The sequence below is a fragment of the Bradyrhizobium sp. CB3481 genome (assembly GCF_029714305.1).
In the GTDB taxonomy this organism is placed as follows: domain Bacteria; phylum Pseudomonadota; class Alphaproteobacteria; order Rhizobiales; family Xanthobacteraceae; genus Bradyrhizobium.
In genome coordinates, this window is record NZ_CP121647.1 from 6,856,237 (window position 1) to 6,913,741 (window position 57,505).

Annotated in this window: 53 protein-coding genes (1 of these 53 cut by a window edge); 31 read left to right on the top strand and 22 right to left on the bottom strand. The window is 64.4% G+C overall.

Going from position 1 to position 57,505, the window contains the following annotated elements; translation table 11 throughout:
• Window positions 1-36: 36 nt before the first annotated feature.
• Window positions 37-861: an alpha/beta fold hydrolase gene (locus tag QA643_RS33190; protein ID WP_283029869.1), complete on the bottom strand. Its 825-nt coding sequence runs from the start codon at window positions 859-861 to the stop codon at window positions 37-39.
• A gap of 130 nt (window positions 862-991) precedes the next feature.
• Between QA643_RS33190 and QA643_RS33195 the strand changes: the two genes are divergently transcribed.
• Genes QA643_RS33195 through QA643_RS33210 form a run of 4 tightly spaced genes read left to right on the top strand, consistent with a single transcriptional unit; the run spans window position 992 to window position 5,698 of the window.
• Window positions 992-2,140, top strand: a complete 1,149-nt coding sequence (locus QA643_RS33195) for an ABC transporter substrate-binding protein (protein ID WP_283035009.1) — start codon at window positions 992-994, stop codon at window positions 2,138-2,140.
• Window positions 2,141-2,178: 38 nt separating this feature from the next.
• Window positions 2,179-3,222: a branched-chain amino acid ABC transporter permease gene (locus tag QA643_RS33200; protein WP_283029870.1), complete on the top strand. Its 1,044-nt coding sequence runs from the start codon at window positions 2,179-2,181 to the stop codon at window positions 3,220-3,222.
• On the top strand, window positions 3,219-4,988 hold the full coding sequence (locus tag QA643_RS33205; RefSeq protein ID WP_283029871.1) for a branched-chain amino acid ABC transporter ATP-binding protein/permease: 1,770 nt from the start codon (window positions 3,219-3,221) through the stop codon (window positions 4,986-4,988). The genes QA643_RS33200 and QA643_RS33205 overlap by 4 nt, the downstream gene beginning before the upstream one ends.
• Window positions 4,985-5,698, top strand: coding sequence for an ABC transporter ATP-binding protein (locus QA643_RS33210; RefSeq protein ID WP_283029872.1), 714 nt, complete (start codon window positions 4,985-4,987; stop codon window positions 5,696-5,698). Before QA643_RS33205 ends, QA643_RS33210 begins: the two co-directional genes overlap by 4 nt.
• 108 nt (window positions 5,699-5,806) lie before the next feature.
• On the opposite strand, the gene QA643_RS33215 is transcribed toward QA643_RS33210, so the two are convergent.
• The 7 genes from QA643_RS33215 to QA643_RS33245 all read right to left on the bottom strand — a co-directional run bounded on the left by QA643_RS33215 (window position 5,807) and on the right by QA643_RS33245 (window position 12,336).
• Window positions 5,807-6,748, bottom strand: a complete 942-nt coding sequence (locus QA643_RS33215; protein WP_283035010.1) for a 3-hydroxybutyryl-CoA dehydrogenase — start codon at window positions 6,746-6,748, stop codon at window positions 5,807-5,809.
• A 32-nt stretch (window positions 6,749-6,780) separates the two neighbouring features.
• Complete coding sequence (locus tag QA643_RS33220; RefSeq protein ID WP_283029873.1) at window positions 6,781-7,872, bottom strand: NAD/NADP-dependent octopine/nopaline dehydrogenase family protein; 1,092 nt, start codon at window positions 7,870-7,872, stop codon at window positions 6,781-6,783.
• A 100-nt stretch (window positions 7,873-7,972) separates the two neighbouring features.
• A complete protein-coding gene (locus tag QA643_RS33225; protein ID WP_283029874.1) occupies window positions 7,973-8,620 on the bottom strand; it encodes a flavin reductase family protein in 648 nt (215 codons plus the stop codon).
• 10 nt (window positions 8,621-8,630) lie between these two features.
• Window positions 8,631-9,542 carry a fumarylacetoacetate hydrolase family protein gene (locus tag QA643_RS33230; protein ID WP_283029875.1) on the bottom strand — a complete coding sequence of 304 codons (912 nt, stop codon included), beginning with the start codon at window positions 9,540-9,542 and terminating at the stop codon, window positions 8,631-8,633.
• A gap of 10 nt (window positions 9,543-9,552) precedes the next feature.
• Entirely contained in the window at window positions 9,553-10,680 is a 1,128-nt protein-coding gene (locus QA643_RS33235; RefSeq protein ID WP_283029876.1) for a cupin domain-containing protein, read from the bottom strand.
• A 50-nt stretch (window positions 10,681-10,730) separates the two neighbouring features.
• Entirely contained in the window at window positions 10,731-11,126 is a 396-nt protein-coding gene (locus QA643_RS33240; protein ID WP_283029877.1) for a RidA family protein, read from the bottom strand.
• Between the two features lie 37 nt (window positions 11,127-11,163).
• On the bottom strand, window positions 11,164-12,336 hold the full coding sequence (locus QA643_RS33245) for an acyl-CoA dehydrogenase family protein (RefSeq protein WP_283029878.1): 1,173 nt from the start codon (window positions 12,334-12,336) through the stop codon (window positions 11,164-11,166).
• A gap of 275 nt (window positions 12,337-12,611) precedes the next feature.
• Between QA643_RS33245 and QA643_RS33250 the strand changes: the two genes are divergently transcribed.
• Genes QA643_RS33250 through QA643_RS33280 form a run of 7 tightly spaced genes read left to right on the top strand, consistent with a single transcriptional unit; the run spans window position 12,612 to window position 20,424 of the window.
• Window positions 12,612-14,774, top strand: a complete 2,163-nt coding sequence (locus QA643_RS33250) for an indolepyruvate ferredoxin oxidoreductase subunit alpha (RefSeq protein ID WP_283029879.1) — start codon at window positions 12,612-12,614, stop codon at window positions 14,772-14,774.
• Window positions 14,771-16,315: an indolepyruvate oxidoreductase subunit beta family protein gene (locus QA643_RS33255; RefSeq protein WP_283029880.1), complete on the top strand. Its 1,545-nt coding sequence runs from the start codon at window positions 14,771-14,773 to the stop codon at window positions 16,313-16,315. Before QA643_RS33250 ends, QA643_RS33255 begins: the two co-directional genes overlap by 4 nt.
• A gap of 2 nt (window positions 16,316-16,317) precedes the next feature.
• Entirely contained in the window at window positions 16,318-17,283 is a 966-nt protein-coding gene (locus tag QA643_RS33260; protein WP_283029881.1) for a PDR/VanB family oxidoreductase, read from the top strand.
• Window positions 17,284-17,294: 11 nt separating this feature from the next.
• Window positions 17,295-18,608 (top strand): aromatic ring-hydroxylating dioxygenase subunit alpha, encoded by a 1,314-nt coding sequence (locus tag QA643_RS33265; protein WP_283029882.1) that lies wholly within the window; start codon window positions 17,295-17,297, stop codon window positions 18,606-18,608.
• 1 nt (window position 18,609) lies between these two features.
• Complete coding sequence (locus QA643_RS33270; RefSeq protein ID WP_283029883.1) at window positions 18,610-19,122, top strand: aromatic-ring-hydroxylating dioxygenase subunit beta; 513 nt, start codon at window positions 18,610-18,612, stop codon at window positions 19,120-19,122.
• Between the two features lie 12 nt (window positions 19,123-19,134).
• Window positions 19,135-19,863: an SDR family oxidoreductase gene (locus QA643_RS33275; RefSeq protein ID WP_283029884.1), complete on the top strand. Its 729-nt coding sequence runs from the start codon at window positions 19,135-19,137 to the stop codon at window positions 19,861-19,863.
• Window positions 19,864-19,896: 33 nt separating this feature from the next.
• Window positions 19,897-20,424 (top strand): MarR family transcriptional regulator, encoded by a 528-nt coding sequence (locus tag QA643_RS33280; RefSeq protein ID WP_283029885.1) that lies wholly within the window; start codon window positions 19,897-19,899, stop codon window positions 20,422-20,424.
• 24 nt (window positions 20,425-20,448) lie between these two features.
• Here the strand turns inward: QA643_RS33280 and cbbX are convergent, their stop codons facing one another.
• The 7 genes from cbbX to QA643_RS33315 form a co-directional block, all read right to left on the bottom strand.
• Window positions 20,449-21,342, bottom strand: coding sequence for a CbbX protein (gene cbbX / locus QA643_RS33285; protein WP_283029886.1), 894 nt, complete (start codon window positions 21,340-21,342; stop codon window positions 20,449-20,451).
• Window positions 21,343-21,490: 148 nt separating this feature from the next.
• Window positions 21,491-21,910: a ribulose bisphosphate carboxylase small subunit gene (locus tag QA643_RS33290; RefSeq protein WP_283029887.1), complete on the bottom strand. Its 420-nt coding sequence runs from the start codon at window positions 21,908-21,910 to the stop codon at window positions 21,491-21,493.
• Between the two features lie 13 nt (window positions 21,911-21,923).
• Window positions 21,924-23,384: a form I ribulose bisphosphate carboxylase large subunit gene (locus tag QA643_RS33295; protein WP_283035011.1), complete on the bottom strand. Its 1,461-nt coding sequence runs from the start codon at window positions 23,382-23,384 to the stop codon at window positions 21,924-21,926.
• A 55-nt stretch (window positions 23,385-23,439) separates the two neighbouring features.
• Window positions 23,440-24,525, bottom strand: a complete 1,086-nt coding sequence (fba, locus tag QA643_RS33300; protein WP_283029888.1) for a class II fructose-bisphosphate aldolase — start codon at window positions 24,523-24,525, stop codon at window positions 23,440-23,442.
• Between the two features lie 22 nt (window positions 24,526-24,547).
• Window positions 24,548-26,578: a transketolase gene (tkt, locus tag QA643_RS33305; RefSeq protein ID WP_283029889.1), complete on the bottom strand. Its 2,031-nt coding sequence runs from the start codon at window positions 26,576-26,578 to the stop codon at window positions 24,548-24,550.
• Window positions 26,575-27,450 carry a phosphoribulokinase gene (locus QA643_RS33310; RefSeq protein ID WP_283029890.1) on the bottom strand — a complete coding sequence of 292 codons (876 nt, stop codon included), beginning with the start codon at window positions 27,448-27,450 and terminating at the stop codon, window positions 26,575-26,577. Before QA643_RS33310 ends, tkt begins: the two co-directional genes overlap by 4 nt.
• Window positions 27,450-28,499: a class 1 fructose-bisphosphatase gene (locus tag QA643_RS33315; protein ID WP_283029891.1), complete on the bottom strand. Its 1,050-nt coding sequence runs from the start codon at window positions 28,497-28,499 to the stop codon at window positions 27,450-27,452. The genes QA643_RS33310 and QA643_RS33315 overlap by 1 nt, the downstream gene beginning before the upstream one ends.
• Window positions 28,500-28,645: 146 nt before the next feature.
• Here QA643_RS33315 and QA643_RS33320 point away from each other — a divergent pair, with 146 nt between their 5' ends.
• Window positions 28,646-29,617 carry a LysR family transcriptional regulator gene (locus QA643_RS33320; RefSeq protein ID WP_283029892.1) on the top strand — a complete coding sequence of 324 codons (972 nt, stop codon included), beginning with the start codon at window positions 28,646-28,648 and terminating at the stop codon, window positions 29,615-29,617.
• Between the two features lie 19 nt (window positions 29,618-29,636).
• On the opposite strand, the gene QA643_RS33325 is transcribed toward QA643_RS33320, so the two are convergent.
• The 6 genes from QA643_RS33325 to QA643_RS33350 form a co-directional block, all read right to left on the bottom strand.
• Complete coding sequence (locus QA643_RS33325) at window positions 29,637-30,401, bottom strand: SDR family oxidoreductase (RefSeq protein ID WP_283029893.1); 765 nt, start codon at window positions 30,399-30,401, stop codon at window positions 29,637-29,639.
• Window positions 30,398-31,513, bottom strand: a complete 1,116-nt coding sequence (gene ugpC, locus QA643_RS33330) for a sn-glycerol-3-phosphate ABC transporter ATP-binding protein UgpC (protein ID WP_283029894.1) — start codon at window positions 31,511-31,513, stop codon at window positions 30,398-30,400. Before ugpC ends, QA643_RS33325 begins: the two co-directional genes overlap by 4 nt.
• A gap of 10 nt (window positions 31,514-31,523) precedes the next feature.
• A complete protein-coding gene (locus tag QA643_RS33335) occupies window positions 31,524-32,381 on the bottom strand; it encodes a carbohydrate ABC transporter permease (RefSeq protein WP_283029895.1) in 858 nt (285 codons plus the stop codon).
• A complete protein-coding gene (locus tag QA643_RS33340) occupies window positions 32,374-33,297 on the bottom strand; it encodes a sugar ABC transporter permease (protein ID WP_283029896.1) in 924 nt (307 codons plus the stop codon). Before QA643_RS33340 ends, QA643_RS33335 begins: the two co-directional genes overlap by 8 nt.
• Entirely contained in the window at window positions 33,294-34,580 is a 1,287-nt protein-coding gene (locus QA643_RS33345) for an ABC transporter substrate-binding protein (protein WP_283029897.1), read from the bottom strand. Before QA643_RS33345 ends, QA643_RS33340 begins: the two co-directional genes overlap by 4 nt.
• Before the next feature lie 61 nt (window positions 34,581-34,641).
• Window positions 34,642-35,820: an ROK family transcriptional regulator gene (locus tag QA643_RS33350; RefSeq protein WP_283035012.1), complete on the bottom strand. Its 1,179-nt coding sequence runs from the start codon at window positions 35,818-35,820 to the stop codon at window positions 34,642-34,644.
• A 212-nt stretch (window positions 35,821-36,032) separates the two neighbouring features.
• Here QA643_RS33350 and QA643_RS33355 point away from each other — a divergent pair, with 212 nt between their 5' ends.
• Genes QA643_RS33355 through QA643_RS33365 form a run of 3 tightly spaced genes read left to right on the top strand, consistent with a single transcriptional unit; the run spans window position 36,033 to window position 38,867 of the window.
• A complete protein-coding gene (locus QA643_RS33355) occupies window positions 36,033-36,569 on the top strand; it encodes a TRAP transporter small permease (protein ID WP_349253304.1) in 537 nt (178 codons plus the stop codon).
• 1 nt (window position 36,570) lies between these two features.
• Window positions 36,571-37,878, top strand: a complete 1,308-nt coding sequence (locus QA643_RS33360) for a TRAP transporter large permease subunit (RefSeq protein ID WP_283029899.1) — start codon at window positions 36,571-36,573, stop codon at window positions 37,876-37,878.
• Between the two features lie 14 nt (window positions 37,879-37,892).
• Window positions 37,893-38,867, top strand: coding sequence for a TRAP transporter substrate-binding protein (locus tag QA643_RS33365; protein ID WP_283029900.1), 975 nt, complete (start codon window positions 37,893-37,895; stop codon window positions 38,865-38,867).
• A 93-nt stretch (window positions 38,868-38,960) separates the two neighbouring features.
• Here the strand turns inward: QA643_RS33365 and QA643_RS33370 are convergent, their stop codons facing one another.
• Window positions 38,961-39,662: a DUF2066 domain-containing protein gene (locus QA643_RS33370; RefSeq protein WP_283029901.1), complete on the bottom strand. Its 702-nt coding sequence runs from the start codon at window positions 39,660-39,662 to the stop codon at window positions 38,961-38,963.
• Window positions 39,663-40,157: 495 nt separating this feature from the next.
• Between QA643_RS33370 and QA643_RS33375 the strand changes: the two genes are divergently transcribed.
• From QA643_RS33375 to QA643_RS33450, 16 genes are all read left to right on the top strand, one after another.
• Window positions 40,158-41,408: an ABC transporter substrate-binding protein gene (locus QA643_RS33375; protein ID WP_283029902.1), complete on the top strand. Its 1,251-nt coding sequence runs from the start codon at window positions 40,158-40,160 to the stop codon at window positions 41,406-41,408.
• A 151-nt stretch (window positions 41,409-41,559) separates the two neighbouring features.
• Entirely contained in the window at window positions 41,560-42,387 is an 828-nt protein-coding gene (locus tag QA643_RS33380; protein ID WP_283029903.1) for an AraC family transcriptional regulator, read from the top strand.
• A gap of 144 nt (window positions 42,388-42,531) precedes the next feature.
• On the top strand, window positions 42,532-43,542 hold the full coding sequence (locus tag QA643_RS33385) for a branched-chain amino acid ABC transporter permease (RefSeq protein WP_283029904.1): 1,011 nt from the start codon (window positions 42,532-42,534) through the stop codon (window positions 43,540-43,542).
• Between the two features lies 1 nt (window position 43,543).
• The gene (locus QA643_RS33390; protein WP_283029905.1) at window positions 43,544-44,626 is read left to right on the top strand and encodes a branched-chain amino acid ABC transporter permease; all 1,083 of its coding nucleotides are present in this window, start codon (window positions 43,544-43,546) and stop codon (window positions 44,624-44,626) included.
• A 7-nt stretch (window positions 44,627-44,633) separates the two neighbouring features.
• Window positions 44,634-45,416: an ABC transporter ATP-binding protein gene (locus QA643_RS33395; protein ID WP_283035013.1), complete on the top strand. Its 783-nt coding sequence runs from the start codon at window positions 44,634-44,636 to the stop codon at window positions 45,414-45,416.
• Window positions 45,409-47,640: an ABC transporter permease gene (locus QA643_RS33400; protein WP_283029906.1), complete on the top strand. Its 2,232-nt coding sequence runs from the start codon at window positions 45,409-45,411 to the stop codon at window positions 47,638-47,640. Before QA643_RS33395 ends, QA643_RS33400 begins: the two co-directional genes overlap by 8 nt.
• Window positions 47,641-47,642: 2 nt before the next feature.
• On the top strand, window positions 47,643-48,476 hold the full coding sequence (locus QA643_RS33405) for a phosphoenolpyruvate hydrolase family protein (RefSeq protein WP_283029907.1): 834 nt from the start codon (window positions 47,643-47,645) through the stop codon (window positions 48,474-48,476).
• Window positions 48,477-48,500: 24 nt separating this feature from the next.
• The gene (locus tag QA643_RS33410; RefSeq protein WP_283029908.1) at window positions 48,501-51,389 is read left to right on the top strand and encodes a flotillin domain-containing protein; all 2,889 of its coding nucleotides are present in this window, start codon (window positions 48,501-48,503) and stop codon (window positions 51,387-51,389) included.
• A gap of 9 nt (window positions 51,390-51,398) precedes the next feature.
• Window positions 51,399-51,836, top strand: coding sequence for an SRPBCC family protein (locus QA643_RS33415; protein WP_283029909.1), 438 nt, complete (start codon window positions 51,399-51,401; stop codon window positions 51,834-51,836).
• Between the two features lies 1 nt (window position 51,837).
• Window positions 51,838-52,281 (top strand): SRPBCC family protein, encoded by a 444-nt coding sequence (locus QA643_RS33420; RefSeq protein ID WP_283029910.1) that lies wholly within the window; start codon window positions 51,838-51,840, stop codon window positions 52,279-52,281.
• 16 nt (window positions 52,282-52,297) lie between these two features.
• Window positions 52,298-53,116 carry an FAD binding domain-containing protein gene (locus tag QA643_RS33425; protein ID WP_283029911.1) on the top strand — a complete coding sequence of 273 codons (819 nt, stop codon included), beginning with the start codon at window positions 52,298-52,300 and terminating at the stop codon, window positions 53,114-53,116.
• Window positions 53,117-53,122: 6 nt separating this feature from the next.
• The gene (locus tag QA643_RS33430) at window positions 53,123-53,602 is read left to right on the top strand and encodes a (2Fe-2S)-binding protein (protein ID WP_283029912.1); all 480 of its coding nucleotides are present in this window, start codon (window positions 53,123-53,125) and stop codon (window positions 53,600-53,602) included.
• An 11-nt stretch (window positions 53,603-53,613) separates the two neighbouring features.
• Entirely contained in the window at window positions 53,614-55,197 is a 1,584-nt protein-coding gene (locus tag QA643_RS33435; RefSeq protein WP_283029913.1) for a molybdopterin cofactor-binding domain-containing protein, read from the top strand.
• Window positions 55,198-55,199: 2 nt separating this feature from the next.
• Window positions 55,200-56,222: a molybdopterin cofactor-binding domain-containing protein gene (locus QA643_RS33440; RefSeq protein ID WP_283029914.1), complete on the top strand. Its 1,023-nt coding sequence runs from the start codon at window positions 55,200-55,202 to the stop codon at window positions 56,220-56,222.
• Window positions 56,223-56,231: 9 nt separating this feature from the next.
• Window positions 56,232-57,113: a MoxR family ATPase gene (locus tag QA643_RS33445; protein ID WP_283029915.1), complete on the top strand. Its 882-nt coding sequence runs from the start codon at window positions 56,232-56,234 to the stop codon at window positions 57,111-57,113.
• Window positions 57,110-57,505, top strand: partial view of a VWA domain-containing protein gene (locus QA643_RS33450; RefSeq protein WP_283029916.1) — the start only. The gene runs 723 nt beyond the window's last position; only the first 396 of its 1,119 coding nucleotides appear in the window; the start codon lies at window positions 57,110-57,112; the stop codon falls past the right edge of the window. The genes QA643_RS33445 and QA643_RS33450 overlap by 4 nt, the downstream gene beginning before the upstream one ends.

A 57,505-nucleotide genomic window follows, 5' to 3' on the forward strand; every position in this document is an offset into this window, starting at 1 on the left:
TTCGCCGCGATCGAGCCGGGCGTTGCGTGTTCCGTTTCAATTTCCGGCTGCCTGCGCAGCGATAAAGTCGCTGATAAGGCCGGCGAAGGCCTCCGGCATCTGATCGGGAAGCGGCACCATGCCTCCTGAGAGCTCACGCAGGATGCTGCCTTCGATAGCTCCAGCCACCTTCGGAGCCACCGGATGAACGTGCGGGTCGCCCGTCGGAGCAATGACCAGCGTGGGGCACCGAATGTGCCCCAGACGGTCTTCCATCCGATAGCGATTCACCACCCGGTGGCCTTCCGCCGCCATCTCGCCGGCGCGCAGTGCGTCGATCATGAAGCGCTGCAGCAGATCGACATCGCCTTCCGGATAGAACGGCTGCCGCCGCGCCCACAGCTCGGCAAGATGAGCGCCATCGCTGCGCGCTTCCACCTCGTCGATGACGCGCATGCCCTCATGCCTGGCGCGGCGCGCCGCATCGACGAAGGGACAGGCCGAGAGCACCAGCGCACTCACTCGCGCCGGGTTAGACGCCGCCATCTCGACCGCAATCACCGCGCCGGTGTGATGACCGACGATCGCGGCGCGCGACACATCGAGCGCATCGAGCAGTGCGAACGCCCCTTGCGCCCACAATTCGATCGAGGGATCGCCGGCCGGCCGGTCGGAATCGCCAAAGCCGAGCGTATCCATGGCGATCGCACGGAAATCGCGGCCGAGCAGCGGCAGCACGTCGCGGTATTCGTCCCACGATCGCGGCGTCTGATGCAGCAGAAGAACCGGAACGCCGGTTCCCGCGGTCGCGACATGGATGCGCCCAAGAGGCGTCGTAATGAACCGGCGTTCGACGTTGGAACCGGCGCTGGCAGCGCTCATTTCATAACTCCATCCGGACGCAAGCACCCGGTCCATGTCGGCCTTCGGCGGCATCGATCGTGCTGGTCCGACCTCGATCCGTGCTGACATCTCGCTCAAGTCGCGGCTGTTTTCAACCAAGGGGAATCCAATGCGCAAGATGTTGAGTTTGACTGCACTCATCGGCGGCCTCATTGCGGCCCAGACCGCACAGGCCGACATCACGGTCGGATTCGTGACCTCACTCAGCGGGCCCGGCTCTTCGATCGGCATCCCCTATGGCCGCGGCATCCAGGCCGCCATGGAATACAAGAGCGAGGTCAACGGCGAGAAAATCCGGCTGATCCAGCTCGACGACGGCTCCGATCCTTCCGCCGCGACGCGCAACGCGCGCAAGCTGATCGAGGAAGAGAAGGTCGATGTCCTGATCGGCACCGCGACCGCGCCGTCGACCATCGCGATGATGGCGGTCGCGACCGAACTGAAGGTGCCGATGATCGCGGTCTCGCCGGTCACCGGCCAGCCGAATCCGGCGGACCAGTGGGGCATTTCTGTTCCGCAGCCCGCCTCACTGCTGGTAAAGGTCGTCGCGGACCGGATGAAGCGCGATGCGATGAAGAACATCGGCTATATCGGCTTCTCCGATGCCTGGGGCGACCTCGTCTATAACGGCGCCAAGGCGGTGGAAGCCGAGGACGGCATCAAGGTGCTGACCAACGAGCGCTACGCGCGCGTCGATACGTCGGTCACGGGCCAGATCCTGAAAGTTCTCGCGGCGCGTCCCGATGCCGTGCTGATCGGCGGATCCGGCACGCAGGGCGCATTGCCCTTGCTTGCGCTCGGCGAGCGCGGCTTCAAGGGCAAAACCTACGGCACGGTCGCGCTGGTCAATCCCGATTTCGTCCGCGTCGGCGGCAAGGCGGCGGAAGGAATTCAGGTCTCGGCCGGCCCGGTCATCGTCGCCGAGCAGCTTCCTGATGACCATTTCGCCAAGAAGCTGGCGCTGGAGTTCCGCGCCGCCTTCCAGAAGGCCAACAATCTGCCGACCACGGACGGCTTCTCGGCCTATTCCTTCGACGGTTGGCGAATCTTCACCAACGCCGCTGAGCGCGCGCTGAAGACCGCAAAGCCCGGCACCACCGAATTCCGCAAAGCGCTCCGCGACGAGATCCTCAACACCAAAGAACTCTCGGGCGTGCACGCGGTCTACAACTTCAAGCCCGGCGCCTATCACGGCGTCGATGAGCGCGCGCTGGTGATCGTCCGCCTGAACAACGGCGCCTGGACCTACCAGCCCTGAGCGAGCCTCTCGGCTAACACGGAAGGACGGCCGACGGCATGACGGCAGATATCGCAGCGATCCTTGCGATCGACGGAATAGCAACCGGGGCGGTCTACGCCCTGGTGGCGATCGGCACCGTGCTGATCTTCACGGTAACGCGGGTGATCTTCATTCCGTTCGGCGACATTGCTGCCTTCACGGCACTGACGCTGGCCGCGCTCGACGCCAGGCAGCTTCCAGGAACGGTCGGGCTGGTTGTCGTGCTGGCGTGCATGGCCTGCCTGATGGAAGTCGTCACGCTGTCGCGCGCCGGCGAATTTCGCGCGCTGCCGAAGGCCGTTCTCGGCTATCTCGTGCTGCCGCTGATCGTCGTCGGCATCGTCTGGCTGACGATGCGCTTCAATCCGCCGATGCCGGCCAGGATCGCGTTGGCGCTGCTCTTGATCATGCCGATCTCGCCGCTACTCGACCGGATCGTTTTCCGCCCAATTGCGGATGCCTCGGTTCTGCTGCTGCTGACGGTCTCGGTCGCGCTCCATTTCGCGCTGGTCGGGCTCGGCCTGTTGTTCTTCGGCCCCGAAGGCGTCCGGACCGAGCCGCTGACGTCGATGGGAATGGAAATCGCCGGCGTGCACGTGTCCGGGCAGACGATGCTGATCCTGATCGCGGCGCTGGTGTTCAGCGGTCTCCTGTTTCTCTTCTTCGACTTCACCCTGCTCGGCAAGGCGCTGCGCGCCACCGCATTCAACCGCACCGGAGCCCGCCTGATGGGGATCAGGCCCGCGCGCGCCGGCACCATTGCCTATCTCCTGGGATCGCTGATGGCAGGCGTCTCCGGCATCCTGATCGCCCCGGTCAACACGATCTTCTATGATTCCGGGTTCCTGCTCGGCCTGAAAGCCTTCGTCGGGGCCATCGTGGGCGGCATGACCAGCTATCCCGGCGCGGCGCTCGGCGCGTTCGGCGTCGGCATCCTCGAAAGCTTCGCCTCGTTCCAGAGCAGCACTTTGAAGGACGTCATCGTCTTCTCCCTGCTGATCCCCGTCCTGCTCTGGCGCTCGCTGGCCTCGCAGCATTCCGAAGAGGAAGTCGAGGAATGACGCTGCTCCAGATTCGCCTCATCGTTGCCGCGGCGATCGCCTGCCTCGTGGCGGCGCCCTTCGTGCTGAACCCGTTCAGCATCACCCTGCTGAACTATATCGGTATCTACGCGCTAGCGGCGATCGGGCTCGCGCTATTGACCGGCGTCGGCGGCATCGTGTCGTTCGGGCAGGCAGCTTTCGTCGGCGTCGCGGCCTATTCGACCGCATGGGCCACCGCCCTGAACGGCTATTCGCCCTGGCTCGGCTTGGTGCTGGCGGTCATCATGACCTGCAGCGTCGCGGCCATCCTGGGGTTCGTAACGCTCCGCCTCGGCGGTCACTTCCTGTCGCTGAGCACGGTCGCCTGGGGGCTGGCGATCGCGTTCCTGTTCGGCAACATCGATGGCCTCGGTCAGCATAACGGCATTTCGGGCATTCCGCCGATCTCGATCGGCCGGCTCGCTTTGGTCGAGAGCTGGCAGATCTATTTCCTGATCTGGGCCATCGTCGTCGCGGTTTTGTTGCTCTGCTACAACCTGCTCGATTCCCGCATCGGCCGGGCGATGCGCGCGCTCCGCGGCGGCAACACCCTGGTCGAAAGCCTCGGGATCAGCGCATTCCAGATCAAGCTGCTGACGTTCGTGATTGCCGCCTTTCTCGGCGCGCTGTCCGGATGGCTCTATGCCCATCTCGGCCGCTTCGTCAGCCCAGGCCCGTTCGAAGCCGGCATGGGCATCGAATATCTGATGATGGCGATGGTCGGCGGGGCCGGCAGCATTTTGGGCGGCGTGGTGGGTGCCGCGATAGTCACGCTCTTGAAGAATGCCGTGCAGGACTATCTGCCGCTGATCGCCAAGGGCGCCTCCGGCCAGCTCGAGATCGTCGCGTTCTCGGCGCTGTTCATCCTGTTCCTGCAGCGCGCGCGGCAGGGCATCGTCCCGTTCCTCGCGGGCTTTCTTCCCGACATCAAGCAGTCCCGTCCGCAAGTGGCCGATCCGCTGCCGCTCCGCGATCAGCCGAAACCCGGCACGCTCCTCCTGAAAGTGAACGAGGCGCAGCGGCGCTTCGGCGGCCTTGTCGCCGTCAACAATGTCAGCTTCGATGTGAAATCAGGCGAAATCCTCGGCCTGATCGGGCCGAATGGCGCCGGCAAGACCACGATGTTCAACCTGCTCACCGGCGCGCTGCGCACCAACAGCGGCGAGATCGCATTCGCGGGACGGTCGATCACCCGCGACCAGCAATTCCACATCGCCCGCGCCGGCATCTCCCGCACCTTCCAGCACGTCAAGCTGCGCCCGCGCATGACGCTGCTCGATAACGTCTTGCTTGGCACCTATTCGCGCACCAGGACCGGCCTGTTCGCCGGCGCGTTCCGTCTGAACCGGAAGGAAGAGGCCAGCGCCCGCTACGAGGCGCTGATGCAGCTCGAACGCGTCGGGCTCGGCGACAAGCCGTTCGAGCTCGCCGGCAATTTGCCGCTCGGCAATCAGCGCGTGCTCGAAATCGCCCGGGCGCTGGCCGCCGATCCGACGCTGCTCGTTCTCGATGAGCCGGCTGCCGGCCTGCGCCGGCAGGAAAAGCTCAAGCTCGCTGAACTGCTGCGCTCGCTGCGCGCCGAGCACCTGACCATCCTGCTGGTCGAGCACGACATGGAGTTCGTGATGTCGCTGGTCGACCGCATCGTCGTACTCGATTTCGGCTCAAAGCTCTGCGAAGGCGAGCCGGCGGCGATCCGCAGCGATGCCCGCGTTCAGGAAGCCTATCTTGGAGGTGTCGCGTGACGCAGATGTTCTCGATCGAGAATGTGTCGGTCGCCTACGGCAAGGTGGAGGCCGTGCGGAACGTCTCGCTGTCCGTCGAACGGGGGCAGATCGTGACCGTGATCGGCCCGAACGGCGCCGGCAAGACCACGCTGCTGATGGCCGCGATCGGGCTCTTGAAGTCCACCGGACGGATGATGTTTCAAGGCGCAGACCTGGCGCGCATCGATGTCGAGGGCCGCGTCGAGCGCGGCCTCTGTCTCGTGCCGGAAAAGCGCGAATTGTTCGCCGACATGTCGGTCGCCGACAATCTCCTGCTCGGCACCTACAGCCTGCGTGACCGCTCGACGACGCGCCATAGCCTCGACGAAGTATTCGATCGCTTCCCGCGGCTGAAGGAACGCGCCAGGCAGGCCGCCGGCACGCTGTCGGGCGGCGAACGGCAGATGCTGGCGCTCGGCCGCGCGCTGATGGCCAAACCAAAACTCCTGGTGCTGGATGAACCCAGCCTTGGGCTTGCGCCACTGATCGTCCGCGAAATCTTCCGCACCATCGCGTCGCTGCGCAGCCTCGGCGTTTCGGTCCTGCTCGTCGAGCAGAACGCCCGCGCCGCGCTGGAGACCGCCGATTACGGCTATGTGCTGGAAACCGGCGAGATCATCCAGTCCGGGCCGGCGGACACGCTGATCCACGATCCAAAGCTGATCGCAGCGTATCTCGGCGGCCACTGAAGCCCGGGCTCGTCCCGGGCATCCACGTCCTTCGCGGGTCGACCAAAGACGTGGATGGCCGGGTCAAGCCCGGCCATGACGGAGGATGTGGCTGGTATGTCCACGGCATCACACCACCGGTTCGCGCGCGAGACCCATCGCCCGCAGCGCCCTGGCAAAGGCCGCCAGCCGCTTCTCGCGATAGGCGGCCTGGTCGACGCCTTCATAGTTCATGAACCCCTGCCCGGTCTTCATGCCGATGCGCCCCTCGCGCATGTTGGTCGCAATGATGTCGGGCGCGGCGTACCTGACATCGCCGAGCGCCTCGACCAGATAGCGGCTGGCGTGGTGCAGGATATCGCCGCCGCCCCAATCGATGAACTCGAGCAGGCCGAGCACCGCAAATCGGAAGCCGAAACCGTAAATCACGGCCTTGTCGATATCCTCTGCCGAGGCGACGCCCTCCTCGACCATGCGCGCGGCCTCGTTCATCGCCAGCGACTGAATGCGCGGAACGATGAATCCCGGCCGTGCTGCGCACACGACGGGCACCTTGCCGATACCTTCGAGCAGCGCCCTCATCCGCGCGGTAATCTCCGGCGCCGTAAGCCGTCCGGGCGACAGTTCGATCAGCGGCACCAGATAGGCCGGATTGAGCCAGTGCGCATTGAGAAAACGTCCGGGATGCTCGATCGAACCTGAGAGATCGTCGACCAGTATCGTCGACGTGGTCGAGGCGATGATCGGCCCCTCGCCAGCCAGCCTTGAGGCTTCGGCGAGCGCCGCCTGCTTCAGCGCGAGAATCTCCGGCATCCCTTCGAAGATCACGTCACAGCGCGGCAGCGCTGATGCCGCTTCCTGCCGGGATACGATCGTGACCCGTTCGGCAATCGTGGTCACATGCTCCGGTGAGAGCAGGCCAATGCGGGAAAGGATCTCCAGCGTCGATCGGATCTCGGCCCGCGCCTCGGCGGCAAGTGCGTCGAAAGCCGCCGCATCGCGCTCCTTGAAGTCGACGACGATGACCTGGTGGCCGGCAAATGCGAATACGACCGCAATGCCGCGGCCCATGCGCCCGGCCCCGAGACAGCCGATAACCGGTTTCATCGAAAACCCTCGGCGAGATGATTTTGCAAGGCTGCCCGGTCGAGCCCGCCAAGGCCGAGCGACGCCAAGGTCCGTCCCTTCACCGCAAAGTCCTCGCCGGCGATGGCCGAGCCGATCGCGAGGAATGCGTTGACCAGCGGCGTTTGTATGTCCGCAAGGCCTGCGACCGAGGCGAGGAACGATAGTCCCAGACGTACATCCTCCAGCATGTAGCGGTGCTTCACGAGGATCAAGCGTTCCGACCAGTCGCCCGATTCCGTGAGTTCGTCATGGGCGTCGCGCGCATACATCCAGGGCTCGCTGTCCTTCGAATAGTGGTCGGCCAGGGGGAAATGCGGCTTTCCGTAGCCAAGCGCCTCGCGGATGGCGATGCGTTCGGCATCGAGCGCGTCCGTCACGCGGCGGATCGCCGGCTGCGTTCCTTCCTTGTGGATGTCCCACTTATCGAAATGCTCGATCGGACCGGCATTCATGGTGATCAACGGCGGATGGATGATCGGCCCGGCATTCATCAGCGCGGCCGAAAGCGCGTCGCCGCACGGCTCGATGGCGTTCGGAAAAGCGCGTTCGATCACGCCGAGCGCGTACGTTGCGAGACGCGACGGAAACACACCGGTCGGCAACCGCGCGCCCCTGCCCGAGATACGGACGGCATACGGACCCTGCTTGCGCGCCAGCCATGGCAGCGTTCCCGTCTCCGCCGTTGCGATCTCGGCGCGGTTGCCTGCGGCGCGGGCGGCATAGGCAAAGATGTAGGAGCCGAACGTGCCGGGCGGCAGGAACACGACCTGGCCGTCGCGCAAATGCGGCGCCGCCAGTTCGGCGATGGCCGGTTGCGCAAAGGCCGGTGCCGGACACAGGACAAGGTCGGCCGCCTCAATTGCCTCGGCAATGGAAGATGTGATCGCCGCAAGCCTGACCTCACGGCGGCCCAAGCGGTCGATGACCGTGATCGTGCCGCCCGCGACGCGGTGCGCCTCGACATCTGCCGGATTGCGCCGCCACAGCCGTACTTCGTGACCGGCCAATGTGAGATCGCCCGCCGCTGCGAACGAGCCGTTTCCTCCACCCAACACTGCGATCTTCAAGACTGTCCTCCGCTTTATTGCCGACCGGCTCGAATCAACCCCTCCGCGATGCACAAGCGATGCCGCGCCCAGGCGAGGATCGCTGTGCGCAACACCGTCGTTAAGCCGGTTCTGTCTTGGCGTTCTTTTCCTGCCACGCCGCCCAGCTCGGCCGATCGATCTGGAACAGGTCGCTGGAGCGCGCATACCAGCCGCTGCCGTGCATGCGGGCGATCAGGTGCAGCGCCTGCGTATCGATGTGGCAGCGCTCCTTGTCCAGGATCACGGCATCGTCGACATGGGCGCGAACGATACGACCGATCACGGCAGTCTGCCGCGGCCCTGTCACCAGCGACGTCAGCACGCGGCATTCGAACGACACCGGCGATTCCGTAATCCGCGGCGGCCGCACCGCATCCGAGGCGGCGGCCGTCAAGCCGGCGAGCGCCAGTTCGTCGATATCAGGCGGCGCATCGATGCAGGTGATGTTCATCGCCTCGGCATTGCGCTCGGCGACGAGATTCACGACGAACTCACCGGTATCGAGAATATTGGCGGCCGTGTCCTTGAAGCGGCCGGTGCCCGCCAGAAGTCCGATTGCGACGGTCGGCGGCTCATGCCCCATCACGTTGAAGAAGCTGAAAGGCGCGGCATTGATCACGCCACCGGCGGAAAGCGTGGTGACCCAGGCGATGGGGCGCGGCGTCACCGTGGCGGTGAGGATCTTATAACGGTTCTGCGCCTCCAGTGTCTCCATGTCGAAGATCATGCGAGGCCCCTCAGATCGCGACGACCGGATGGCGCAGCCGGCCGATGCCCGTCACTTCCGCTTCCACCACATCGCCCGGCCACAGCCATTCCTGCGGGGAGCGTCCGGCACCGACGCCTTCCGGTGTGCCGGTCGCGATGATGTCGCCCGGCTCCAGCGTCATCGCGGCCGAAATGTCCGCGATCAGCAGCGGCACCTTGAACAGCATATGACGCGTGTTGGAGCGCTGCTTCTCGACGCCGTTCACCGTCAGCCAGAGATCGAGCGCGTGCGGATCGGCGATTTCGTCCGCCGTGACGATGCATGGCCCGAACGGCGCATAGGTGTCCTGCCCCTTGGAGTAGATCCATTGCCCGGCGCGGCGGTTGTCGCGGGCGCTGATGTCGATCATCACGCTGTAGCCGAACACGAAGCCGAGCGCGTCGGCCTCCGACACCCGCCGCGCGGTCCGTCCCATCACAACCGCGAGCTCGACTTCCCAATCGAGCTGCTGCGTGATCTGTTTGTTGTGATGGATCGCCTCATCCGGCCCGATGACGCTGGTCGACGGCTTGGAGAAGATGATGGGCTGCTTGGGCAGGTCCTTTGCCGTGTCGAGGGCGCGCGATGACTCCGCGACATGCTCAACGTAATTGAGGCCGATGCCAAAAATGTTCTTGCGCGGGCGCGGGATCGGCGCCAGCAGCCTGACATTCGCCAGCGGCAAGGCGGCGCCGACGGGCCACTGGTCGTTGCCCTCGTCCAATATCCTTTTGAGCGCCGCCAACGCCGGCGGCCCGAGATCGATGAAATCGAGCATCGATGATGGCAAGGACACGCCAGCATTCCGGCCTGCTTTTTCGACGTCCACGACCAGATCATCGACGACAGCGCCCAGACGGGCAGCAGCTTCAACGGTGCTGCGATAGGTAACGAGACGCACTGGTTTTCTCCTAGGCTAGGAGCGGCTGCCGGCCGCCATTGTCGCCGAACGCTTCCTCACGATAGAGCCCAAGCGCCTGCATGACGGGCAGATCGTTGAATGTGAACAGGCAGGCGTCTTCGCTCGCGGACGCGTTGACATGCTCGTGCCAGGCCCAGGACGGCACGCAGAAGATGTCGCGTTCCTTCCAATCAAAACGCTTGCCGTCGATGATCGAGTGACCGCTGCCCTTGGCGACCTGATAGATGAAGCTGCCGGTGTGACGGTGCGCGCGCGTGGCCTCGCCCGGCCGCAGCATCTGCATCGATGCGCCGATCGTCTGCATCACCGGACCGCCGGTGACCGGATTGACGTAGTTCATGAGCACGCCGTCATAAAGCGAGCCGTCGGTTGCCTTGGCGTAGCGCTGCAGCGCCTCGTAAGTCGGGCCCCACTCGTATTTCAGCAGCGGCGAATAGCCCTTCGACCATTCGGTGCCGGCCGGGCGCAGACCGGGACTTCCCCAGGTATGCGTCATGTCGTCGACGGGATAGCCGACGCTCTGCTGCAGATCGGGATGAACCACGTAGAAGTTGGCCTCCAGCGTGTTGACCAGCGGGATATCGAGGCCGTCCTGCCAGATGCAGGGCGTGCCGTCACTGGAGACGCCGTGTTCGTGCCAGGTGCCGTTCGGCGTCAGCACAAAATCGTTGGCGCCGAGCGTCATCTTGTGGCCGTCGACGATGGTGTAAGCGCCCTCGCCTTCCATGATGAAGCGCAGCGCGGAGGCCGAATGGGCGTGGGCGGATGCGACCTCGCCGGGGTGCATGACCTGCAGGCCGGAATAGAGCCAGCCGACCGCGGCGGCGTGCTCGCGCCGGCCGGGATTGTTCAGATAGATGACACGGCGCCCGGCTTTTTCGGGCGATACCAGCTCAACCGAGCGCAACACATGCGCGCGAAGGTCTTCGTAGCGCCACAACACCGGAACGGAGGACGATTTCGGCTGCCAGGGCTCGATCTTGTTCGCCACCGTCCAGAGCGCGCCAGCTTCCAGTTTTTCGAGCTGGTCGTAATAGGCGAGCAGTTCCGGCGTGTCTTCGACATTGGCTCTTCCGGCCACGTCTTCCCGGTGGTTCTCACGAGCTTTCGTTGCCATGTCGCCCTCCTGTGAGTCGGCGCCGTGCCCGGCGCCATCTGTCAATTCATCTAGTCAGGGATCATCGCGATCGCCTGTATCTCGACCTTGGCGCGATCTTCGACCAGCCCCGATACCTGCAGCGCCGTCATCGCCGGAAAGTGCCGGCCCATGACGTCGCGATAGGCCACGCCGATTTCCTTCAGGCGGGCCGAGTATTCCTTGCGATCGAGCAGGAACCAGGTCATCGACACGACGTGCTCGGGCCCGGCGCCACCGGCGCGCAAGATGGCCGCGACGTTTTTCAGGGTCTGGCCGATCTGCCCCACCAGATCATCTGAGACAAACTTGCATTGTTCGTTCCAGCCGATTTGGCCGGCGACGAAGATCATCTTGCCGCGGGCAGCGACGCCGTTCGCGTAGCCGCTCGGCTTGGCCCATCCCGGCGGCTGCAAGACTTCGAACATTTTGATGCTCCCATGACAGGACGCTGCCGGACGGCGGCTAGGCTTTCAGGATATCGCGCCCGATGATGAGTTTTTGGACCTCGGTCGCGCCTTCATAGATGCGCAACGCGCGGATCTCGCGATAGAGCTGCTCGACCATCTCGCCCGAGCGCACGCCGCGGCCGCCGAACATCTGCACCGCGCGGTCGATCACCTCCTGCGCGGTTTCGGTGGCGACCATCTTCGCCATCGCCGCTTCGCGCGTGGTGGAAGCCTTCTGCACATCGCGCCGCCAAGCGGCACGGTAGGTGAGGAGCGCGCTGGCATCGACGCCGGCGGCCATGTCGCCGAGTGCCGCCTGCGTCAATTGCTGGTCGGCCAGCACGCCGCCAAACATCCGCCTGCTACGGGCATGCGCGGTCGCTTCATCCAGCGCGCGGCGGGCAAAGCCCAGCGCGGCGGCGGCGACCGAGGCGCGGAAAATATCGAGGGTGCGCATCGCGATCTTGAAGCCTTCGCCGGGCGAACCGAGCAGCCGCGCCGCCGGAATCCGGCAACCCTCGAAACGCAACGTCGCCAGCGGGTGCGGCGCCATCACGTCGATGCGATCAGCAATCGAAAAGCCGGGATCGTCCGGCAGCACCACAAAGGCCGAAATGCCCCGTGCCCCCGGCGCTTCCCCGGTTCGCGCAAACAGCGTGTAGACGTCGGCAATGCCGCCGTTCGAAATCCAGGTCTTCTCGCCGTCGAGAATATAGTGGTCGCCCTCGCGCCGGGCGCAGCAGGCCATCGCGGCGACATCGGAGCCGGCGTCCTTCTCCGACAGTGCAAATGCGGAAACCCATTCGCCACGCCGCGCCTTCGGCAGCACCAGCGCGCGCAGTTCGGGTGAGCCGGCAATTGCCACCGCGCCAGTGCCCAGTCCCTGCATCGCAAAGGCGAAATCGGCGAGCCCGCTGTGCCAGGCCAGCGTCTCGCGCGCCAGGCAGATCAGCCGGGAATCGATCACCGCATCGGGGCGATCGCCCGCGACCGACGCCTTGAGCAGTCCCGCGGCGCCGAGCCTGCGGACCAGCGACCGGCAGGTTTCGTCGACATCGCCACCATGCGTATCGCCGAGACCGGCTGCAAACGCATCGAGCGCAGCGACATATTCGCTGTGACGGGAATCGAAGAACGGCCACGCGAGATGTTCGCGCGACGGCCCGCGCAGCTGCGAAACCGGGGTCATATCAGTCTCCCGCAAAGGCCGGCTTTGCGCGCGCTACCCGAGCGCAGCGCGCACCAATAATGTTTCATGGCTAAAATATCCTGTCAAGCGAGAGACTGCCCTCCTCGGACCGGCTGCGATGCAGAAAGCCTACGAAATAGGCTGAATAACGCGCAGAATGGCGCTCGCAGTGTTTTGCAGCGCGCAGGCCGCAAGTTCGATTGACATCATTTTTGTTTGATGTCTAAAATTATATTCGGTCGTCCAGGGTTCCCCGCAAGGCCGAGGAGGCGAGCATGGCAGAACGCTCTTTCGCGCGCGAGGTGGAAGACCTGAAGCTCGGCGCCGGCGAGGAATTTCGCGGTGAAGGCATCCTCGCCATCACCAAGGCATTGCTCGAATGCGGCGTCAGCTACGTCGCCGGCTACCAGGGCGCGCCGATCTCCCATCTGATGGATGTGCTGTCGGACGCCCAGGATATTCTCTCCGATCTCGGCGTACACTTCGAATCCAGCGCGAGCGAGGCGACCGCGGCGGCGACGCTAGCCGCTTCCGTGATGTATCCGGTCCGCGGCGCCGTCACTTTCAAGGCGCCGGTCGGCATCAATGTTGCGTCCGACGCGCTGGCAAACCTCACATCGGGCGGCGTCACCGGCGGCGCGCTGATCATCATCGGCGAGGATTATGGCGAAGGCTCTTCCATCATGCAGGAGCGTTCGCATGCCTTTGCGATGAAGTCGCAGCTCTGGCTGGTCGATCCGCGACCCAATGTCGCCTCGATCGTGAATGCCGTGCGCGATTCCTTCGAGCTGTCAGAGGCCTCCAACACGCCCGTCATGCTGGAGGTGCGGATTCGCGCTTGCCATGTCCATGGCCGCTTTTCCACGCGCGACAATGTCCGCCCCACCTTTCCGCTGGCCCGCGCGCTCGAACAGCCGTCGCGCGATACCAACCGGATCGTGTTGCCGCCGGCCTCGTTCCTGCACGAGAAGGAAAAGGTCGAGCATCGGTGGCCCGCGGCGGTCGAGTTCATCCACGCCCGCGGCATGAACGAGACGTTCGACGGCGATATCGACGATATCGGTATCATCATGCAGGGCGGTATGTACAACGGCGTCATCACCGCGCTGCGCGAGGCGGGCCTTGCAGATATCTGGGGCGAGACACGGGTTCCGCTCTATGTGATGAACGTGACCTACCCGATCGTCGACCGCGAGGTGATCGACTTCTGCCGCGGCAAACAGGCCGTGCTGATGGTCGAGGAGGGACAGCCCGAATTCATCGAGCAGGCGCTGCACAAGATCCTGCGTAACGCCGACATTCCGGCCAAGCTGCACGGCAAGGATCTGTTCCCGATGGCCGGCGAATACACCGCGCAGGTCATGGGCGAAGCGATCGGTGCCTTCATCCGCCGCTGGCGTCCCGACGCGCTATCTGATTCTGCCCGCGCACCGAACATCGACCGCGTCGAGGTCGACGACAAGATCCGCGCATTGGCCGACGTGGTGCCGCCGCGGCCGCCGGGTTTCTGCACCGGCTGTCCGGAGCGGCCGATCTTTTCCGCCATGAAGCTGGTGGAGAAGGAGCTCGGCCCGCACCACATCGCCGCCGATATCGGCTGCCACTTGTTCTCGATCCTGCCGCCGTTCAATATCGGCGCGACCACGATGGGCTACGGGCTCGGTCCGGCATCGGCTTCGGCGTTCAACGTGCCTGCGGGAAAACGCCCGATCTCGATCATGGGCGACGGTGGCTTCTGGCACAACGGGTTGACCAGCGGTGTCGGCAACGCCGTATTCAATCAGCACGATGGCGTGATCGTCGTGGTCGACAATTATTATTCCGCCGCGACCGGTGGCCAGGACATCCCCTCCTCGCGCGCCGACAATCGTTCGCGCTCGACCAAGCATCCTATCGTTCAGGCCGTGAAGGGCATCGGCGCCAAATGGGTGCGTCAGATCGACCGCACCTATGACGTCACGCGCATGCGCGACACGCTGCGCGAGGCGCTGACGACCGAGGAGAAGGGCCCGAAGATCATCGTCGCCTCCTCCGAATGCATGCTGAACAAGCAGCGGCGCGTTAAGCCGCTGGTCGCAGCGGCCACCAAGCGCGGCGAGCGCATCGTGCGCGAGCGTTTTGGCGTCGATGAAGACGTCTGTTCCGGCGACCACGCCTGCATCCGCCTGTCCGGCTGCCCGTCGCTGTCGGTGAAGCCGACCAGCGATCCGCTGAAGGACAATCCGGTCGCCGCTGTCGACAACAGCTGCGTCGGCTGCGGCCATTGCGGCGAGGTCGCCGATGCCGCCGTGCTCTGCCCATCCTTCTATCGTGCCGACATCGTTTCCAATCCGACGGCGTTCGAAGCCCGGCTCGACCGCGTCTGGCGGCAGGTGATCAGCGCGCTGCAGCGCTGGCGCGCGGGCCGGCGCGTCATGTTCGAACAGGGTGCGGCATGAACGTCTCGATCGCGTCCTCCTCTGTCGGCCTCAGCCAGGCACGCCCGATCAGCATCGCGGTGCTCGCGATGGGCGGCCAGGGCGGCGGCGTGCTAGTCGACTGGATCGTGGCACTGGCCGAACAGCGCGGCTGGTTCGCACAATCCACCTCGGTCCCCGGCGTCGCCCAGCGCACCGGCGCCACGATCTATTACATCGAGATGATCGCGCCAGATGCCAGCAAGCCCGGCCGACACCCCGTGCTGTCGCTGATGCCGGCGCCGGGCAAGGTCGATATCGTGATCGGCGCCGAATTGATGGAAGCGGGCCGCGCCATCCTGCGCGGCCTGGTCTCGCCGGACCGCACGCTGCTGATCGGCTCCTCGCACCGCTCGCTGGCGGTGATCGAAAAGACTGCGCCCGGAGACGGCACGGCGGATGCGGCGCAGGTCTTCGATGCGGCGAATGTCGCCGCCAATCGTTTCATCGCCTTCGACATGGCCGAGATTGCCGATGCCACCGGCAGCGTGGTTTCGGCCGTGCTGTTCGGCGCGCTCGCAGGCTCCGGCACCCTGCCCTTCACGACCGAGGATTTTGAAACGACGATCCGGGCCGCTGGTGTCGGCGTCGACGCCAGTCTGCGTGCTTTTGCGGCCGGCCGTGAGCGGACGATCGCCGAGCTCAAGCAGGATCCCAAGATCAAGCCGACGGCGAAGCCGCCGCTCGCAAAACGTTATCCGCGCCTCGAGCCGATCGGTCATGCTGGCTATGACGCGCTGGTCGCGCGGGCGCGGCTGTTGCCGGAAGAACTGCACGGCATCATTGCCGCCGGCCTGCAGCGCGTCGTCGATTTCCAGGACGTCGCCTATGGTGGCGAATATCTCGACCGGCTGGAGACGATGCCGCGCCAGGCCACCGGCCTGCTGCAGGCCTTTGCCAAATATCTCGCGGTGGCGATGGCCTATGACGATGTGATCCGCGTGGCGGATCTCAAGACGCGCGCGGGACGGCTCGACCGGGTGCGCCGCGAGGTGCGCGCGGGCAACGGCCAGATCCTCGCGATCACGGAATTCTTCCATCCGCGGATCGAGGAAATGGCGGGGCTATTGCCGCCGTGGCTTGGCGAGAGGGTCGAGCGCAGCGCGCAGCTCGGCAAGCTCATCGATCGCGGACGGAAACTGCGCACCACCGCGCCGCCGGCATTCCTGCTGCTTTACGGCGTCGCCGGCCTACGCCGATTCCGCCGCGGCACGCTGCGGCATGCCCGTGAGATGCGTCATCTCGACGAATGGGCGCAGCGTATCAAGAAATTCGCCCTGACCGATCCTGCACTGGCGACCGCGGTGTGCGAGGCGCGCCGTCTCGTCGGCGGCTATTCCGATACGCATTCGCGCGGCGAATCGAAATTCGAAAAGGTGACGCGCGCGTCCGATCGCCTGGCCGGCCGGCCCGATGCCGCCGAATGGGTGCAGCGGCTGACCAAGGTGGCGCTGAAGGACGCCGACGGCGCCGAGCTCGACGGCGCGTTGCGCACGGTCGAGAGCCTGTTCGAGGACGCCTGAGGATGGATCAATTCGAAGTCGTGGTGTCGAAGATTAAAGCGCTGACGCCGCGCATTCGCGAATTCGTGCTGGCGCGCCCCAACGGCGCGCCGATGCCGGGCTGGGCGGCGGGCGCTCATATCGATGTCCACCTGCCCGATGTTGGCCGCCGCTCCTATTCGCTGATCGAGACGGTTTCGCCGCGCGCGGCCGCTGAGCATCCCGCCGCCTATCGCATCGCTGTGCTCCAGGAAAGCAAAAGCCAGGGCGGTTCGACCTACATGCACGGCCTCAAGGCCGCCGACCGCCTGACGATCTCGCCGCCGGCGAACAATTTTCCGCTCGGTGCCGGCAGCGGCGAAGTCGCGCTCGTCGCGGGCGGCATCGGCGTGACGCCGCTGCTGGCGATGGCCTGCGAACTGAACGCGGCGAAACGCCCGTTCTCATTCTATTACGCCGGCCGCAGCCGCGGCGAACTTGCCTTTGTCAGCGAGATCGAACGCCTGACCAACGCAAACGCAGCCATCCACGCCGACGACGAAGCCGGGCGTTTCTTCGATCTTGAAGGTCTGATGAGCCGGCTCGCGCCCGAGGTGCCGCTCTATCTCTGCGGGCCGCTGCCGATGATCGAGGCCGCCATCGCGCTGGCGAAGCAAATGAACTGGCCGCCGGGCCGGCTGCACTTTGAGATATTCACCGCGCCCGAGGAGAAGTCCGGGGACGCCGCCTTCGAGGTCGAACTCAAGAGCAATGGGCGCGTTTACGAAATCCCCGCCGGCAGGACCATTCTCGACGTGCTGATCGGAGCCGGCGAAGACCCGATGCACGACTGCAAGCGCGGCGATTGCGGCATCTGCCAGACCACGGTGGTCGAGGGCATCCCCGATCATCGCGACTACATCTTGAGCGACAGCGAGAAGGCTTCGAACAAGGTGATGCAGATCTGCATCTCGCGCGCCAAAACCAAAAGACTCGTGCTCGACCTGTGATGGAGGAACGCATGACCCGATATGCCGGCAACGCCGCGGCCATTCGCGCCCTGGTCCGCGAACAGGAGGTTCACCGCGACGTCTATGTCAGCGAGGAAGTGTTCCAGCTCGAGATGGAGCACATGTTCCCGAACAGCTGGGTCTATGTCGGCCACGACAGCCAGGTCCCCAATGCCGGCGACTATTTCGGCACCACGATCGGCACGCAGCCGGTGCTGCTCGTCCGCCACACCGACGGCATGGTGAAGGTGCTGCACAATCGCTGTCCTCACAAGGGCACCCGCATTACCTCAGAGACCTGCGGCAACACCGGAAAGTTCTTCCGCTGCCCCTACCATGCCTGGAGCTTCAAGACCGACGGCTCGCTGCTCGCGATTCCCTTGAAGAAGGGTTACGAGAACACCGGCTTCGAGCAGAGCCACGCTGCAACCGGCATGGCCCCGGTGCGCCATGTCAAAAACTATCGCGGCTTCGTGTTCGCCAAGATCAACGACAGCGGCCTCGGCTTCGAGGAATTCTTCGGCGAGAGCCTGTCGAGCTTCGACAACATGATCGACCGCTCCCCGGTCGGCCAGCTCAAGGTCGCCGGCGGCGTGCTGCGCTATATGCACAACTGCAATTGGAAGATGCTGGTCGAAAACCAGACCGACACCTGCCATCCCATGGTCGCGCACGAATCCTCGGCCGGCACCGTCATCGAGGTCTGGAAGAAGGCGCCGCCCGGCACCAAGAAGCCGATGGCAGTCGAGATCATCGCGCCCTTCATGAGCCCGTACGAGTTCTTCGAGAACATGGGCATCCGGATCTGGGACAATGGCCACGGCCACACCGGCGTGCACCACTCGATCCATTCCGACTATTCGGCAATCCCCGGCTATTTCGAGAAGATGACGGCGGCCTATGGTGAGGAGCGCGCCAAGGCGATCCTCGGCGAGAACCGGCACAATACCGTTTATTTCCCCAACATCATGATCAAGGGCCCGATCCAGCTACTCAGGCATTTCAAGCCGATCGCGGCGAACAAGACGCTGGTGGAATCCTGGACGTTCCAGCTCGTCGATGCGCCCGACATGCTGCTGGAGCGCACGCTGATGTACAACCGGCTGATCAACGCGCCGACCTCCATCGTCGGCCACGACGATCTCGAAATGTACGAACGCGCGCAGGAAGGCCTGCATTCGAACGGCAATCAATGGGTGAACCTGCAGCGTCTCTATAGCCCTGACGAAGCCGGGCAGACCAATGTGGCGGTCAACGGCACCAGCGAGTGGCCGATGCGCCATCAGTTCCGGGCATGGACCAAGTTCATGACGATGGGGATGTGACATGACCATGCTCGCCGAAGCCCCCCTCAAGAATGCTATCCCGACCGACCAGGAGTTGATCGATTTCGTCGTCCGCGAAGCACGCCTGATCGATCAGCAGCGCTTCGACGAATGGCTCGATCTCTACGCCGACGACGCCTTCTACTGGATGCCGCTGGAATGGAATCAGACCGATCCACGGCTGACCTGCTCCTTGATGTACGAGGACAAGCTCCTGCTCTCGATCCGGGTCGAGCGGCTCAAGGGCGCGCGGACTTTTAGCCAGAAGCCGAAAAGCCGCTGCCATCACGTGCTGCAGACGCCGCAGGTGGATTCGCGCGACACCGCCGCCAACCGCTACGTCACGTGGACCCCGATGCATTATGTCGAGACCCGCCTGGACGAGCAGGCGCTCTATGCGGCGTGGGCCACCCATCATCTCTGCGTCGAGGACGGCCGGCTGCGGATCAAGCTCAAGCGCGTCGACCTGATCAATTGCGATGCTGCCTTCGGCAACATCCAGCTCTTCATGTGAGGCAGGATAGCAATGGCCCATCACACGGCGATCGTGAGCGGCGGCAATACCGGCATTGGCGCTGCGATCGCGCGCAGCCTGCTCGCCGAAGGCTATGACGTGATTTCGCTGTCGCGGCGAAAGCCGGACTGGAGCCACCCAAAACTGTCCTCGCGCGAGGTCGACCTGCTCGATGCCGCCGCAACCCGCCAGGCGGCGGCTGAGATCGCGGCGAAGGTTGCAATCACCCACGTCGTTCACAATGCCGGCGCGATCAGGCCGAAGCTGTTGGAAGAGGTCGCTGACGAGGATGTCGGCGCCTTGGCGCAACTGCATTTCGGCGCCGCGATTGCGCTGGCGCAGGCGGCACTGCCGGGCATGAAACAGGCGCGCTTCGGCCGCATCGTGCTATTGTCCTCCCGCGCCGCGCTGGGAGCTGCCACCCGGACCGTCTATTCCGCCACCAAGGCCGGCATCATCGGCATGGCCCGCACCTGGGCGTTGGAGCTTGCCCCCTTTAACATCACCGTCAACGTCGTCGCGCCCGGACCGATCGGAGATACCGAGATGTTCGAGAGCGTGATGTCGCCGGAATCCGAGCGTGCGAAGGCGCTAGCGCGGTCGATCCCGCTTGGCCGGCTCGGCAAGTCCTCCGACGTGGCCCGCGCGGTCGCATTCTTCAGTTCGCCGGATGCCGACTTCATCACCGGACAGACGCTCTATGTCTGTGGCGGCGCCAGCATCGGATCAATTTCCATCTAGCCCGTTTCTTTCCAGCTATTCGAGATGCCCGCCATGGATGCCACCGTCAAACGCAAGACCAGATCCGCAAAGGGCGCGCGCGTGCAGCCGCCGCCCCCCGCCGAGCCGGCGCATGAATCCGACGGCGCGCATCTCGAACTGCGGATCTGGCTGCGGCTGCTGTCCTGCGCCACCAGAATCGAGAAGGCTCTGAACGCCCGGCTGCGCAAGGAATTCAACACCACCCTCGCCCGCTTCGACCTTCTGGCGCAGCTCGCGCGCCGGCCCGCCGGGGCGACCATGTCCGAAGTCTCCGAACTGCTGATGGTTTCGAACGGCGCCATCACCGCGCTGGTGCAGAAGCTGGAAGCCGACGGCATGATCCATCGCGAGGTCGATTCGGAGGATCGCCGCACCTTCCGCCTGCGCCTGTCGTCGGAAGGCGCCAGGGAATTCGGCCGCATGGCGCGGCGTCACGAGGAATGGGTGATTGCCTTGATCGGCGAACTGTCACCCGCCGCGCAGTCGGACCTGTTGCAGCATCTGACCCTGCTCAAGCGTCGCCTCGACAAGCACAGCTGACGCGCACGCCGATGCACAATCACTTCATGCCGGACCGGGCGGCACCTCGCCTTTCCGAAAGACCCGGCTGGCGAGCACATCCGAGGCCTCCAGCGACATGATGTCGTCGGCCATCAGAACCCGGTCGAGATCGGCGACCAGGCGATTGGCCTGTCGCAGCCGCATGCGGTCGAGCGCGTTCCGGATCGAGCGGGCGTTGGAGAACAGCGGCTGGGTCCTGCGCAGCGCAATGTAACGGATGAAGGCCGCGCGCGCGTCCGCGGTGAATTTGTAGTTCATCTCGCGCAGCATCAATTCGGCGATGGCAAGCAATTCGGGTTCGGAATAATCAGGAAAATCGATGTGATGGGCGATCCGGGAGCGGAAGCCGGGGTTGCTGGCAAAGAACTTGTCCATCCGGTCGCCATAGCCGGCGAGAATCACCACCAGATCCTCGCGCTGGGATTCCATCACCTGCAGCAGGATCTCGATCGCCTCCTGGCCGTAGTCGCGTTCGTTGTCCGGCCGGTAAAGATAATAGGCCTCGTCGATGAACAGCACGCCGCCCATCGCCTTCTTCAGCACCTCCTTGGTCTTGGGCGCGGTGTGGCCGATATACTGCCCGACCAGTTCGTCACGGGTCACCGAGACGACGTGGCCACGGCGCACGAAACCTAGTTTATGGAGAATGCTCGCGATGCGCAGCGCCACCGTCGTCTTGCCGGTGCCGGGATTGCCGGTGAACGACATATGCAGTGTCGGCACTTCCGTTGTCAGGTTGAGGCGCTTGCGGATGCGTTCGATCAGCAGGAGCGATGCGATCTCGCGGATGCGGGTCTTGACGGGCACCAGCCCGATCAGCTCGCGGTCAAGCTGCGTGAGCACGTCCTCGATGCCGACAGCTTCGAGCTCCTCGCGAAGGTTGACCGTATCAGTCATGTCGGCGATATCCAGGTCCATCCGGCAAACCTCGGCACAATGCAATTCCAAAAAAACTCCGTCGCCGCTTTCACAGCGACGGAGCAGTGCTTCCGGCAGACGAAAGGCACGATCAGGGAGAACTCGTCTGTCGGACCGGGTAAGGGTACTAGCCGTAGCGCCGGCCCTCAGGGCGGTCGGCGGCGTATGATCTGGTCGTGTAGCGGATGTTGCGGCCGGCCACTTCATGCCGCTCGAGCTGGAAGCCAGGCTCGTCCTTCGGACGGTTGACGATGAAGGACAGCCGCACCGATTCCCAGCCGTGACTGGAATCGAACGCCGACAGGCGAATATAGCGATCGCCATAGACCTTGCGGCATTGGTCCAGTTCCATCATCACGCCGGCCGCGTCGCGAAGATCGAACATCGGTAATCCCCACATTTCCCAGAAATTGTTGCGGGGATGCGGGTCGTCGGTGAATTCGATGTTCACCGCCCAGCCGTTCTCCAGGCAATACTGGACCTGGCGGGTGATCTGCTCATCGGTGAGATCGGGCAGGAACGAGAAGCAGCCTTGGGTAATGCGCATGATTGTTTACTCCTCACATCGCGACGCTGGGCGTCGGGACATAGTCGGGCATGTCGGTCGATTCGTAGTTAAAGGTGACGTTCTTCCAGACCTCGAGCGCCGATTTCAGCGGCGTGCAGGTCTCTGCGGCCTTGGCGAGAATCTCGGGTCCCTCGTGCAGATAGTCGCGGCCTTCATTGCGCGCGAGAATCATCGCTTCCAGCGCCACGCGGTTCGCAGTCGCGCCGGCCTGGATGCCCGTGGGATGGCCGATGGTGCCGCCACCAAACTGCAGGATGACGTCCTCGCCGAGATGGTCGAGCAATTGGTGCATCTGCCCGGCATGAATGCCGCCTGAGGCCACCGGCATCAGCTTGTTGAGGCTGGCCCAATGCTGGTCGAAGAACACACCGTGCTCCAGCCGCGCCGGGTTATAATCCTCGCGGCAGATGTCGTAGTAACCGCGCGTGGTGGCGGGATCGCCTTCCAGCTTGCCGACCACAGTGCCGGCATGGATGTGATCGACACCCGCAAGCCGCATCCATTTGGCGATCACCCGGAACGAGACGCCGTGGCTGCGCTGCCTCGTATAGGTGGAATGCCCTGCCCGGTGCAGATGCAGGATCATGTCGTTGCGTCGCGCCCATTTTGCCATCGACTGGATCGCGGTGTACCCGATCACCAGGTCGATCATGATGATGACCGAGCCGAGCTCCTTGGCGAACTCCGCGCGCTCGTACATGTCTTCCATGGTTCCGGCGGTGACATTGAGATAGGTGCCTTTGATCTCGCCGGTCGCCGCCTGCGCCTTGTTGACCGCCTCCATGCAGTAGAGAAACCGCTCGCGCCAATGCATGAACGGCTGCGAGTTGATGTTCTCGTCATCCTTGGTGAAGTCGAGCCCGCCCTTCAGCGCCTCGTACACCACCCGGCCGTAATTGCGGCCCGACAGGCCGAGCTTCGGCTTCACCGTGGCCCCGAGCAGCGGGCGGCCGAACTTGTCCATCCGCTCGCGTTCAACGACGATGCCCGTCGCCGGCCCCTGGAATGTCTTCACATAAGCCACCGGCAGGCGCATGTCCTCGAGCCGCAATGCCTTCAGCGGCTTGAAGCCGAACACGTTGCCGATGATCGAGGCCGACAGGTTGGCGATCGATCCCGGCTCGAACAGATCGAGGTCGTAGGCGATATAGGCGAAATATTGCCCCGGCGAATTCGGCACCGGATCGACGCGAAAACACTTGGCGCGGTATTTGTCTGCCGCCGTCAGGCGGTCGGTCCACACCACCGTCCAGGTCGCAGTCGAGGATTCGCCGGCGACCGCCGCCGATGCCTCGATCGGATCGACGCCATCCTGGGGCGAGACACGAAACAGCGCAATGATGTCGGTGTCCTTGGGCACATAGTCGGGCTCCCAATAACCCATCTTCTTGTATTCGAGGACGCCGGACTTGTAGCGTTCCTTGCCGCGGACGGTCATCGAGTGCATGTTCATATCGGCCTCCTCGGCTGTTGTGCGGCGACTGGTCGGGATCGTGCGTGTCATCGTTTCATTCTGCGGCATCGGCAATTCCTCCGATTCTCGGATCGAGCGCGCCGGAGCGGTAGCGTCGCGCCATCTCGGCCAATGGAATGACCTTGATCTGCGATGCATGGCCCGCCGTGTCGAATTGCTCGAAACGTTCGCGGCAAAGATCGCGCAAGCCATCCATCGCCGGTTTCAGGAATTTGCGCGGATCGAATTCGTTTTTGTTCTGGGTTGCGACCTTGCGGAACACCGCGGTCATCGCCAGCCGGCAGTCGGTGTCGATATTGACCTTGCGGACACCATGCCTGATGCCGCGCACGATTTCCTCGACCGGCACACCCCAGGTCTGCGGCATCTCGCCGCCGAACTGGTTGAACGCATCCTGCAGCGGCTGCGGCACCGAGGATGAACCGTGCATCACCAGGTGCGTATTGGGCAGCCGCTGATGGATTTCCTCGACCACCCGCATGGCAAGAATGTCGCCATCCGGCTTGCGCGAGAATTTATAGGCGCCGTGCGAGGTGCCCATCGCAATCGCCAGCGCATCGACCTTGGTGGCGCGAACGAAGTCGACCGCCTGGTCCGGATCGGTCAGCAACTGGTCGTGGCTGACCTCGCCTTCGACGCCATGGCCGTCCTCCTGCTCGCCGCCGCCATGCTCCAGCGAGCCGAGCACGCCGAGCTCACCTTCGACGGAAGCACCGATCCAGTGCGCCATGTCGACCACGCGGCGGGTGATGTCGACATTGTATTCGTAGCTCGCGGCGGTCTTGGCATCGGCCTTAAGCGAGCCGTCCATCATCACGGAAGTAAATCCGTGCTGCAGGGCGGTGGCGCAGGTCGATTCCTCGTTGCCGTGATCCTGGTGCAGGCAGAGCGGGATCTGCGGATACATCTCTTCCAGCGCATCGATCATCTTGGCCAGCATGGTGTCGCCCGCATAGGAGCGCGCGCCGCGCGACGCTTGCAGGATGACGGGCGCGTCGACGGCAGCCGCCGCCTCCATGATGGCAAGGCCCTGCTCCATGTTGTTGATATTGAATGCCGGTACGCCGTAGCCGTGCTCGGCGGCGTGATCCAGCAATTGCCTCAAGGTAATTCGCGCCATCGCAGTCTCCATTATCCGTGTGCTAGGCTGCTGCCATTCTTGATCGCGCAATGCAGCGCAAGGCGGCTATTGCGACGGCGTTCGCGGTGATGCCGAACTCGCGATAGAGCGTTTCCGCCGGCGCGGATGCGCCGAAGCCGGTCATGCCGACAAATTCGCCGCTGTCGCCGAGCCAGCGCGCCCAGTCGCCTTCGATCGCCGCTTCGATCCCGATCCGCGGGGCGCCTCCAAGAACATCGGCGCGGTACGCGGGCGACTGCCTGCGAAACAGTTCGAAGCACGGTGCCGATACGACGGCGGCGCGGACACCGTCCGTTGCAAGCGCTTTCGCCGCCTCGATGGCGATTGAGACCTCCGACCCGGTCGCGATCAGCGTGACGTCGCGTCCGTGTCCCGGCTCGACGACGACATAGGCGCCGCGCGCAACCAGATTGTCGTCGTCCCCTTTGCGGAAGGCAGGCAGCGCCTGCCGCGACAGGCAGAGTACTGACGGGCTGGCCTGCGACCGCAGCGCGCAGTCCCAGGCCTCCGCCGTCTCGATGGCATCGGCGGGCCGGAAAACCAAGAGATTGGGGATCGCTCGCAGCGAGGCCAGATGCTCGACCGGCTGATGGGTCGGGCCATCTTCACCGAGCCCGATCGAATCATGCGTCATCACATGGACGACGCGAATGTTCATCAGCGCCGCCAGCCGGATCGCCGGACGGCTGTAGTCGGCGAAGCTGAGAAACGTGCCACCATAGGGGATGAAGCCGCCGTGCAGCGCGAGGCCGTTCATCGCCGCGGCCATGGCGTGCTCGCGGACGCCATAGTGAATATAACTGCCTTCAAAGGAAGCCGGCTGTACCGGCCGCTGGGTCTTGGCCCGCGTCAGGTTGGAATGCGTCAGATCCGCCGAGCCACCGAGCAGATTGGGCAGCGCTTCCGCTATGACATCGATCACGCGCTGCGACGCCTGCCGGGTGGCGATGTTCGGTTGCTGGGTTGCAAAGTCGTCGCGCAGTCGTGCCATTGCCTGCACATAGCTGTACGGCAGGTTGCGATTGAGCGCATCGTGAAACGGTGAGCGGGAGTCCGAACCCAGACGCCTGGTCCGTTCGATCCAGTGGCGGCGGGCGGCATGCCCGCGGCGTCCGGCCTCACGCCACTGCGCGAGGACGGTTTGCGGAACCTCGAACGGCGCATGCGACCAGTTCAACGCAGCCCGTGTCTTGCCGGTTTCCTCGGCGCCCAGCGGCGCACCATGAACTTTCTCCGTTCCCTGCCGGTTCGGAGCGCCGAAGCCGATGATGGTGCGGCAGGCGATCAGCGAAGGCCGATCACTGTTGCGCGCCCGCTCGATCGCGGCCGCGATGGCTTCGGGATCGTGGCCATCGATCCGGCAGGCCGCCCATCCCGCCGCCTTGAACCGTGCGAGCTGGTCATCCGAACAGGATAGTGACGTCGCACCGTCGATCGAGATTTCGTTGTCGTCGAACAGCACGATCAGGCGATTGAGCCGGAGATGCCCGGCCAGCGAAATCGCCTCGTGGCTGATTCCTTCCATCAGGCAGCCGTCGCCGGCGATCACGTATGTAAAATGGTCGACGCAGTCGTCGCCGAAGCGGGCGTTCATCAGCCGCTCGGCCAGCGCCATGCCGACCGCGGTGGCAATGCCCTGTCCGAGCGGTCCGGTGGTCGTCTCTACACCAGGAGTATGGCCATGCTCGGGATGTCCCGGCGTCTTCGATCCCCACTGCCTAAAGGCCTTGAGCTCGTCCAGCGTCATGCCTTCGTAGCCCGTCAGGTGCAGCAGCGCATACAGCAGCATCGAGCCATGGCCGGCCGACAGCACGAAGCGGTCGCGATCCGGCCACGCCGGGTCTGAGGGATCGAATTTGAGAAAGCGCGAAAACAGCACGGTCGCGACGTCGGCCATGCCCATCGGCATCCCGGGATGACCGGACTTGGCCTTCTCGACGGCGTCGATCGCCAGGAAGCGGATGGCGCTAGCCATCTCAACATGCGACACGTCGGGGCGGCTGGCTGTGTGGGACAGGACGGGAGCGTTCATATCGTGCGCCTCTTGCGTTCCATCAGTTGCAGGATCAGCGGAGTGAGGATGAGCTGCATGGCGAGATCGAGCTTCGCGCCATGGATCACGATCGAATTGGCGCGCGACATGAAGCTGTGCGGAATCATCGACAGCAGATAGGGAAAATCGATACCGCGCGGATTTTTGAGGCGGATCACCACCATCGATTCATCCGGCGTCGGGATCCACCGCGCGATGAACGGGTTCGACGTATCGACCGTCGGCACGCGCTGGAAGTTGATGTCGGTCTCGGCGAACTGCGGACAGATGTAGTTCACGTAATCAGGCATGCGCCGCAGGATCGTGTCGGTCACCGCCTCCTGGCTATAGCCGCGGTCGCGACGGTCGCGATGCAGCTTCTGGATCCATTCCAGATTGATCACCGGCACGACGCCGATCTTGAGATCGGCATGCTGCGCCACGTTGACCTTGTCGGTCACGACCGCGCCATGCAGTCCTTCGTAGAACAGGAGGTCGGAGCCTTCAGGCAGTTGCTCCCATTCGGTGAACGTGCCCGGCTTGGCACCGTACAGCTTCGCCTCTTCGTCATCGTGAACATAATGGCGCGTCGTTCCGGTGCCGGATTCGCCGTAATCGCGGAACACCCGCTCGAGCTCTTCGAACAGATTGGTTTCCGGGCTGAAATGGCTGAAATGCTTGTTGCCGCGCTCGGCCTCCTCCCGCATCTTGTCTCGCATCTCGAAACGATCGTAGCGATGGAAGGCGTCGCCTTCGATGTAGGCGGCCACGACCTTCTCGCGGCGAAAGATCTGCTCGAAGGTCTTCTTCACCGATGTCGTGCCGGCGCCCGACGAACCCGTGATCGATATGATGGGATGAGCCCGCGACATCACAACGCTCCGTCACGAAACAGGCCGCGCCGTGCGAACAACGGCGCCGTGCTGTTGTCGAACATCGGTTCGACCCTCTCGTGGAGAGCAGCGATATCGCGCACGCCTCGCGCAGACCCCATGATCAACGGCACCCGCTGGTGCGGCGTCTTCGCGCCGAGTTCGAGAATTCGTCGTCGCCCGGTCGTTGCTGCACCGCCGGCCCATTCCATGATCAACGCCATCGGATGCGCTTCGTAGAGAAGGCGCAGCCTGCCCTCGCGATAGCTGGCGCGGGCATCGGCCGGGTAGAGGAACACCCCGCCGCGCACCAGGATGCGCAGTGCTTCGGCGACCAGCGAGCCGATCCAGCGCATGTTGAAATCCACCTCGCCGCCGCCATTGGTGCCGGCGAGGCATTCGTCGATATAGGCGCGAACCGGGCCATGCCAGTGCCGGCGATTGGATGCGTTGATGGCGAACTCCGGCGTATCGCGCGCGATCTGCACCGCCTGGCGGACCAGCAAAAACTCCCGCGCCCGGCGGTCGAGGATGAAGATGTCGACGCGCGCGTCGAGGGCGAGAACGAAGGTGGTTTGCGGACCGTACACGGTGAAGCCTGCCGCGCACTGCACGGTGCCCGGCTCGAAGAACGTCGAAAGAATGTCGTTGCCCCGCGGGCGGATCGAAAAGATGGTGCCCATCGAGATGTTGTTTTCGAGATTGGCCGATCCGTCGAGCGGATCGATCGCAACGCAGAGGCTCGCCTCCGGCCGCAAGGTCTCCGGCAGCGCCGCTTCCTCGGAAAGAACTGCCGCCACCGGCGCAGCGCGCAGCGCGCGCCGCATCAAATCATCGGCGACGATGTCGATGTCCTTCTGCCGATCGCCATCCGTATTGATGCCGCCGTCCTGCCCGGTGATATCGGCGAGCGGTCCATCGGCGATCAGTGCCGCGAGCTCGACGGCAGCGGCGGCAATGGCCTCGATGACAGCACCGACCGCAGCGCCATCCACGGTCTGTAGAACGGATCGATCGAGATGTGAACGCAGCGTCACGCGTTCGTCCATGTCCCACTCCCGGTGCGCTCTCTCGGCGCTGTCGAAGCGGCCGCCCGATTTGGCGATCCGCCCCGTTAAGGAAGCGCAATTTGCCGAATTAGGGAAATTTTGTTATCTTTGGCCTTAGCAAAGTTTTCGTTATAATGGGGACGCCAATGGCCGGCCGATTGTTGCGGGAATTGACCATCCGCCAATTGCGCGCGCTGGCCGCCGTGCAGAAGCATCGCTCGGTAACGGCCGCCTCGAAGCAACTCTATTTGACACAGCCCGCGGTGACGCTGCAGCTGCGTAACCTGCAGGCGGTCGCAGGGTTGCCGCTGATCCAGCGCACCGGCGACGGGATGCTGCTGACGGATGCCGGGCGCGAGGTGTTGGCGCTTGCCGAGCGGATCGAGGCGGCGATCACCGACTGCGAGACCACCTTGGAGATGATGGCGGGGAAAACCGCGGGCCGCATCTCGATCGGCGCGGTTTCGACGGCGAAATACTTTGTGCCGTTCATGATCTCCGGATTTTCAAAACTCTATCCGAATGTCGAAATCACCCTCTCGATCGGCAACCGTCAGGAAGTTGGCGAGGCGCTGCGCGGCTACGACCTCGACTTCGCGATCATGGGCCGCCCGCCTGCCGACATCGACATGAACGTCCACCTGATCGGCGATCATCCCCACGTCATCATCGCGCCGACCGCGCATCGGCTGGCGCGAAAGACCCGCATCGCACCGCGCGAGCTCGCCGGCGAGACCTTCCTGACGCGCGAGCCGGGATCGGGAACGCGCGGGCTGATGGAGCAACTGTTCGAGAAGTCGGGCATCCATCCCCGAATCGGCCTCGCCATGAGCAGCAACGAGACCATCAAGCAGGCTGTCATCGCAGGACTCGGCATCGCCTTCATCTCGGCGCATACGGTTGCGACCGAACTCGACGAACGGCGCCTGGTGACGCTCGATGTCGATGGCCTGCCGATCGTGCGGCAATGGTTCGCGCTGGCGCGCAAGGACAAGGTGCTGCTGCCGCCGGCGCAGGCCATGCTCGATTTCCTCAGCGCCAAGGGTAAGCAGTTTTTGCCGCGAACGCAGCGCCGGCTGCGCCTCACCCGGCCTTCGGTACGGTCGCGGCGCGGCTGACCGCGAGGCCGAGCCCCTTTCAGAGGCCGCCGTCGACCTGAAAGCACTGGCGCGTAATGCGCTGGCTTTCGTCGGACGCCAAAAACAGCGCCACGCGCGCGATATCGTCGGGCGTCACCGCATCCGGAATGGCCTGACGGGTACGAAATTCGGATATCTGCTGCTCGTCCTTAAACCACAGCCGGCGCTGCCGCTCGGTGATCACCATGCCGGGTGCGATGGCGTTGACGCGAATCCGATCGGGTCCGACCAGCCGGGCCAGCGAGTTGGTGAAGCCGACAATCGCCGCCTTTGCCGCCGCGTAGGCCGGCAGCGCCGGCGCGCCGCGTATCCAGGCCACCGACGACATGTTGATGATCGAGCCGCCGCCGCGCGCGCGCATCTGCGGCACCACCGCCTGCGCCGCGAAGAAGACGTGCTTGAGATTGACGCCGATCGTCCAGTCGAATTCTTCCGGCGTCACCTCGGAAAGAACATGGCGCTGGTCGTTGGCGGCGTTGTTCACCAGCACCGAGGCGTCGCCGAGCGCAGCTTGCACCTTGGTAATTGCGGCGCGCAACGCGTCGATATCGAGAAGGTCACACGGCACGAACAATGGTGCCAAGCCGGATCCGCCTGCCACCTCCCGCACCAGCGCCTCGCCTGCATCGGCATCGATGTCGAGAAAGGCGACGCGTGCCCGTTGGGCTGCGAAGGCGCGCACGAAGGCCGCCCCGATGCCGCTGGCGCCTCCGGTGATCAGTACAGTGCGATCAACGAGGCCGGCATAGCTTGTCTGGGTCATGCGATGAGACGCTCCGTAGCGGGATCGAACAGGCAGATGCGGCGCGTATCCAGCGCGAACGGCGCGAGCGTGCCGGGCGCGGGCCGGACATCGGGCGAGATCCGCGCCAGCGCGGCCTCCCCGCCGAGCCGCAGCAACACAATGGTCTCGGCGCCGGTGGGCTCGACCATCTCGACTGGTGCATTGACGACGATCGGTGCGCCCGACGCACCGGAAAAGCCGCGGCTGCCCTCGGCGATGCATTCCGGCCTGATCCCGAGCACGACCTCGCGGCCGACAAAGGAAGCTGCCGCATCATATCCCTGCAGGCGAAGGCGGACCTCGTCCGGCCGCCCCGCGCCGATCACGACCGCCGCGCCGCCGTTCTCGGCCTCGAGCCGGGCCGGCATCGTGTTCATCGGCGGCGAGCCCATGAAGCGCGCGACGAACAGATTGGCCGGATAGCGGTACACGGTATCGGGATCGGCGAATTGCTGCACCTCGCCCTGATGCATCACGGCGATCCGCGTCGCCATCGTCATCGCCTCGATCTGGTCGTGGGTGACATAGACGATGGTGGCGCCGATGCGTTGATGCAGCCGCTTGATCTCCATCCGCATCTCGACGCGCAGTTTTGCGTCGAGATTGGAGAGCGGTTCGTCGAAGAGGAACAGCAAGGGATCGCGCACCAATGCGCGGCCCATTGCAACCCGCTGGCGCTGGCCGCCGGAGAGCTGCGACGGCTTGCGGCCGAGCAGCGGCTCGATCTGCAGCAAGCGCGCGACATTCGCGAGCGCCTTCTCCTGCTCCGCCTTCGGCACATGGCGGCATTCCATGCCGAACGTGATGTTCTGGCGCACCGTCATCGACGGATAGAGCGCATAGGACTGGAACACCATGGCGATGTCGCGGTCCTTTGGCGGAACGTCGTTGACGACCCGGCCGCCGATTTCGATTGTGCCCGCGCTCGGCTGATCGAGCCCGGCAACGATGTTGAGCAGCGTGGACTTCCCGCAGCCGGACGGTCCGACCAGAACGGTAAACTCGCCGCTCTCGATGTCGAGATCGATTCCCTTCAGCACCTCCAGATTGGCGTAACGCTTCGACAGAGTACGAATGCTCAACGCTGCCATGACTTCCCCTTCATTTCACGGCGCCGGCGGTAAGGCCGCGTACGAAGTATTTGCCACCGATCAGGTAGATCAACAGGGTAGGTAGGGCCGCGATCATCACCGCGGCGCTTTGCACGCCATGCTGCGGGATATCGGCGACCGCGGCCGAGAGCGCGATCAGCGCAGCGGTGACCGGCTGCTGTTGGCCGGTCGTGAATGTCACGCCATAGAGGAACTCGTTCCAGATATGCGTGAACTGCCAGATCACGGTGACGACCAGGATGGGTGGCGAGAGCGGCAGAATGATGCGCCAGAAAATGCGAAAGAACCCGGCGCCATCGATGCGCGCGGCCCGTATCAACTCCTGCGGGATGGCAACGTAGTAGTTTCGGCAGAACAGGACGGTAAAGGAGAGTCCCTGGATTGTGTGAATGATCACCAGGCCCGTCAGCGTGTTCATCAGGCCGGTATCGCGCAACACGATGGTCCAGGGCAGCAAACGCATCTGCTGCGGAAGGAAGATGCCGAGCGTGACGATGCCGTAGATCCACTGATCGCCACGAAAGCGCCAGAGCGAAACCGCGTAACCGGCGACCGCACCAAGCAGGGTGGAGAAGATCGTCGCGGGAATGGTGACGAGCGCGGAGTTCAGCATGTAGGGACGGATGCCGGCGCACGTCTCGGCGACACAGAAACCGCTCCAGGCGGCGGCGTAATTGCTCCAGGCCAAGTGTTGCGGCCAGCCGATCATCGAGCCCTGCGCGATCTCCTGGTTGGTACGGAGCGAATTCAGCACGACAACAGCCAATGGCGCGAGCCATGCTGCAGCGATCAGCGAAACGATGAGATAAATCAGAATCCGGCTTGGTGCGAAGGTTCGGTCACGCATGGATCGCCCGCCGCCGCTGGACATAACGCCACGCTGCATACGGCAGCAAAACCGCGAGAAGAATGAGCAACATGAGGACTGCCGCCGCCGCTCCCCGTCCGAGCAGGCTGCGCTGGAACATCAGGTCATAGACGACAAGTGCTGGCAGCTGGGTCGCGATTCCGGGCCCGCCATTGGTGAGCGCGCGGACGAGGTCGAAGGTCGAAATCGCGAACTGCAGCTGGATGACGATGACGGTTATGGTGATCGGCCAAAGCGTCGGCAGGATGACGCGCCGGTACATTCGGATCGGTCCGGCGCCGTCGATCTGCGCTGCCTTGATCAGATCGGCATCGACGGACCGAAGGCCGGCGAGGAAGAGCGCCATGGCGAAGCCGGAGGATTGCCAGATCGCAGCGATGACAATGGTCCAGATGGCCATGTCGCGGTCGATCAGCCAGTCGAACCGGAAGGAGGTCCAGCCGAGGTCGTGGACCAGCTTCTGGATTCCAAGGCCAGGATTGAGCAGCCAACTCCAGACCGTGCCGGTGACCACGAACGACACCGCCAGGGGGTAGAGGAAGATGGATCGCAGCAAATTCTCGCCGCGGATGCGCTGATCGAGCAGGATGGCAAGGATGAGGCCGGTCACCAGACTCAGCAACACGAAGGCGCAACCAAACAGCAGCAGATTGTCGAAGGCGATCTGCCAGTTCCGCGATGCTGTAACCGCGGTATAGTTGCGCAAACCTACCCAGCCCGAGACCGGGACCAGAGTGGATGGTGTGAACGATATCCAAATCGTCCACAGCGAAAACGCAATGAGGTGCGCGGCGGAAAACAGCAGCGGCACCCAGATCGTTAGATATTCGGGCAGCCGGCGTACCACGTCAGAAGCCGCCGGCCGGCCCGGTCTTGTCGAGACGGCGATGGTCAACGTGCGCCCTCGACGGCCTCGGCGAGGCGTGTGACCGCCTGCTCGGGCTTGATCGTCTTGTTCTTCACGTACTCTGTGATCACGTCAATCATCGCTGCCGTCATACCGTTTTCCTGCGCCATGTTGTGCGCAACACTGAGGACGGCCTGATTGCTGGCGATAGCGTCTTTCAGAGCTGCTGCGGTCCGCCGTTGACCTTCCGACCAGCCGTCACCGGAAAGATCGACATCGGTGCGCACGGGTATCGATCCCGTGATCTGCGAATACATGGTCTGGATCGCCGGATCCATCACGAGCTGGGCCATCAGCGTCTGGCCGGCCTGCAGGTCGGGCTCCTTGCGCTGCCAGAATATGAACGCATCGGCATTCAACAGGAAGACGGGCTTGCCATTGTCGCTCGGGCCCGGGGCGATAATGAAGTCGTCGAACTTGAAACCGGCGTTGCGCAGCACGCCCTGCGCCCAACCGCCCATGATCATCATGCCCATGTCGCCGTCGACGAAGCGCTTTAGGTTGGTCGAAAAGTGTTGGGCGCCGACGTTGGGATCCATCCAGTCGGCGATCTTGCGCACCTGGGCGAAGGCAGCCTTGATCTCGGGGCCCTCCAGGGCCTTCTTGTCGAGATTCATGATGGCCGCGCGGTATGCCGCGGGACTGATGCCGGCGAGAGAGGCCTCGAATTTCTGCCCGTCATCGGGACGGGTGCCGCCATTGGCAATCGGATATGTGACGCCGCCTGATTTCATCTTTTCGGCAAGGTCGTTGAAGTCGGCCCAGGTGACGGGGATCTTGTCGGCCTTGGCCTTGTCCATCGCGCGTTTGGAGAGAAACAGCATGTTGGTGCTGTAGATCTGCAAGGGCAGCGCAATCCACTTGCCGCCCGGCTTGTGCAACTTTGCAAGGTCTGGAGCGACAACCTTTTCGTAGCCGGCGGCGGCGACAACGGCGTCGAGATCGACGGTCGGGGCAATCTTCGACCAGGCCGCAATCTCGGGGCCCTTGAGCTGCGAACAGGCCGGCGGATCGCCGGCGATGATCTGAGCACGCAGCTTGTTCATCATCTCGGTGGTGAACCCAGGAACGGGCGAGTGCTGCCAAATTCCGCCCTTCTCCTCGAATTTCTTGCCGAGCGCCGTGATCGCCGCCCCATCGCTGCCGGCCGACCATTGCGAGATCGCGGTCAGGCGCGGCTTGACCGCGCCTTGCGCACGGGCAAATGCCGGCATGGCAAGCGCGGCGGCGGATCCAGCGAGCAGGTGACGCCTCGTTATGGAGATCGGCATAGCATGTTCCTCCCGGTGTGATCTTTTGTTGGCGCGTTCGAGCCGCGCGGCTCATGGCATCTCAGGCGGCCTCCACCGACGCGGCCGGCATGCCGCCGCGACAGGCCAGGCAATAGGCGGCGAAGGCCAGCGCGGCGTTCGGATCGTTGCCGTTCGAAGGCGGCACGAAGGCGAGCGATACGCCGGCGAATTTGCGCCCGCCGAGCAGGCAGGCATCGATTCCCTCGACCACCGCCTTTCGATCCTCTTCCGCGAGCAGCGACGGCCAGCCGCTGACGGCCACGGCAGGACAAGGCTTTACGTTCAGCGTATTGCCGATCGCAAGGCCAAGCCGGAACAGCCGGCGCCGCAGCTCCTGCCGCACGCGCGACGAGATCGGGATTGCATTCACCCACTCAGCACCAAGCTGCAGCAGCTCCGGCTCGGGCATGCCAAGAAGCTCCGCCAATGCGGGGAGCGACGTGAAAGCCTCGACACAACCATGATGGCCGCAGCGGCACCGCGGCCCGCCCTCCGCGAACACCATGTGGCCGAGCTCGACCGGCAGCAGGGCATCGGCCTCGATCGGATCTTCCATCCACGCGCCCGCAACGCCCTGGCCGACAAAGACGAACAGATGCGTCCCGGTAAACGGATAGTCTTCTGTGCGGCAGCGGTGAAACATTGCATGCGCCACGACCGAATTGGTGAATTCGACCGGCACGTCCGCAAACATCTCGCCAAGCAGACCGCGAACGTGCCCGACGTCGCAGGGAATGATCGGATTGTCTGATACGCTGAGCCGGCTGAGACCGGGGACCGCCACGCCGATCTGCGACAGGCGGACCCGCCGTCGCCGCGTCCAGTCCTGCAGCAATTGCAGCGCATCGTGAAATACCCGGCCGACGGATTCGACCGTTGGCGTTTTCGGCAGCGGCAGACGTTCGGTATAATGCAGTTCGCCCGAAAGCCCGCCGACGCCCACGCTCAGCCGCTGCGCGGTCAGCTCAATGGCCGCGAGCGCGACAGAGTTATCGAGAGACACCAAGCCTGTCGGACCACCCACATAAGGCGCAGGCCGCCTGACTTCCTCGATCAGGCCCTCCGCCTTCAGATCGAACAGGATGCGCGACAGGCTCGCCTCGGAAAGGCGCACCGCCTTGGCCAGCGGCGGCCGAAACATGCCGCCCGACTGGAGCAGATGCCCCAGAATGGCCGCACGCGTCTGCCGCCGACTTCTCGGCTGCTCCGACATTTCCATCCCTGTCGTCATTCTTACTTAGTGTAAGAATGTGCGCGCGAAACATTTCGGCTGTCAAGGCGCTTCTGCGACCGCAGGAAGCGCCTCCTGCCCTTCATCCACTTTCGGCGGGCTTGTGCCCGCAGACGTTTTCCGAAAGAGAATATGCCGGAAATGGTACGTCTATTGCTTCCGGCGATAGGCGTGCAGGAGGAGGATGGGCTTTGCTTCGCGTGTTTCTTGATCGACTCTACCTGTTCTCGGGCTATCTCGCCGGTCTCTTCCTTATTGCCATCTTCGTGCTGATGATGCTGCTGTCGGGCGGCCGGCCGCTCGGCATCAATATTCCTGCCGGCGATGATTTCATTTCCTGGTGCATGGCGGCGACCGCCTTCCTCGGGCTCGCCCACACCTTCAAGCATGGCGAAATGATCCGTGTCGGCCTTCTGATCGACCGCCTCAGCGACAACGTACGTCATTACGTCGAGATCGTAGCGCTGATCGTCGGCGCCGGCTTCATCGGGTTTTTCGCCTGGCATGCGGCGGTCATGACCTGGCAATCGCTTAAATTTTCCGACATCTCGCAAGGCGTCATCGCGGTGCCGCTGTGGATTCCACAGCTCGGCTACAGCGGCGGTCTTGCGATTCTCTTCATTGCCTTTGTCGACGAACTGATCCATGTCCTGCGCGGCTTTTCGCCGCGCTACGAACTGCCGAAGCCGCAGAGCGCCGAGGAAGTCGTCGAGCGCGCCATGCAGAGCGGGGTCTGACATGGAGCTGCTCTCGATCGCCGCCATTCTGCTCGGATTCCTCGCGCTGCTGCTCGGCGCCGGCGTCTGGATTGCCGTCGCCCTGATGGCGACAGGATGGGCCGGCATGCAGTTCGCCGGCGGCAACATTCCGGCGGGCAGCGTGCTGGCGACCACGGTGTGGGGCAACAGTGCGTCATGGTCGCTCGCGGCGCTGCCGCTCTTCATCTGGATGGGCGAGATTCTGTTCCGCACCCGGCTTTCGGAGGAAATGTTCCGCGGATTTGCACCCTGGCTGAACTGGCTGCCGGGCCGACTCATGCACGTCAACGTACTAGCCTGCGGAGTGTTCGGCTCGGTGTCGGGCTCGTCGGCCGCGACCTGCGCCACGGTTGCCAAGATCGCGCTGCCGGAGTTGAAGAAGCGCGGTTATAACGAAGACCTCAGTCTCGGCTCGCTCGCCGGCGCCGGCACGCTCGGCATTCTGATCCCGCCGTCGATCACCATGGTGGTCTACGCCGTGCAGGCGAACGTCTCGATCATTCAGGTCTTCCTAGCCGGTTTTCTGCCGGGCCTTCTGGTGATGGTGCTCTACTCCGGCTACATCGCGATCTGGTCGCTCGCCAATCCAAAACGGACGCCGCCGGCCGAACCCGCCATGAGTTTGCGCCAGCGCATCTCCGAATCGCTCAATCTCATTCCCTGCCTGCTGTTGATCATTTTCGTCTTTCTGTCGCTGTTGATGGGCTGGGCGACGGCGACCGAATGCGCCGCCTGGGGCGTGCTCGGCTCGCTCGCGATTGCATGGTGGCAGGGCGCGCTGACGTGGGAGTCGTTCTGGGCGAGCGTGATGGGTGCAACCAGGGTCAACTGCATGATCCTCTTGATCCTCGCCGGCGCCTCCTACATGGGCACGTCGATGGCCTATACCGGCATTCCGATGGCGCTGGCGAGCTGGGTCAACAGCCTGCAACTCAGCCCCTATGCGCTGATCGCCGCGCTCACCGTCATGTACATCGTGCTCGGCACGGCGCTCGACGGCATTTCCATGATCGTGCTGACCACCGCCATCGTGATTCCGATGGTCAAGCAGGCCGGCTTCGATCTCGTCTGGTTCGGCATTTTCCTGGTGCTGGTGGTGGAGATGGCCGAGGTCTCCCCGCCCGTCGGCTTCAACCTGTTCGTTCTGCAGACCATGAGCGGCAAGGATTCCAACACGGTCGCCAAGGCGGCCCTGCCGTTCTTCTTCCTGCTTGTTCTCGCGGTTGCCATCATCACGGTATTTCCTTCCATCGTAATGGTGCTGCCGCAGATGGCGTTCCCTGGCTAGAGAGAGGTGTTTTTATGTTCAGGCTTTTGAAGACGTGCGCGATCGCCGCCTGCGTTGCGGCTTTCGCCCTGCCCGCAATGGCGCAGACGAAATGGAATCTTCCGGCGGCTTATCCTGCGGACAATCCGCATTCGGTGAACCTGATTGCATTCGCCAAGGACGTCGGCGATGCAACCGGCGGCAAGCTGCAGATCACCGTGCATCCCGCGGCATCGCTGTTCAAGGCGCCGGAAATCAAGCGCGCGGTCGCGACCGGGCAGGCGCAGGCCGGCGAAGTCCTGATCTCGCTGCACGAGAACGAGGATCCGATGTTCGGTATCGACGTCATCCCGTTCCTGGCGACGAGCTATCCGGCGGCCAAGAAGCTGTGGCTCGCATCGAAGCCCGCGATCGAGAAGAAGCTCGCGTCGCAAGGCCTTATGCTGCTGTTCGCGGTGCCGTGGGGGCCGCAAGGCATCTACGCCAAGAAGGACATCAACACCGTCGAGGACATGAAGGGCCTGAAATGGCGCGCCTACAATGTTGGCACCTCGCGCATCGCCGAACTGGTCGGCGCCCAGCCGGTCACCATCCAGGCGGCCGAACTGCCGCAGGCGCTGGCGACCGGCGTCGTCAACGCCTTCATGACCTCGGGATCCACTGGCTATGACAGCAAGTCCTGGGAAACCATGACGCACTTCTATGATACGCAAGCCTGGATTCCGAAAAACGTGACCTTCGTGAACAAGGCGGCGTTCGACGCGCTCGACAAGCCGACCCAGGAAGCGATCCTCAAGGCGGCAGCGGTTGCCGAAGAACGCGGCTGGAAGCTCGCGGAGGAAAAGGCGAAGTGGTATCTCGAACAGCTCGCAGCCAACAAGATGAAGGTGCTGCCGCCGCCGCCGGCATTGAAGTCCGGCCTCGAGAAAATCGGCGAGCAGCTCACGGCCGATTGGCTCAAGAAGGCCGGCACTGATGGTGAAGCCGTGATCGCCGCCTACAAGAAGTAGCACGATCAATCTCACGGAGCCCGGCATTCGGTTGCCGGGCTCTGCTATTTCGTGACGCCGCATAGGTGCTCGGCCGCCATAAGCGCGGCGGCGTCAGTCGCCTTTGCTTGACAAGTCGCCATTGCCTGAAAAAACCTGCGCCGCGCCGCCGATGCCGCGCCGGAAGGCTTCATCGAATGTGACGCCGCGAACCTGCCAGCGGTGCGCCCGGCCACTCCACTCCATCTTCCACTGCGTGGCCCAGCCGAGCTGCTGGTCATCCCAGACCAAGCGCCCGGTCAGAACGGCTTCCGCGTCCTGTTCGGCAGCGATCGGAGCAAGCGCCGACAACGGGCTCGCCTCGAGCGTCTCGCCCGTGATGTTCGATTTTGTCAATGCCGCCTCCCCGGGCAGCACGATGAGCATGCCGCGCTTGTCGGCCGCGGCGAGCAAGGCGTCGCGCTGCAGGTCGGATTGGGCGCCATCGATGGTCACGACGTATTTTCTTGGGCCCTGCTCCATCGCGACAAACACCGCAAGCACCGGACGGTGCGATAGCCAGGGCTTGAGACCGAGCATCCCAAGAATCCCGTCGATCTTGCTTTCCTCAAAATCGACCGTCAGGTCGTAGGGCCGGTCGCGGGTGCCCTGCTCGTCACGGATTGGCTTGCCGAAGAACTGGTCACGATAGCTGAATGAGGTGACGAAGCTTTTTGCCTTCGCCTTGTACGGTGCCAATCGCCGGTCGCCGCTGAGCTTCTGTGCACCTGACACCTTGATGAGGACGTCTTCCAGGCACGCGGCAAAGCCGAGCATGCGGTTGGCCTCGCCCTGGCCCGTCACGGTGACCTTCGCGCGATAGAGATCGCCTGCCGCGACAACCGTGGTGCCCGTCCACCAGGTCAGCATGGCTGTCACAAATATCGCGACGATCACCCGGTGTCGCGCCACTCGCAGATCAAACACGCCCACCTCCGTTCAAGGGTGCTGTCTTGCTTTGAGGATTCGTTCGTTTTTGCGGAAACGCAACTTTCGACTGCGGCAGGCTGTCCCATTGATACCCAAACGCCCTGAGCGATGCCTTCGCGGCGCAACATGCAAAATGAGACTACCGATCAAGTTGCGGCCGGCCAAGCTGCACGCGCCGCCCCAGTGATCAGCTAGCTTTCGCTCCGGCGGTTCCGAATGCATTCCGGCTGCACGCCACGCAACCGGCGTCGACCGCATGCGATTCTGAAACGAGCTCGCAATCAAGGCCTGACGATCAAAGAGCCGGCAATCCAAGCGCTGGCGATACAAGGGAGGGGTTCGATGTTGAGAAGCTGTGCGGGACTGGTCGCGCTGAGCACCCTGTTGCTCTCCAGCGCTGCCATGGCTCAGGAGAAGATCAAGGTCGGCGTCACCGCGACGCTCGAAGGCACCTATACGGTGCTCGGCGAAGACGGCATCCGCGGCCACCAGACCGCGATCAATACGCTCGGCAAGAAGGTCGGCGACAAGGAACTCGAATTCATCATCGCGTCCACGGATGCGACGCCTGATTCCGCGGTTCGCGCGGTGCGCAAGCTGATCGAGCAGGACAAGGTCCAGATCCTGCTCTCGCCGCTGTCAGGCGACGAAGGCATCGCCGTGAAGAATTTTGCCAAGACGAGGCCGGAGCTGACGTTCATCAACGCCGCTTCCGGCGCGCAGGAAACCACTTACGTCGATCCGTCGCCGAACTTCTTCCGCTACAACATGGACGGCGCCCAGTGGCAGGTTGGTCTCGGCAAATACGCCTATGAGACCAAGGGTTATCGGAAGATCGCAACCGTCGGCGAAGACTACTCTTTCATCTACACGCAGGTGTTCGGGCTGGTGCTCGAATTCTGCGGCGCCGGCGGACAGGTCACCAACCGGCAATGGGTGCCGCTCGGCACCAAGGATTTTGCTTCGGTCATCGCCGCCCTGCCCGACGATGTCGACGCGATCTATCTTGGCCTCGGCGGTGCCGACGCCGTCAATTTCCTCAACCAGTATCAGCAGGCCGGCGGCAAGGCGCATCTGATGGGCGGATCGATCATGGTCGACCAGACCATCCTCTCCGCCAAGGGCAACGCCAAGAATGCGCTGCTCGGCACTATCGCCGCCAGCGGCCAGGCCGATACCTGGGAGGATCCGGGCTGGCAGAAGTTCGTGAAGGCCTATCAGGACGCCTTCCCGCCGAACAAAAGGTTCCCGAGCCCCTCGCTGCTCGCCACCAACTATTACGGCTCGACGATGGCGCTCATCCTCGCGCTGCGCCAGGTCAACGGCGATCTCAGCAACAACCAGGCAAAATACAAGGAAGCACTTGCCAAGATCGAGCTCGACGCGCCGAACGGCAAGATCAAGCTCGACTCCAACCGCCAGGCGATCGGAACCAACTTCGTCACCGAAGTGGTCGATGACGGCAAGGGCGCCCTCTTCAGCAAGGTCGTGAAGGTGATCCCGAACGTGAACCAGACGCTGGGCTACGACCCCGCGGTGTTCTCCAAGATCGGCCTGCCGAGCCGGACGGTTCCGGAGTGCAAGAAGTACTGAGTTCTTCGCATCTGCGAACGGGCCCCGGTCATGCCGGGGCTCGGGCGCGACCGGGCGGATGTGATTGGCCCTTGATGCGAACCACTTGCATTCTCGCGGTGGATGTTGAACGCTGGTCGAAAAGACAAGAACATCCCGCGGGAGGGAAGGCATGAGCAAGGCTCTGGCCGTCTTCCACGGCCGGTTCGGTCGCGCGACGGTCTATCAGTTGAACCGTCCCTTCAACATGCATGCGCATCGTGAAGGGCACCTGATCTTTCATGTCGGTGGGACGCCGGCCCGCATTGACGTGTGCGATGAGCGATGGCTGCTCGGCGAAGACTCCATTGTCGCCGTCAACCCTTGGGAACCACACAACTTTGTCCCGACCGACGTCGACAACGGCGCGATCTTCTTCGTGCTTTACGTCAACGCCGAATGGTTCGCCCCTGATGCCGCGCGGGCCCACTCCTTGCGGTTCGGCCGCACCTGCTTCAAGCGAACGGTTACCCTCGACAGACACATCAGGCGCACTGCAGCATTGGTCTGCGGGGCCCCCTCGCTGAGCAGCCTCGATTGCGAGCTCAGGCAGTTGATCGATAGTTGCTATGAGGAGAGCTGGCAGCGCTCCGAGCCGGTGGCAGAGACCCGCACGGCGACCGCCGTCACCGACTTTCGCGTCCGCAAATCCATCAAGCTGATGTCGGAAAGCCCTGGCGCCGAGATCGAGCTGGATTCGATCGCCCGCGCTGCGGGCCTGTCGCGTCCACACTTCTACCGTTTGTTCCGCACCCAGACCGGCGTCACCCCGAACCTCTACCTCAACACGCTGATCATGGAACAGGCGCTCGACGCGCTGGTCGCGACCGAGGTGCCGATCGCCGATATCGGCTTCGATCTCGGCTTCTCCTCGCAGAGCGGTTTCACCCGCTTCTTCGCGGCCAATGTCGGAATGGCGCCGACGGAATACCGCCGCGCCGCCAAAGTCTTGCGGCCGTAAGCGCGCCTGGCGCGGAAACATGCTCGCGAAAAGATACTGACGATCAAGTGCACGGTTTTCGGCACCGTTAGGATGGTCCGAAAACGCGAGCCAAAACGGCCGCGGCGTCTGGGAGGACGGTATGGCGACGGCCGGGCGATTGCCGTGACGAGGTTCATCGAACGCCATCCGGCATGGGCGCTGATCACGCTCGTCGTGGTCGCGCTGCTGCTATGGCTGATCCTTGCCGTCTGGCCGCCCGGCCTCGAAGAGGCGATCGGCAGGAAGCGGGTGTTCCTCAACGCCGTCTTCAACGGCATCACGCTCGGCAGCCTCTACTTCCTGGTGGCAAGCGGCTTCACCCTGATCTTCGGCCTGATGCGCAACGTCAACCTGGCGCACGGCTCGCTCTATCTGTTCGGCGGCTATATCGGCTACGCCATCAGCACCTGGACCGGTTCCTGGATCCTCGGCTTCATCATCGCATTCCTTGGCGTCGCCGTGCTCGGCATCGTCCTGCAAATCGTCGTCTTTCGCCGCATGGAGGGGCAGGATCTGCGCCAGACCATGGTCACGATCGGCCTCTCGATCGTGTTTGCCGATCTGATGCTGTGGGTGTTCGGCGGCGATTTCTACCAGATCCAGACCCCGAGCTGGCTGATCGGACCCGTGGAATTGCCGCTGGTGACGGCAGTCAAATCGTCGGGCGAGGCGGTCTATCTGCGCTATCCCCTGGTGCGGCTCGTGATCTTCGTCGCCGCGATCGTAATCGGTATCGTGATGTGGCTGGCACTCAACCGCACCCGCGTCGGCATGATGGTGCGGGCTGGCGTCGATGACCGCGACATGCTGGCCGCGACCGGCGTGCCAATCCAGCTCGTCTTCGTTGCCGTGTTCGCGCTCGGCGCCGGGCTTGCCGGCATCGCCGGCGTCGTCGGCGGAACTTTCCAGTCGCTCTCGCCCGGCGAAGACACCCGCTTTCTGCTCGCCTCCCTCGTCGTCGTCATCGTCGGCGGCATGGGATCGATCCCCGGCGCGGCCCTCGGCGCCATCATCATCGGCCTCGCCGAGCAGCTCGGCTCCGTCTACATCCCGACCTACGCGATCGTGGTGACCTTCCTCATCATGGTGCTGGTGCTGGCGTTGCGCCCGCAAGGCCTTCTGGCGAGGCGCTGACATGTCATTGGTCCAGGGCGCGCATTCTCCGACTAGCCAGCCGCGCGCCGCGCAGCGCGCCGCGTTCCTGACGCTGCCCGAATTCAACAAGCCGGCGGTTTGGCTGGTGGCCGTGATCCTCGTGATCATGCCGCTGATCGCCAACGGCTTCTTCCTGATCGAGATATTTGCCACCACGCTGATCCTCGGCACCATCGCGCTCAGCCTGATGTTCCTCGCCGGCTATGGCGGCATGGTCAGCCTGATGCAGCTCACCATTGCCGGCTTTGCCGCCTACATGGTCGCGGTGTTCGGCATGAGCGCCAACACCAATATCAGCCTCGGCTGGCCGTGGTGGCTGGCAACGCCGATGGCGCTGCTGCTTGCGACGATCTTCGGCACGCTCGGCGGCGCGCTCGCCGTGCGCACCGAGGGCATCTACACCATCATGATCACGCTCGCGATCGGCGCCGCTTTCTATTATTTCACCAACCAGAACTGGCCGATCTTCGGCGGCCACACCGGCATCAACACCGTCGCAACACCGAAATTCTGGGGCGTCGACTGGCGCGCCGACATCCCCTTCTACTACATCACGCTCGGCGTTGCGGCGCTCTGCTATTTTGCCGTTCAATACGTCTCGCGCGCGCCGTTCGGCCTCGCGCTGCAGGGCGTGCGCGACAATCCCCGCCGCATGGCGGCGCTCGGCTTCAATGTCAACGCGCACCGCGTGGCGGCCTATGCGTTCGCGTCCTTCATCGCAGCGCTCGGCGGCGTTCTGCAGGTCTGGAACTACCGGCAGATCTCGCCTGGCTCGGTCAGCGTCGGGGCCTGCATCGATATCCTGATCATTGCCGTGGTCGGCGGCATCACCCGTCCCGTCGGCCCCTATATCGGCGCATTCATCTTCGTGATCCTGCGCACCTTCGCGCTCGATCTCCTGGTCAAGTTCGGGCTGGATGGCAATCGCTTCCGCCTGCTGATCGGCCTCGGCTTCCTCGCCATCGTGTTCTGGTCGTCGGATGGCGTGATCGGACTGTGGGAGCGCTGGCGGCGCAGCACGGCCACGCCGGACAAGCGCACTGGAGGCCAAGGTCATGGATAGAATGGCCATGGATAGGTCGGTGCCACGCTTTTCGGCCGTCGGCGCCGGCGCCGCGCTGGAGCTGCGCGGGGTGACGCGGCTGTTCGGCGCACTCGCGGCGCTCACCGACGTCACCATCACGGTTCGCCCCGGGGAACGCCGTGCCGTGCTCGGCTCCAACGGCGCCGGCAAGACCACGCTGTTCAACTGCGTGACCGGCGACTTTCCGCCGTCTTCCGGCACGATCCGCTTCTTCGGCGAGGACATCACCCACTTCCCGCCCTACGAGCGGATCAGGCGCGGCCTGCGCCGCACCTATCAGATCTCGGCGCTGTTCCCCGGACTCACCGTGCGAGATAATGTCTACCTCGCCTGCCGCGGCGTTTCCCGCGGTCGGTATTCTTTCTTGCGCCCGGGTGCGAACGACGCCCTGATGAGCGCGGCCGAGACGCTGATCCAGGCGGTGCATCTGACATCCGTGAGGGAGCAGCGCGTAGCCGAGCTCGCGCACGGCCAGCAGCGCCAGCTCGAGATCGCACTCGCGCTGGCCGGCGCGCCGCGCTTCATCCTGTTCGACGAGCCAGCGGCTGGGCTATCCCCCACCGAGCGTCGCGAGCTGGTCGAAATCCTGACCTCCCTGCCCGCCCATATCGGCTACATCATCATCGAGCACGACATGGATGTTGCGCTCCGCGTCGTCGAAAGCGTCACGATGATGCACAACGGCCGTGTCTTCAAGGAAGGCCTGCCGCACGAGATCGAAGCCGACCCCGAGGTGCAGGAACTCTATCTGGGGGCCGGCCATGAGTGATATCCGCCGCTCCGCGCCTGCGCTCGAAGTCAGGGGTCTCGACGTCTATTACGGCCATTCCCATGCGCTGCAAGGCGTCGATCTCACCCTCGATGCCGGTGTGTTCTCGGTGGTCGGCCGCAACGGCATGGGCAAGACCACGCTGTGCAAGACCATCATGGGCCTGCTGCGGGCGAGCGGCGGCTCGGTTCGCGTGCGCGGTGAGGACATCACGCGCTTCAGCCCGACGCGGATCGCGCAGGTAGGCGTCGGCTATGTTCCGCAGGGCCGCCGGCTCTGGCGCTCGCTCAGCGTCGACGAGCATTTGCGGCTCGCCGCCGGCATGCGCCGCGGCGCCTGGAGCATCGATCGCATCTACGAGACCTTTCCCCGCCTTGCCGAGCGCAAGGACCATGGCGGCGGCCAGCTCTCAGGCGGCGAACAGCAGATGCTGGCGATCTCGCGCGCGCTTTTGACCAATCCGCATCTGCTCATCATGGACGAGCCGACCGAGGGGCTTGCGCCCGTCATTGTTGCCCAGGTCGAGGACATGCTCGTGCGGCTCGGCGAGGACGGCGACATGTCGGTGCTCGTGATCGAGCAGAATATCGGCGTCGCGACCGCGATCTCGAAAAATGTCGCGATCGTGGTCAATGGCCGCGTCAACCGCATCATCGATTCCGCGCGCCTTGCCGCCGACCGCGAACTGCAACAGCGCCTGCTCGGCGTCGGCGTCCACGGCGCCGAGCCGGAAGCGGATCTCGACGTCACCAATGCAGGCACGGAGACCAGGGCGCAGCCTGCGCCGACGCGCGCATCGGGCACGGCGCCGGTCCGGATCTACATCTCCAATCCCACGCTGCCGACGCGCTGGTCGCAGCCGGCACCGATTGCCCGCATCGAAGCTGCCGCGCGCACGCTATCGACAGGCGTGACGCGTATCGAGGACGCGGCGCGGCAACGGCGCCAGCCCGGCGCGAGCGCGCAAAGCACGTCCGGACCGCCGGTCGTTCTCGTGGTCGGAACGCTCGATACCAAGGCGGAGGAGCTGCGCTTCATCCGCGACGTGATCGCCGGACAGGGCCTCCGGACGCGCCTCGTCGACGTCTCCACCAGCGGCAAGCTCTCGACCTGCGACGTGTCGGCCCAGGAGATCGCCCTCAACCACGGACGCGGCGGATCGACCGTGTTCGGCTCCGATCGCGGCGCGTCGGTGGCGGCGATGGCGGATGCCTTTGCCAACTGGCTACGCCGTCAGGGCAACATCGCCGGGATCATTTCGGCCGGGGGCTCCGGCGGCGCCTCGCTGGTCGCGCCCGCCATGCGCGCCCTTCCCGTTGGCGTGCCGAAGCTCATCATCTCCTCGGTCGCGTCAGGCGATGTCGGCCCCTATGTCGGGCCCGCCGATATCACCATGATGTATTCGGTGACCGATGTGCAGGGTCTCAACTCGATCTCACGCGCCGTGCTCGCCAACGGCGCCAACGCCATCGCCGGCATGGTGAAGGCGCGGCTTGAAAATCAAGGCGCGGCCGAGCGTAACGCACCGGCCGATCTACCGGCAATCGGCATCACCATGTTCGGCGTGACGACACCGGCCGTGCAGAAGATCGCGGCCGAGCTGCGCAACGATTTCGAATGCCTCGTTTTCCACGCCACCGGCGTCGGCGGCCGCTCAATGGAGAAGCTGGTCGATTCCGGAATGCTCGCCGCCGTCGTCGACCTCACGACGACGGAGGTCTGTGACTTCCTAATGGGTGGCGTATTCCCCGCGACCGACGACCGCTTCGGCGCCATCATCCGCAGCCGCGTGCCGTTCATCGGCTCGGTCGGCGCGCTCGACATGGTCAATTTCGGCGCGCCTGACAGCATCCCCGAGCGCTACCGCCAGCGCAAATTCCACATTCACAATCCACAGGTGACGTTGATGCGCACCACGGTGGAGGAGAACGAGCGCATCGGACGCTGGATCGGCGAGAAGCTCAACCGGATGGATGGGCCGGTTCGCTTCTTCCTGCCCGAAGGCGGCGTTTCCGCGCTCGATGTCCCCGGCCAGGCGTTCTGGGACCCGGAGGCCGATGCCGCGCTGTTCACGGCGCTGGAGCGCAGCGTGCGTCAGACCGGCAATCGCCAGCTCGTTCGCATCAAGCGCCATATCAACGATCCCGAATTTGCATCCGCCATCGTCGCCGCGCTCCGCCCTCTGGTCGGACGCCCGGGGACGCGCCGGAGAGTTGCGAGGTGACCATGGCGAAGTTCGAACGCGCAAAGATTCTGAAGAAATTTCGCAGCATGGTGGCCAAAGGCGAGCCGATCGTCGGCGGCGGCGCCGGCACCGGCCTATCAGCCAAATGCGAGGAAGCCGGCGGCGTCGACCTGATCGTGATCTACAATTCCGGCCGCTACCGCATGGCCGGACGCGGCTCGCTGGCCGGCTTGATGCCCTACGGCGATGCCAATGCGATCGTGGTCGAGATGGCCGGCGAAGTGTTGCCGGTCGTCACCAAGACGCCGGTGCTCGCGGGCGTCAACGGCACCGATCCGTTCCGCGACATGGATCGTTTCCTCGACGAATTGAAAGCGCTCGGCTTCGCCGGCGTGCAGAACTTTCCAACCGTCGGGCTGATCGACGGAATCTTCCGCGCCAATCTCGAAGAGACCGGCATGTCCTATGCCCTCGAGATCGACATGATCGCCAAGGCGCGTGACAAGGACATGCTGACGACGCCCTATGTGTTCAGCGAAAGCCAGGCCGCGGCCATGGCGATTGCCGGCGCCGACATCATCGTCTGCCATCTCGGCCTCACTACCGGCGGCGCGATTGGCGCGCATACCGCGCTAAAGCTCGAAGACTGTCCGGAACAGATCGACACCTGGGCGTCGGCCGCGCTCAGCGTCAACCCGGACATTCTGGTGCTGGCGCACGGCGGCCCGATCGCCGAACCCGATGACGCCGACTTCATCATGAAACATACGCGCAAGTGCCACGGCTTCTATGGCGCCTCCTCGATGGAGCGACTCCCGGTGGAGCGGGCGCTGACGGAACAGGTACGCAAATTCAAGGCGATCGGCGCGCGATAACGCCGAGGGCAAAGGGAGGAGAAGATGTCGGGGACTCTGGTTGGCGAATTGATTCTCTGGCTGATCGTCGCGGTCGTCGTGATCGCCATCGTCGTCTATATCGTGAACTGGCTGTATCACCGCTCGTCGAAGGAAGTCTCCTTCGTCCGCACCGGCCTCCTCGGCGAGCGCGTCGTGATCAACGGCGGCGCCTTCGTGCTGCCGTTCATCCACGACTACACGCCCGTCAACATGAACGTGCTGCCGATGGGCATCGTGCGCTCGCAGCATGACGCCGTGATCACCCGCGACCGCATGCGCGTCGACATCGAGGCCGACTTTTACGTCCGCGTGCAGCCAACCCGCGAGGCCGTCGCGATCGCCGCAGCCACGCTCGGCCGGCGCACGCTCGAACCGGGGCAACTGCACGCCCTGCTCTCCGGCAAGTTCGTTTCTGCGATCAGGTCGGTGGCAGCCGAGATGACCATGGAGCAGATGCACGAGCAGCGCGGCGAGTATGTCGCCCGGGTCAAAGCCGCCGCCGCCGAGGCGCTGGCGCAGAACGGCCTCGAGCTCGAATCCGTCGCCATCACCGATCTCGATCAGACGGATCTGGAATATTTCAACCCGTCGAACCGTTTTGACGCCGAAGGCCTGACGCGGCTGATGGAGGACATCGAGGCCAGGCGCAAGCTGCGCAATGACATCGAACAGGATTCGATGATCAAGATCCGCACCCGCAACCTCGATGCCGAGCGCCAGGCCTTGGAGATCGAACGCGAGAGCGAGACCGCCCGTCTCGAACAGGAGCGCGACATCGAGATGCGCCGGGCGCTGCAGCGCACGGAAGTAGCGCGGGAGCGCGCGCTCCGCGAGACCGAAGCCGAGCAGGCGCAGATCGCGGCCCGCGAAGCCATCGAGAAGGCACGCATCGCCAACGAGCTCGCCATTGCCGAGGCCCGCATTGCCTCCGAGCGCGAAACGCGGCACCGCGAGATCGAGCGCACCCGTGCGGTGGAAGAAAAGGAACTGCTGGCCCGCGAAGAAATCGAGAAGGCAAAAATCGCCAACCAGCGCGCGGTCGATACCGCCCGCATCGCCTCGGAGCGCGAAGTGCGCCAGCGCGACATCGAGCGCACACGGTCGGTCGAGGAAGCCGAGATCATGGCGCGCGAGGCGGTCGAGAAGGCACGCATCCAGCAGGATCGCGCCGTCACCGACGCCCGGATCGCCAACGAGGAGGAAACTCGCCGCCGCGAGATCGAGCGTAGCCGCGCGGTCGAGGAAGCCGAAATTGCGGCGCGCGAGGCGACCGAAAAGGCCCGTATCGCCCAGACCACGATCGTCAATGTCGAGCGGATCGCTTCCGACGAGCGCACCCGCTCGCTGGAAATTGCGCAGGTGCGCACCATTCAGGAAGCGGAGATCGAGGCGCAGAAGGCCGTCGAAGCGGCACGGATCGCCCGCGAGCGGACACTGGCCGCCGAACGCATCAGCTCCGAGCACGCCACGCGCAAGCTGGAAATCGAGCGTAACCAGGCGCTGGAAGTCGCCGGCATTTCCGCGCGTGAGGCCACGGAAGCCTCCCGCATCGCGCAGGAAGAGCGTGTTCGCTCGCTCGAAATCGCGCGCAACCGCGCCGTCGAGGAGGCCGATATCGCCTCGCGCGAAGCGATCGAAGCCGCGCGGATTGCCCAGGAGAAGGTCGTCGCCGCCCAGCGCATCCGCGCCGAGAAGGAAACCAGGGGACTCGAGATCGAGCGCACCGAAGCCATCGAGGCTGCCGAGCTCAAGCGCCGCGACGCGATCGAACGCCGCCGCGTCGAGGTCGAGCTGGCGCTGGAAGCCGAGCGCATCGCTTCGTCCAAAACGCGCGAGGTGCTCAACATCGACCAGAAGAAGACGGTCGAGATCGCCGACGAGGAGCGCGTGATCGCGCTCGCCGCAAAACGCTCCGAGCGCATCGATGCCGACCGTCAGGTCAAGCAGGCCGAGATCAACGCCCGCAAGGAAGTCGAGACGACGGATGTCTCGCGCGAGCAGGCGCTCGAAGCCGCACGGCTCGCCCGACGCCGCGCGATCGAGCAGCTCGAGGTCGGCCGCGTCCAGGCGCTGCAGGAAGCCGAGATCGCCTCCCGCGAGGAAGTCGAACGAGCCCGTATCGCCTCCGATCGCGGCCTCGACGAGGCCCGCATCGGCCGCGAGCGCGACCTGCGCAAGCTGGAGGTCAACCGCGAAAAAGATGTGGAGACGGCGCTGATGGAGAAGGCGATCGCTCTCTATCAGAAATCGCTGGAGGAATCCGCCGCCAAGGTGGCGGCCGAGGATGCGCGGGTGCGCGCGACGGAGGCCGCCGAGCGCGTCGTCACCGCCCGCGACAGTGAGATCGCCAAGCGACAGAAGACCATCGAGGTGCTGCTGGCGGAGAAGCGAGCCGAGGAAACCAAGATCGCGGCCGACGCCGAGCGTGTGCGCGCCGCGGTCGAGGCCGAGGCGCAGCGGCTGCTCAACGAAGCCGAGAACGTGCTCACCGACCAGGCGCGCTACTCGCTGTTCCGCCGCAAGCTGCTCGACCGCATCGAGGGCATCGTGCGCGAGAGCGTCAAGCCGATGGAGAAGATCGAGGGCATCCGCATTCTTCAGGTGGACGGGCTCGCAAACAACGGCGGTGGCAACGGGGGCCGCAGCGCCACCGACGAGGTGATCGATTCGGCGCTGCGCTACCGGGTGCAGGCGCCGCTGATCGACTCCATCCTGTCCGACATCGGCGTCGAGGGCGGCAGCCTCGCCAAGATGCCGGGCCTGATCCGCGAAGCGCGCGACATGCAGGGCATCAAGGATTCGGCCCGCAAGGCCGGGCCCGCCAAACCCGACACGCCTCCCTCCAGCCCCGGCGAGCCTCCCGCCGAACGCGGACCGCGCAAGAAAGGGTGAGATCACGCCATGGCCCGCGTCTACGTCTCCACCGTCGTCAATGCCCGCAACGACCGCGTCTGGGCGCGCGTCCGCGACTTCAACGGCCTGCCCAACTGGCATCCGGCGATTGCGGAGAGCCGGATCGAAGGCGGCGAGCCCGCCGACAAGATCGGCTGCGTGCGGGATTTTCGCCTGCGCAATGGCGACCGCATCCGCGAAAAGCTGCTCGGCCTCTCCGACTACGACATGTTCTGCACCTATTCGATCCTGGAGTCTCCGATGGGGGTGGAGAACTACGTCGCAACGCTGCGGTTGACGCCGGTGACCGACGGCGACCAGACTTTTCTGGAATGGAGCGCCGAGTTCGATTGCGCGCCGGAGCGCGAGAACGAACTCGTGAACAATATCGGCTCCGGCGTGTTCCAAGGCGGGTTCGACGCGCTCAAGCGCGCCTTTGGAGGCTAGCGTGCCGCATATCGTCAAAAGCACGGTTCTCAACGCGCCGACGGGCGCGGTGTGGAACGTGCTGCGCGATTTCAACGGCCATGACCGCTGGCACCCCGCGGTGGCGACCAGCACGATCGAGCGCGCGCAGACGTCCGACAAGATCGGCTGCGTACGCCGGTTCAAGCTGCAGGACGGCTCGGAGCTGCGCGAACAGTTGCTGGCGCTGTCCGATCTCGAACAGACCTTCAGCTACTGCCTGCTCGATACGCCGATCCCGATGTTCAACTATGTCGCCCATGTCCGGCTGCTGCCGGTCACGGACGGCGACCGTACTTTCTGGCACTGGGAATCCCGTTTTACGGCGCGTCCCGCGGATGCCGAGCGGCTGACGCAGATGGTCGCCGAACAGATCTACCAAGCCGGCTTCGATGCCATTCGCCGGCACCTGAAGGAGACCGCATGACAGCGGAGGCAACCCCATGCCCGTCACGGTGAAAACATTCGCAAGTTTTGGCGAAGCAGCCTCGGCATTGTCGTCCGACCGCAGCGCCCGCTATCTCGGCGGCGGCACGCTGGTCATGCGCGCGCTCAACGAGGGCGACATCTCGATCTCGACCGTGGTCCGCGCCACCGACCGGGCATTGTCTCGCATCGACGTGTCGAGCTCGCGCATCACGATCGGCGCCGGCGTCACCTTCGCCAAAATCTTGGCCGAACGCGAGCTTGCCTTTCTTCACGCGCCGGCACGCTCGATCGGCGGACCGGCCGTGCGCAACATGGGCACGGTGGGCGGCAATCTGTTTGCGCCCAATCCCTATGGCGATTTCACCGTCGCGCTGCTCGCGCTCGATGCGGCCGTCTCGGTCCAGGGCGGCCTCGGCGCCCGCGACATGGGGATCGAGGAGTTCCTGCAATCCCGCGAGCGGCAAAGCGGCGCACTGGTGCTCGCGGTCTCCTGCCAGCGTCCTGCGAACGCCGATGCCTTCCGTTATCGCAAGATCGCGCGCATCAAGCCGAAGGGCGGCTCGGTTATCACGCTGGCCGCACATCTGCCGGTCAGCGGCGGCCGCGTCTCGGGCGCGCGCATCGCGCTGGGATCGATGGCCCCGATGCAAATTCGCGCACGCGCCGCCGAGCGGGCGCTGGAAGGACGTGCGCTCGACGACGCCGCGATCAGCGCCGCCGCGGCGGTGGCCGCCGAGGGCGTGTCGCCCGCCGACAACGCTCTCGGCAGCGCGTGGTATCGCCGCGAGATCGTCGGCGTCCATCTTCGGCGCCTGCTGTCCGGCCTGGAGTAAGCATTCATGACCAAGACCCCGCTCCAGTTTCGTCATAACGGCCGCGACGTCGCCCTGTTCGTCGACGGCGGCGTCAACCTGCTGGTCGCGCTCCGTGAAGGGATCGGCGACATGACGCCGAAATTCGGCTGCGGCCAGGGCGGCTGCGGCGCCTGCAGCGTGCTGATCGATGGCGAACTGCACCTCTCCTGCCTGACGCTGGCGGAGACTGCGGCCGGGCGTTCCGTCGAAACGCTCGACGGGCTCAAGGACGGCCCCAATCTGCACCCGCTGCAGCGCGCCTTCATGGAGCAATTCGCCGCACAGTGCGGCTACTGCACGCCGGGCATGCTGATGGCCGCGAAGGCGCTGCTCGATCGCAATCCGTCGCCGACCCGCGCCGAGGTCATCGAAGCGATCTCGGGAAATATCTGCCGCTGCACCGGCTATGAACCGATCATCAACGCCGTACTCGCCGCCGCATCTGGCGGCCGGGCACGGGCGTAAAGGATACTGCCATGCTGGAACTGCGCAAGGACATCTTCGCCGACGAGCGCGACGATAATTTGAAGGAGATCGGCAAGGGCACGCAGCGCCAGGACATGCTCGGCCATGTCACGGGCACGTCGACCTATTTCGACGACCATAAGCTGCAGGGCATGCTGCATCTCAAGGTGCTGCGCAGCCCGCACGCCCACGCCCGCCTACGCCGTATCGACACCATGGAAGCGGAACGTTCCCCCGGCGTGCGGCGCATCATTCGCGGCGCCGATGTGCCGGTCAATCTCAACACGCTGCTCAGCCTGATCAATTTCGGCAAGGACGACGAGCCGTCGCTGGCCGTCGACAAGGTGCGCTACAAGGGCGAACCGATCGTCGCGATCGTCGCCGACTCTCCGCGCGAGGCCCATGAGGCGATGGCGAAAGTGCGGGTCGACTACGAGCCGCTGCCCGCGGTATTCGACGTCGAGGACGCACTGAAGCCCGGTGCGCCCGTCGTCAACGAAGTCTACCCCAATAACACCTTCGTCTATCACGATGTCTACGATCACCAGAAGCTGCGTTTCGGCGACGTCGAGCGCGGCTTTGCCGAGGCCGATCATGTCCTCGAACAGCGCTATCAGATGTCGCCGATCGAGCATGCGCCGACCGAAACCAATGGCTCGATCGCAGCTCCCGATACCAACGGCCGCTACGTCGTCTACACCTCGACGCAGGCGCTGTTCTTCTCGCTCGACACCTGCGCAAAAATCCTCGACGTGCCCTCCAACACCTTCCATTTCATCGGCGGCACGGTCGGCGGCGGCTTTGGCGGCAAGGTCGATACGCTCACCGAGCCGCTCGCCATTCTCGGCGCGATGCTGACCGGACGGCCGGTGCGCTACCAGCTCGGCCGCGAGGAGGAGATGCAATTCGGCTCGCCGCGCGGCGCCGAGCGCATCTATATCAAGGATGGCATCATGCGTGACGGACGCATCATCGCCCGCAAGATCCGCGCCTACTTCGACAGCGGTGCCTATACCCGGCTTTCCAGCTATGCCGTCGTCAAATGCGCGGCCCACCTGCCCGGCCCCTATACGATCCCCAACGTTTCCGGCGACATCTACTGCGTGTTCACCAATCGCACACCCGCCACCGCCATGCGCGGCTTTGGTGTCACTGCGATGGACTTTGCGCTCGAATGCCAGATGGACAAGCTCGCCCATCTCGTCAGCATCGATCCCCTGGAGTTCCGCATCCTCAATGCCTATCGCGACGGCGACATGAAGGCACACCGGCGCGAGGCCAAGAACACCGCGCTGATCGAATGCGTGCAGGTTGCGGCCGAAAAAGCCAAATGGCCGCTGCGCGAGGAGATGAGGCGCATGTCCTCGCGCAAGGACGGCGGCGGCAGCCGGGCGGCAATACCCACGACGCCGCTCGAACCCGCCGCACAACGCGCCACAGTTTCGCAGCAGCGTACCACCTACGATCGCGCGCCACCTGCCACGATCCAACCACCACCGCCCACACCGGCGCCGCCTTCCCCGCGGCCGCCGGCTCCGTCGCCGTCGCATGGCGCCACCCGTTTCTCCTCCGTCTTCGGCACCAGGAGGCGCTGACCATGACAAAGCATCGCGGACGCGGCATCGCCTCGATCAACTACCCCATCGGCATGAATCTCGGCGGCGACCCCAGCCAGGCATTGGTGCATTCCAATCCCAGCGGCAAATTCGCGGTGTCGCTGTCGTCGATCGACCTCGGCCAGGGCATGAAATCGGTGACACGGCAGATCTGCGCGGAGACGCTCGGCGTGCCGGTCGAGGACGTCTATGTCGACACCGCCGATTCCGACACCGGCCCGCATTGCATGGGCTCGTTCGCCTCGCGCGGCACGCATCGCGTCGGTAACGCGGTGATGGCGGCCGCGAAAGAGGCTCGCGGTGTCATGATGGAGGCTGCCGCCGAGGAATTGGAGGTCAACGCCGCCGATCTCGAGACCGACGGGCGCGGCAATATCCACGTCAAGGGTGCGCCGCACCGTTCCATCTCTACCAAAGATGTCGCCATCGCCGCGCAGTTCAAGCAAGGCAAGACCATATCGGGGCGCGGCATCTTTCTGGTGCCGTTGTCCGAGGTCAATCCCGAGACCGGCGAGATGTCACCGGCGACCTGCTATGCGCACGCCTGCCTCGTCGCCGAGGTCGAGGTTGACGATGAGACCGGCGAGGTCGCGATGGTGCGCATGGACAGCGCGTATGAACTCGGCCGCGCGCTCAATCCGCGCTTGGTGGAGCAGCAGCTCGTCGGCGGCGCCTGGATGGGGATCAGCCACGCGCTGTTCGAAACACCCGAGCCTTATTATCCAAATCCCGATCACGGCCCGCGCGACTTCGTCGAATATCTGATGCCCGGCCCCGGCGACATCTGCCCGCACGATATCGCGGTGCTGGAACGCCCCGCCGCCGACGGCCCGTTCGGCGCCAAGGGCCCCGGCGAGATGTGCGCCAACCCGGTGCTGCCGGCGGTCGCCAACGCGATCTTCAATGCGGTCGGCGTGCGGATGGACGAACTGCCGATCACGCCCGAAAAAGTTTTGCGCGCGATCAAGGCCCAGGGCGGCGCCCGGCCGCAGGCGAGGCGCTGAGGCACAGATATGACGGTCCGCGGCAACATCGTCGGCATCGACAGTCCCGAGGCGCTCGAACGCGCGTTGCGGACGGCGTATTATCTTGCCGACGAAGGCCTCGCGACGGCGGCCTATCTGGGGCTGGCGCTCGGCAAACCGTTGCTGCTGGAGGGCGCGCCCGGTGTCGGCAAGACCGAAGCGGCCAAGGCCATCGCCGCCGTGCTCGGCCGCCGCCTGATCCGCCTGCAATGTTATGAAGGCATCGATGCATCCGCCGCGCTCTACGAGTGGAACTATCCGCGCCAGATGCTCGCGATCCGCCAGGCCGGCGAGGAAAGCATCGACATCTATGGCGAGACGTTCCTGATCGAACGTCCGATGCTCGCCGCCTTGCGCGCGCCCGACTCCACCGTGCTCCTGATCGATGAAATCGACCGCGCCGACCAGGAGTTCGAGGCGTTCCTGCTCGAATTCCTCTCCGATTTCCAGATCTCGATTCCCGAACGCGGCACGGTCCGCGCGGCCGAGCGCCCTGTCGTCGTGCTCACCTCGAACCGCACCCGCGACCTGCACGAGGCGCTGCGCCGCCGCTGCGTCTATCACTGGATCGATTACCCCACTGCCGAGCGCGAGGCGCGCATCGTGATGATGCGGGCCTCCAGCGTCGCCGAATCCACTGCACGGGCCGTCGTTGCCGCCGTCGGCAAGCTGCGGCGCGAGCCGCTGAGCAAGGCGCCCGGCATTGCGGAAGCCGTGGACTGGGCCGAAGCGGCAACGCTATTGCACGCGCGCGGCGCGCGCTGGCCCGATGCCTTCAAGCGCTCGATCGGCGTCGCGCTCAAGGACGAGGAGGATCTCACCTTCATCTCCGGCCGGCTCGATGCCCTGATCGCGGAGGCTGCTGCGTGAGCGACGAACTGCAACTGCCGACGCCAGTCCGTGTCTTCGTGTCCTTTGTCGCGCTGCTGCGTATCAACGGCTTTGCGGTGGCGCCGGAACAGACCACGGCGTTTCTCGCGGCGATCGAACTGCTGGGGCCGCGCAGTTTAGAGACCATCCGCCAGGCGGGGCTGGCGACGCTCGCTCCGCCGCCGGAACGGCGCGCGACCTATGACCGCCTGTTCGAACTGCATTTCCTCGGCAGCGAAGCGATCGATCAGGCCGGCGCCGAAGACGAGGAAGTGGTTCGCCTGCAGGAAGAAGGCCGCGGCGAAGACGAGACATTGCTGGCCGACGAAGCCAATGAATCCGGCCTTGTTGCCGCCCGCGCGGAGGCGCTGGTCGAGCGCCGCTTCGCACCC

Bases quoted from the DNA above. Each gene is read 5' to 3' on its own strand.
- QA643_RS33190 (WP_283029869.1), bottom strand. From the start codon at position 861: ATGAGCGCTGCCAGCGCCGGTTCCAACGTCGAACGCCGGTTCATTACG.
- QA643_RS33195 (WP_283035009.1), top strand. From the start codon at position 992: ATGCGCAAGATGTTGAGTTTGACTGCACTCATCGGCGGCCTCATTGCG.
- QA643_RS33200 (WP_283029870.1), top strand. From the start codon at position 2,179: ATGACGGCAGATATCGCAGCGATCCTTGCGATCGACGGAATAGCAACC.
- QA643_RS33205 (WP_283029871.1), top strand. From the start codon at position 3,219: ATGACGCTGCTCCAGATTCGCCTCATCGTTGCCGCGGCGATCGCCTGC.
- QA643_RS33215 (WP_283035010.1), bottom strand. From the start codon at position 6,748: ATGGGCCGCGGCATTGCGGTCGTATTCGCATTTGCCGGCCACCAGGTC.
- QA643_RS33225 (WP_283029874.1), bottom strand. From the start codon at position 8,620: ATGATCTTCGACATGGAGACACTGGAGGCGCAGAACCGTTATAAGATC.
- QA643_RS33235 (WP_283029876.1), bottom strand. From the start codon at position 10,680: ATGGCAACGAAAGCTCGTGAGAACCACCGGGAAGACGTGGCCGGAAGA.
- QA643_RS33240 (WP_283029877.1), bottom strand. From the start codon at position 11,126: ATGTTCGAAGTCTTGCAGCCGCCGGGATGGGCCAAGCCGAGCGGCTAC.
- QA643_RS33245 (WP_283029878.1), bottom strand. From the start codon at position 12,336: ATGACCCCGGTTTCGCAGCTGCGCGGGCCGTCGCGCGAACATCTCGCG.
- QA643_RS33250 (WP_283029879.1), top strand. From the start codon at position 12,612: ATGGCAGAACGCTCTTTCGCGCGCGAGGTGGAAGACCTGAAGCTCGGC.
- QA643_RS33255 (WP_283029880.1), top strand. From the start codon at position 14,771: ATGAACGTCTCGATCGCGTCCTCCTCTGTCGGCCTCAGCCAGGCACGC.
- QA643_RS33260 (WP_283029881.1), top strand. From the start codon at position 16,318: ATGGATCAATTCGAAGTCGTGGTGTCGAAGATTAAAGCGCTGACGCCG.
- QA643_RS33265 (WP_283029882.1), top strand. From the start codon at position 17,295: ATGACCCGATATGCCGGCAACGCCGCGGCCATTCGCGCCCTGGTCCGC.
- QA643_RS33270 (WP_283029883.1), top strand. From the start codon at position 18,610: ATGACCATGCTCGCCGAAGCCCCCCTCAAGAATGCTATCCCGACCGAC.
- QA643_RS33275 (WP_283029884.1), top strand. From the start codon at position 19,135: ATGGCCCATCACACGGCGATCGTGAGCGGCGGCAATACCGGCATTGGC.
- QA643_RS33280 (WP_283029885.1), top strand. From the start codon at position 19,897: ATGGATGCCACCGTCAAACGCAAGACCAGATCCGCAAAGGGCGCGCGC.
- cbbX (WP_283029886.1), bottom strand. From the start codon at position 21,342: ATGACTGATACGGTCAACCTTCGCGAGGAGCTCGAAGCTGTCGGCATC.
- QA643_RS33290 (WP_283029887.1), bottom strand. From the start codon at position 21,910: ATGCGCATTACCCAAGGCTGCTTCTCGTTCCTGCCCGATCTCACCGAT.
- QA643_RS33295 (WP_283035011.1), bottom strand. From the start codon at position 23,384: ATGAACATGCACTCGATGACCGTCCGCGGCAAGGAACGCTACAAGTCC.
- fba (WP_283029888.1), bottom strand. From the start codon at position 24,525: ATGGCGCGAATTACCTTGAGGCAATTGCTGGATCACGCCGCCGAGCAC.
- tkt (WP_283029889.1), bottom strand. From the start codon at position 26,578: ATGAACGCTCCCGTCCTGTCCCACACAGCCAGCCGCCCCGACGTGTCG.
- QA643_RS33310 (WP_283029890.1), bottom strand. From the start codon at position 27,450: ATGTCGCGGGCTCATCCCATCATATCGATCACGGGTTCGTCGGGCGCC.
- QA643_RS33315 (WP_283029891.1), bottom strand. From the start codon at position 28,499: ATGGACGAACGCGTGACGCTGCGTTCACATCTCGATCGATCCGTTCTA.
- QA643_RS33320 (WP_283029892.1), top strand. From the start codon at position 28,646: ATGGCCGGCCGATTGTTGCGGGAATTGACCATCCGCCAATTGCGCGCG.
- QA643_RS33325 (WP_283029893.1), bottom strand. From the start codon at position 30,401: ATGACCCAGACAAGCTATGCCGGCCTCGTTGATCGCACTGTACTGATC.
- ugpC (WP_283029894.1), bottom strand. From the start codon at position 31,513: ATGGCAGCGTTGAGCATTCGTACTCTGTCGAAGCGTTACGCCAATCTG.
- QA643_RS33335 (WP_283029895.1), bottom strand. From the start codon at position 32,381: ATGCGTGACCGAACCTTCGCACCAAGCCGGATTCTGATTTATCTCATC.
- QA643_RS33345 (WP_283029897.1), bottom strand. From the start codon at position 34,580: ATGCCGATCTCCATAACGAGGCGTCACCTGCTCGCTGGATCCGCCGCC.
- QA643_RS33350 (WP_283035012.1), bottom strand. From the start codon at position 35,820: ATGGAAATGTCGGAGCAGCCGAGAAGTCGGCGGCAGACGCGTGCGGCC.
- QA643_RS33360 (WP_283029899.1), top strand. From the start codon at position 36,571: ATGGAGCTGCTCTCGATCGCCGCCATTCTGCTCGGATTCCTCGCGCTG.
- QA643_RS33365 (WP_283029900.1), top strand. From the start codon at position 37,893: ATGTTCAGGCTTTTGAAGACGTGCGCGATCGCCGCCTGCGTTGCGGCT.
- QA643_RS33370 (WP_283029901.1), bottom strand. From the start codon at position 39,662: ATGCTCGGCTTTGCCGCGTGCCTGGAAGACGTCCTCATCAAGGTGTCA.
- QA643_RS33375 (WP_283029902.1), top strand. From the start codon at position 40,158: ATGTTGAGAAGCTGTGCGGGACTGGTCGCGCTGAGCACCCTGTTGCTC.
- QA643_RS33380 (WP_283029903.1), top strand. From the start codon at position 41,560: ATGAGCAAGGCTCTGGCCGTCTTCCACGGCCGGTTCGGTCGCGCGACG.
- QA643_RS33390 (WP_283029905.1), top strand. From the start codon at position 43,544: ATGTCATTGGTCCAGGGCGCGCATTCTCCGACTAGCCAGCCGCGCGCC.
- QA643_RS33395 (WP_283035013.1), top strand. From the start codon at position 44,634: ATGGATAGGTCGGTGCCACGCTTTTCGGCCGTCGGCGCCGGCGCCGCG.
- QA643_RS33400 (WP_283029906.1), top strand. From the start codon at position 45,409: ATGAGTGATATCCGCCGCTCCGCGCCTGCGCTCGAAGTCAGGGGTCTC.
- QA643_RS33405 (WP_283029907.1), top strand. From the start codon at position 47,643: ATGGCGAAGTTCGAACGCGCAAAGATTCTGAAGAAATTTCGCAGCATG.
- QA643_RS33410 (WP_283029908.1), top strand. From the start codon at position 48,501: ATGTCGGGGACTCTGGTTGGCGAATTGATTCTCTGGCTGATCGTCGCG.
- QA643_RS33415 (WP_283029909.1), top strand. From the start codon at position 51,399: ATGGCCCGCGTCTACGTCTCCACCGTCGTCAATGCCCGCAACGACCGC.
- QA643_RS33425 (WP_283029911.1), top strand. From the start codon at position 52,298: ATGCCCGTCACGGTGAAAACATTCGCAAGTTTTGGCGAAGCAGCCTCG.
- QA643_RS33430 (WP_283029912.1), top strand. From the start codon at position 53,123: ATGACCAAGACCCCGCTCCAGTTTCGTCATAACGGCCGCGACGTCGCC.
- QA643_RS33435 (WP_283029913.1), top strand. From the start codon at position 53,614: ATGCTGGAACTGCGCAAGGACATCTTCGCCGACGAGCGCGACGATAAT.
- QA643_RS33440 (WP_283029914.1), top strand. From the start codon at position 55,200: ATGACAAAGCATCGCGGACGCGGCATCGCCTCGATCAACTACCCCATC.
- QA643_RS33445 (WP_283029915.1), top strand. From the start codon at position 56,232: ATGACGGTCCGCGGCAACATCGTCGGCATCGACAGTCCCGAGGCGCTC.